Source organism: Paenibacillus radicis (ex Xue et al. 2023) (assembly GCF_024722015.1).
Classification (GTDB): domain Bacteria; phylum Bacillota; class Bacilli; order Paenibacillales; family NBRC-103111; genus Paenibacillus_S.
Window position 1 is genome coordinate 56,550 of sequence record NZ_JANQBD010000017.1, and the last position, 57,671, is coordinate 114,220.

Genomic DNA, 57,671 nt, shown 5'->3' on the forward strand with positions numbered 1-57,671 from the left:
TCTGGCACACGGTTACTTTGTTCGATCAATCTCAGAACGTCGTTCCCGTTATATGCAACACCAGCTACATGCATATCCTCTTGTTCATCAATAAATTCAGATAGAAGGTTCGTAAATTCTCGGTTGTCATCGGCTAATAAAACTTCAATCATTTGCAACGGTTTTTCCTCCTTCAAATGGCGACAAAATTATGTTTACATGTTTTTCCTATTGTATACTTTCGACAGGCTATATAAAAATCCTTCTGTCGAAAATTATTCTTGTGGATTTTTTTTCAATTTTATTTTATAATGATTAATTTGCATCATGGTTATACATTTTTCGACAAATGCAGTGATAAACTAACAAAACAAAAAGCTGAGGGCAATTTAACTTGCCTTCAGCTCTGTTATTGTTGTTGGCGCCGGTCTAAGCATGATTCCTGCATCCTGTAGCATCCACTCAATAAAGCAGCCATAACCGCTTGAAGGATCGTTTACGAATACATGTGTCACTGCACCAATTACTTTTCCGTTTTGGATAATCGGACTACCACTCATTCCTTGTACGATGCCACCTGTTTTTTCAAGCAGGCGAGGATCCGTAATCTTGATAACCATTCCTTTGGTCGCAGGGAAATCTTGTTTTGCAACATGAATGACTTCGATATCGAATTTCTCAACCTTTTGGCCATTCACTACCGTGTAAATTTGGGCGGGGCCTTCCTTAACTTCCTCAGCAAAAGCAACAGGAAGCGCTTCTTTAGTCAGACCATGATCAGGCAATTCACCCATCTTACCAAAAATCCCGAATGATGTGTTTTTCTCAATATTCCCTAGAACTTTACTTTCCTTTGAAAATTGGGCTCTTTTTTCTCCTGGCTCCCCATTCTGGCTTTTGGAGATTGAAGTAACATTAGAATGTACAATTTCTCCTGACCCAACTGTTATAGGAGTCTGTGTATCCATATCCGTTATAACGTGTCCCAGTGCCCCATACACGCCTTGATCCGGCGCATAAAAGGTTAACGTACCCACGCCTGCGGCAGAGTCCCGAATATACAATCCTAGACGGTAGGTCTTGTCCACAACATCGTAGGACGGCTGCACCTGAAGCTCAATCATTTCATTATTTCGTGTGATAGTTAGCGTCAGAGGCTTCTTATTTTCACCAGCCGCTGCAACTAACTCAGAAACTTTTGACACATCGGTCAATGGCTTCCCGTTAATTTTTACAATTAAATCGCCTAACTGAATTTTGGCATCCTCGCCCGGTGAAATCTTCTTATCGTCTGCAATCGTTACTAAATGATGACCAACCACTAAAACGCCTGCAGATTTTAATTTAACGCCAATAGTATGCCCCCCTGGAATAACTTTTAGATCGGGGACAACATTAACTTTAACCGTTTTGAGAGGAATTTTGCCAAAAAGCTTAAGTTTCATTTCAGCTTGACCCGCTTTGTAGGATTCCAAAGAAATTGGATTATGGAGATCTACTTGAAATGAGTGCTTGGTTGAACCATTAACCTTGACTATTTCCGGATTATTCACTGTAACCTGTGCACTGACGGGCATTGTCAGCTGGAGACTTGCTTGTTGGCCAGTGAAAAGCCGAAGCTCCTCGGGAAAGGAGGCAAAACTCTGGAAAGGTGTGGAGAGGCTCCCCAGACAAACGAAGAAGACGAGCAGCAAGCCAATCAATTTCTTTCTTTGGTTGGAACTCATGGTGTCACGCTCCCTTGCTTCCTCTGCTACAGCGGCAAATGCTCACCGCCGTTTTGCGTACCTTTAAGGTATCCCCACACCTTTCGTTTTATAACAGAAAATGATGCCTCACTTAACTTTACATCCTTGATTTCTTGTCATTTGCCAAATCGAGCATTTCTTGAGCATGCTGTAATGTGGTCCCTGTAACCTCAACACCGCCCAGCATACGCGCAAGCTCGTGTATCCGGCCGTCAGTATCCAGATCGTCAACATGGGTAAATGTTCTTTCACCGTCCGTTGTTTTGTGAATGCGGTAATGAGCATCTGCCATGCAGGCAACCTGAGGTAGGTGAGTTATTGAAAAGACTTGACAGCTGCGGGATAAACGAGACATTTTTTCAGCAATAGCCTGCGCTGCTCTTCCGCTTACTCCCGTATCCACTTCATCAAAAACAAGTACTGGAATACGGTCAACTCTTGCAAAAATGGATTTTAAAGCAAGCATAACCCTGGATATTTCGCCACCGGAAGCAATCTTGCTTAAAGATCGGAGCGGCTCCCCTGGATTGGCTGAGATCAGAAACTCCACTCCGTCCGCACCTTCAGCTGAAAGAGCATTTTCATTGAATGAGACTTGTACTTTGAATTGAGTTTTTTCCATATGTAAATCGCGCAGTTCTGAAACAATTTCTCCTGCTAATCTTTCAGCAGTCAATTGTCTCTGATCGGATAATTCACGCGCTAAGTTTCTTACAACGGCAAGAATCTGCTGTTCTTGCTTCTGAAGCTCCTGCAGCTTTTCATCTTTATTCTCGATTAAATCTAATTCCTCTTTAATTTTAATTAAATACTGCAAAATATCCGCTACATTTTCCCCATACTTTCTTCGTAAGGACGAAATGGTGTCCAGCCTTTGTTCAATAAAATCAAGGCGTGCAGGATTGAACTCTATATCATCCCGGTAGTCCCGAATTTGATAAGCAGCATCCTCCAGCTGGTAATAAGCATTCTGCGCCTGTTCCATTATAGGCTGAAGCTTCACTGGGTCAAGCGAGGTAATATCTTGAAGCTTTTGTACAGCCTTGCTTATAGACTCTAATCCTTTTTTGCTGCCGTAAACAAGTTCGTATGCATCAGAAGCATGTTGGAATAATTTTTCCGCATTGGCTAGTTTGCGCTTTTCTTCGGCTAATGATTCATCTTCACCCTTTTTTAATTTGGCAGAAGTTATTTCTTCCACTTGAAAACGATATAAATCCAGCATTTGAAGGGATTGCTTGCTTGTTTCCTCAAGGTCTCTCAAGCTTTTTCGAACTTGTATGTATGTATGATAAGCTTCCTGATAATCTCGTTTGTAAGGGCCTATCTCTGTTTCGCCAAACAAATCAAGCCAGCGAATATGCTCGTCCACATGAAACAACGATTGATGCTCGTGTTGACCATGTATATTAACAAGCCATTCCCCAACTGACTTTAGCCCTGATAAATTAACCAACTGTCCATTAATTCGGCTTGTGCTTTTTCCTTGAGATGTTATCTCGCGGCGAATAATCAAATGTTCTTCCGCATCGGCTTCGATACCCAGCTCTTCGAGCGTCTGCCAAACCGGATGTCCCGCCTCAATGTGAAACAATGCTTCTATATAAGCTTTATCGCTGCCGTAACGAACTAAATCTGCCGAGCTTCTACCGCCTGCTACAAGAGTTAAAGCATCGATGATAATTGATTTGCCGGCACCGGTCTCTCCGGTAATGACATGAAAACCTTTGCGAAAATTCAAATGGACAGACTCAATTACGGCTAAATTTCGTATGGATATTTCAAGCAGCATCGTTATCTCTCCCGTTAACTTAACATGGATAAAATCTGATTGACCACTACCGAGCTTTGGTCTTTGTTTCGGCAAATGATCAGAATCGTGTCGTCACCACAAATCGTCCCCATAATTTCGTTCCACTCCAGGCTGTCAATTAATGCCCCGATAGCGTTTGCAGTGCCCGGCAAGCTTTTCAGCACAACTAAATTTTCCGTATAGTCAATATGGACAAAATGATCGTTTAGAGCTCGTTTAAGCCGATGCATCGGATTATAGCGCTGGTCCGCGGGAACCGAGTATTTATACCGTCCATCATCCAAAGGTACCTTTATCAGATGCAGTTCTTTTATATCGCGTGAGATGGTTGCTTGTGTTATTGGGAACCCTGACAGCCTCAGCTGATCCACCAATTCATCCTGCGTTTCGATTTCATTGTTAGTAATAATTTCTCTTATTTTAATGTGTCTTTGGCCTTTCATTGGTTACCTCCTAAGAGTTTTGCCGAAGGCAAAGCTTACAGTAAGCTTAAACTCAAACCTTCCTTTTGGAAAAAGCTAAAAGCTGCTTCGTTGCCTTAATTTTAATTCATCCAACGTGTTCTTCGGTATCCAATTCAAACACAATCAAGTTTAACTTTTGCTGTTCAAGCTCAACATAAATAACCCCGGAGGTCTGCGGATAAACTAGCTGATAGACCAATAACCGGTCACGAAGCATACTGCCGCGCATTTCCAATGGCTTGCGGTCCTTTGCTATTTTTACTGCGTAATAAAGTCCGTCTTTTTCGGCAAAATAATCAATAAACAAGCGACTTTCCAAAAGCTCAGCATCATCATTTACAGATATATGGATCGGAATTCGCTGCTTGCCGCTAACGATGCTATAGCCTTCTTCAGATAACAGCTGAGTAACATCATCCTCTGACACCGGTTCGTCATTCTCAGGGATCGCCGGTGCCGTCCCACTATGCACTATAGTTCTCATCCGATTTCGGGTATAAAAAAATAGCCAAATGCCCAATACCAACAAAATGACAATAAGTATCGATCCATCCCCAGCCTTCATAAACACATCACCTCTACCTTTAATGCGAACACCCGCATCATTAGTATTCTAGAAATCGGTGTCAATATCCTCCAGTTGGCCAAAAAATCCCCCTATGCAACAAAAAAACCCATCATCCCGATGAGTTTTGAAGCTTCCCGGCATCGCTGACCGCTTGACGAATCCAATCCTCCACGACTTCTGGAGATTGAGCAGGCTCGTCCGAGTTGCATACCAAATATGCCAAAAACTCCACATTGCCTTCTCCGCCTCGAATCGGTGAATAGGTCAGACCCTTCAATACAAATCCCGCTTCCGATGCGAATCCTAGCGTTGTTTGTAAAACCTCTGTATGAACGGCGGGCTCACGTACGACCCCCGTTTTGGGCACCTTTTCTCGCCCTGCCTCAAACTGTGGCTTAATCAGGGCTACTACCTCTCCCCGTTCCGCCAATATCCCTCTCAAAGGAGGGAGAATCAGCTTCAGCGATATAAACGACACATCGATTGAGGCAAAGGTCGGCCGCGGTCCTTCTAAATCTTCTGGCTGCATGAAGCGGAAATTAGTGCGTTCCTTCACATGAACCCTCGGATCGTTACGCAGCGACCAATCCAGCTGGTTATAGCCCACATCTACAGCATATACATACTCCGCTCCATTTTGCAGAGCACAATCTGTAAACCCCCCTGTCGAAGCTCCTATGTCCAGCATGGTGACACCCGTAACATCAATGGAAAAATGCTTTAAAGCTTTTTCCAGCTTCAGGCCGCCTCGGCTTACATAAGGATGAAGAGCTCCCTTGACAAGTATCTTCGCTGTTCGTAATATTTTCGTGCCTGCTTTGTCAACCGGTTCGTTATCAACCAGAACCAATCCAGCCATAATAGATGCTTTGGCTTTCTCACGTGTCTCAAAGAACCCTTGTTCCATCAATAATATATCCAACCGTTCCTTATCTGCTGCCATGGTTCATTCATACTCCTATTATCTTCTGCTGCAATGGGCTACGCGTGCTGACGCCTACGCGGCACAAGCGCTTTGACCTCGGATACGAGTCTCTCCGATGTAAGTCCAACTTCCTTACGCTGCTCCTGGACGGAACCATGCTCCACAAAATAATCGGGTATTCCTAGAATTTTGATTCGAAGGCCATATAGATTCTGATTCGCGTAGTATTCAAGCACGCTGCTGCCAAAGCCGCCCATTAGTGCGCCTTCCTCCATCGTGATAATCGGCAGATTATCCTTAGCCAGTTGAAGGAGCATAGCTTCGTCCATTGGCTTAATGAATCTGGCATTGATGACTCTCAGCTGAACGCCTTCCTTGCTTAACTGCTCCGCAGCTTCCATTGCCAGTGAAATCATCGGACCTACGGCAAGCACTACTGCACTGTCGCCAGGTCTTAAAACTTCCCAAGTACCAATAGGAATGGTGTGATAAGGATTATCCATCGAGGTTCCAAGTCCGCTGATCCGTGGATAACGAACAGCAATTGGCCCCTCATTATATTCAACGGCCGTTTTCATCATATGCCGCAATTCATCCTCATCCTTCGGCATCATTAGTACCATATTAGGGATGCTGCGTAAAAAAGCGATGTCATACGCACCTTGATGAGTCTCGCCATCAGGGCCGACAAATCCGGCACGATCAATGGCGAATATAACATTCAAGTTCGCTCGGCAAATGTCATGCACAACCTGATCATAAGCCCTCTGCAGGAAGGTAGAATACACTGCAAAAACGGGTTTGATCCCTTCATTCGCAAGTGCGGCACACAATGTAGCTGCATGCTGCTCGGCTATACCTACATCTATCATGCGATCAGGAAACTCATCCGCAAACTTTAATAAGCCGGATCCCCCAGGCATTGCCGGAGTAACGGCAACGATACGCGAGTCCTCACGGGCCAAATCAATTAACGATTTACTGAATACCTCGGTGTACATAGGTGGCCCTACAGCTTTGAGCATTTGACCCGATTCGATCTTATACGGGCTTGCCCCGTGCCAAGCATGAGAATCGGCTTCGGCCGGCGAATAACCTTTCCCCTTCAAAGTAACCACATGCAGAAGAACCGGCCCTTCCACCTTCTCCGCTTGCTTAAGCGTTTCTAATAGTACAGGCAGATTATGACCATCTATCGGACCCAAGTAGGTCAAGCCCAATTCTTCGAATAAAACGCCCGGCACAACCATATATTTCAAGCTGTCCTTCAGCTTTTCAATTGTTTTGGCTAGCGTTCCGCCGATGGCAGGAATTTTTTTGATCAAATACTCGACTTCTTCTTTCACTTTCACATAATGCTTATCCGAACGTATTTTGCCTAAATAATTGTGCAGAGCTCCTACATTAGGAGCAATCGACATTTCATTATCATTCAAAACAACGATCAGGTTCTTTTTCTCATGTCCAATATGATTTAATGCTTCCAGCGCCATACCGCCAGTCAAAGCTCCGTCACCAATAACGGCTACAACCCGATTATGGTCGCCTTTGAGGTCACGAGCAATTGCCATCCCCATTGCAGCCGATAAAGAAGTACTGCTATGTCCGGCCTCCCAGACGTCATGCTCACTTTCGGATCTCTTTACAAATCCGCATAAGCCTTTATATTTACGCAGCGTGTCAAATTTGTCCATACGACCGGTAAACATTTTATGAACATACGACTGATGACCCACATCAAAAATAAATTTATCATAGGGACTATTAAATAAATAATGAAGCGCTATAGTAAGCTCAACAACACCAAGGTTAGACGAGAGATGTCCGCCGGTGACCGAAAGCTTTTCAACAAGAAACTGCCGGGTTTCCGTAGCCAGTTGTTCCAGTTGCTCTATGGACAGTTGTTTCAAGTCTTTGGGCTGAGTTATTTGTTCGAGCAGCACGTTGTTCCCCCGCTTTCCTTGTTGGGATAAAAGAAAACTCCATCAGATGGAGTGATTGTTCATCAGGTTCATCTTTTTTCGACATAAACCTATGTATCCCATTAAACTTGCACCCATTATAGCATAGAGAAGGATGCCACTCAATGATAGTACGATACAAAAGTTATACAAATAGCCATTTAATGGTCTCTTTTAGTCAAAAAATCAGCAAGCTGCAGCAGTCTGTCGGGATTAGGAAAATGCGCATTTTCAATGGCTTGTTTACCTTGCTCCGTTAATTGCCGGATTTTTTCCTGTGAAGCTTCTATCCCCACAAAATAAGGGTAGGTCACTTTTTGCTGTTTCTCATCGCTTTTTACCGGCTTGCCTATTTTCTTCTCATCACCGATTAAATCAAGAATGTCGTCTTGAATTTGAAAGGCAAGTCCAATATTATATCCATACTTCTCCAAGGCTTGCAGTTGTTTCGGAGTTGCTCCGGCTAAATGACCTCCCGCCTTAAGGGAAAATACGATCAAATCGCTTGTTTTATGAATGTGGATGTACTCCAATTCCTCCAGCTTTGTGATGCCTTGCTCCCCTTGCATATCAGCAGCTTGGCCGCCCACCATTCCCGAAGCACCTGCCAGCTTGGATAAATCCTCAATAATCTCGACTATTTGTTCAGCTGGTACCTCAAACGCACGGTAGGATTGAACAATAGAATAAAACGCATGGGTCAACAGCGCATCTCCCGCTAAAATTGCCATTGCGTCACCGTATATTTTATGATTGGTCAGCTTCCCGCGACGATAATCATCATTATCCATGGCTGGCAGATCATCGTGAATTAGCGAATAGGTATGAATCATTTCTATCGCGCAGGCAACAGGCATAGCCGCTTCTGTGCTGCCCCGCAGAGCTTCTACTGTTGCCAAAACCAAGGTAGGACGAAGCCGCTTGCCGCCTGCCATTAAAGAATACATCATAGATTCTCTAAGCGTGTCCGGAATGCTCCAGATTGCAGGCAGCGATTCCATAAGATCAGCTTCGATCCGCGCTGCTTTGTCTTCTATATACTGTTTGATCGTTAACTCGGTACTCATTTGACTTCACCCTTCTCGTCAGTTGCAGGGTTGAACGGCTTCTTCACAAGTCCGCCCTCTTGCTCCATTAGAATTTCAATCTTTCGTTCAACCTGTTCCAGCTTTTGACCGCATAGCTGGGAAAGCTTCATCCCTTCTTGAAACAGATCAATCGCCTGTTCCAAGGGTACGTCCCCGCTCTCCAGCTGAGCAACGATCTGCTCCAGCTTATCCATCGCCTGCTCGAAGCTAGGCGTCGTTTCCTGTTTTGTCATTTTGCTTCTCCTCCATTGACCACACATGACAATCCACATTGCCATCCATCAACCTGAGCTTCAACACATCCCCAAGCTGCACCTGTTGTATGGACTTAATTAACTGCTGTTCCTTCTCGTCATAAACGAGACTATAACCCCGCTGCATTACTTTCAATGGGCTCAGTGCATCCAGTTGCCGGATGGCCGCTAACAGATCCTGCTGCTTGTGCTTCTTAGCCGTCTGCATCGCTTGCTGCAGCTGCCGCACTGAAGTGCCCAGCCGCCGCTTGGCGAAGCCAGCCTGCTCCTTCGGATTAAACGAAGAGATCCGCCGGTCAAGCTTCATTCGCTGCTCCTGCAGCTTAGCAAGACGCCCGCGCAGCTTGTAGGCGAGCTGCTCTTTCGTCCGGTCCAGCCGCTCCATCGGCTGAATAAGCAGCTGCCTGCGCGGATTGGTCAGAACCGGCGAACGCTGCAGCCTGTTTAAGCGTTCACGGCTTCTGTCCAACTGATTGGACAGCCCCCCGTACAGCTGCTGCTTGAAGTATCCAAGCTGCTGCTTCAGCTCCTGATAATGAGGCACCGCCAGCTCAGCTGCTGCTGTTGGGGTAGCTGCTCGAAGATCAGCTACGAAATCCGCTATCGTGAAGTCCGTTTCATGACCAACTGCAGAAATGACCGGAATAAGCGAGGCAAAGATAGCGCGTGCAACTGTTTCCTCGTTAAAAGCCCACAGCTCTTCTAAAGAGCCGCCGCCCCTGCCAACAATCAGCACATCCACTTCGTTCATTGCATTCATCGCTTCGATCGCCTTGACAATCGCAGGAGCCGCCTGGTTCCCTTGAACCAGCACCGGGTATAGCTGCACCGGCACATTGGGATAGCGACGCTGCAGCGTTATAATAATATCCCGGACTGCTGCTCCAGTTGGCGAGGTAATAACACCGATAGCTTTGGGGTAGCGAGGGAGCGGTCTTTTGCGTTGAGCTGCAAATAATCCCTCTCCCTCAAGCTTTTTCTTTAGCTGCTCGAAAGCCAGATACAAGCTGCCAATCCCATCAGGCTGCATTTGCGTTGCATAAAATTGGTATTGGCCATCCCGCTCATAGACGGAAATATTCCCGCAAGCCAGCACCTTGGTGCCTTCCCGCGGGATAAAGCCTAGACGCTGGTTGTGTGAAGCGAACATAATGCTTTTCAAGCGGCTGTCCGCATCCTTTAGTGTAAAATACATATGTCCGCTGGAATGATGAGTGAAGTTGGATATTTCCCCGCGCACCCACACATCCTGGAGCACGTTATCGGTCTCCAGCCGCATTTTTATGTATCGATTTACATCTTTGATGGAAAATATTCGCTGATCCTTCATGGCTTACCGGTTTGCTGCAGACTGCAACGCTGCCGCACGCTTAGCCGCTTCCAGCGTATTTCTTAACAATACGGTTATCGTCATCGGACCTACACAACCCGGAACCGGCGTTATGTAGCTAGCTACATCCAGCACATCGTCAAAATCAACGTCACCAGCCAGCTTGCCCGTATCCAGACGATTTATTCCAACATCGACAACAATTGCGCCAGGTTTTACATGCTCGCGCTTCACCATCTTGGGTTTGCCCACCGCTGCGATCAAAATATCTGCTTGACGTGTAATATCCGCCATATTTGCTGTTCTGGAATGACATACGGTAACGGTCGCGTTCTCTCTTAACAATAAAATCGCCATCGGTTTGCCAACAATGTTGCTTCGTCCGATTACTACTGCATGCTTACCTGCTATTTCAACACCGATTTTTTTTAGAATGTCGATGACACCAGCTGGCGTACAAGGCGCAGGACCTTCTTTACCGATCATCAAATTTCCGACGTTAACCGGATGAAAACAATCCGCATCCTTGTGTACAGCGATTGCTTCTACAATTTTTTCTTCGGAAATATGCTTGGGTAGTGGGGATTGTACTAAAATCCCATGAATTTTAGGATTCTGATTTAACTGTTCAATTAATTGTAGTACATCGGATTCCTCAGTAGCTGCTTCCAAAGTATGAACCTCGGAATAAATTCCTGCTTCTTCACAGGCCTTCGCTTTGTTGCGTACATATACTTGGGAAGCCGGGTCCTCCCCGACCAGAACGACCGCCAGGCCAGGCTGTACACCTTGCTGTGTCAGAATTGCTACTTCTTCTTTAATTTGAGTACGATAGGCGCTGACAATTTCTTTCCCATTAATGACTTGTGCTGACATGATGATGCCCCCTCATCCGGATTGTTAGCTTTTGGCTTTGATTTCTTCAAGTTCCTTGATCATTTTTCCAAGTACTCCATTAACAAACTTACCCGATTCATCTGTTCCAAAATGCTTGGCCAATTCGATGGCTTCATTTACAACAACCTTAGGCGGCACATCATTGCGGTAGACCATTTCGTAGGTTGCCAATCGCAGGATTTCACGATCAACCCGGGACAGCCTGTCCATCTTCCAGCCCTTTAAGTAATCCAGCAGCAGCTTGTCTATCTGTTCCTTGTTCGAGTAGGTTCCTTCAACAAGCTCACTAATTTCCTCAAGAGCGATAGTATCCTTCGTTTGGGTTAGTTGGGCCTCGTCGTCCGTCTGTGCTTCTTCCACCACAATACCGATTGCCTCAACCATATTAACCTCGTTCATTTCCATTTGGTACAGGCTTTGAACCGCCAGTTCCCTTGCCAATCTTCTTCTCATTCTTTGTGTTTCCTCCTAAGAGTTTCGCTTTAGCGAAACTTGCATCGTAAGCTTTTAGCTGAGTTTTGCCTGTTACAACAATTCTTCATAAGTTCTTCCTCATAAACATGAAAAAAATCCTTGGATTCGAACCAGGGATTTTCATTGCAACTGCTTCACACGTGCAGCCGTGTCAGTTGTCAATTCATCTTAACAATCTCCATTTGTCCAATAACCAACGCCAAAACTGTTGAATGGGAACAGGCGTATCGCCCCGTTCGATTCTTTTCCCTATATTATAACAAGTATATACGATTAGGACAAAGATTAACATATCCCACAAACCGCAAATCAAATAGATGAGTCCAAGCAGAACACCCGTGGCTGCGCCCAAGGTTTTGCCCCTGTGCCTCTCCCAAAGATGTTCCCACAGTTGAATCCACATGATGGAGCTCACCTCTATTCCACTCTACTTTTAAAAGTAGGTGCTGATTGTTGAATGTTTGCTACAAATACAGTAACGACTGCAACCGGAATGCCGGTAATTTCTTCAATATGATTTTTGACGCCGGACTGCATCTCTTCCGTTAATAGTGGAATCGAGCTTTCCCCATCAACAATAGCACGAATAATAATTTCCAACCCAGCAGGGCTCACTCGCACACGCGCCTTCAAATCCTTCACGCCGCGGGTACGTTTCGCTGCCTTCAATGAAAGGTTTTCTACTGTTTCTATGGAAATTCGAATATCGCCATAATCTGTACGCTGATCGATAGAAGGGGCATTCGCTCTGCCTCTGCGCACTGCGACATACAGAAAACGGATACTGACCACAGCAACCACGACCGTTAAGGTAATGAAGGGAAGCGCGGTATTTAAGTCATAATAAACATTATAAGCAAAGGAGCCAACACGCTCAAATGAAATCCAACCAAATGCGCAAACAAGAAGAGTACAAGCTGCAATGAGAACAACCAAGCTAAAAATAAATAGAAGCAATCTATCTAGAACTTTAACCACGAAACCGGACTCCTTCCAAATTAGAGGAAACCCCCTTGCAACTTGAAGGGGGTTAGCCAAACGTTTATTTAGTTGATTAGAAGGCATAAGGGTATGCTTTCAATACATCAACCTTGACAAACGTTGCGCGTCCCGTGAGGACGGCAAAGCCGTTTATCCATCCTTGTTTACTTGACTCGATTTGGTGATGCTTCTACTTCTTCTACTTTCTCCGCACCTTTGAAAATGACATCATGAATATGTACATTCACTTGAACTACACTTAGCCCTGTCATCGATTCAATCGCATGTTTAACATTTTGTTGAACGCCGGACGCTACCTCAGGGATTCTGGTTCCGAATTCAATAACGATCGACACATCAATAGCAGCCTCACGTTGTCCAACGTCTACCTTTACACCCTTGGACATGTTCTTGCGTCCCAGCAATTCCGCGATACCGCCTGCAAATCCACCGCTCATACCGGCAACACCTGGAACTTCAACTGTAGCCATCCCAGCAATGATTTCAATAACCTCGGGTGCTATCTGAATCGTGCCAATATCGGTTTTCTCATAATCCGCAGCAATGATCGTCATAATCGGAGCCTCCTTGGAAGTTTTACGAAATTATTGCATCGCAACTAATCCTAATAGATAAATCTTCTTCTCTACTTCGTTAGTAAAGCGGACTTTTAACCAACCTCTATTATGGATATGCGCGAGTCACGCAAAACTTGTCTTAGTCTATATACTATATCATTATCCTAAAAACTTGACAAATTGTCAGTTTATGATTCAGGATCGTTCACATCATGCTCTTCTAAGAACTTGATGTCAAAATCGCCAGCAATAAACTTCTTATGTTCTAAAAGCTTCAGATGAAATGGAATGGTAGAATGGATGCCTTCAACAGAAAATTCGGATAGGGCGCGCTTCATTCGTTGAATAGCTTCATTACGGTCTTTACCCCAAACGATCAGCTTAGCGATCATAGAGTCATAATGAGGCGTGATCGTGTAGCCTGGATAAGCAGCACTGTCAACCCTTACACCGAATCCACCTGGCGGCAGATAAAATTGAATTTGACCGGCTGAAGGCATGAAATTGCGATTGGAATCCTCAGCGTTAATCCTGCATTCGATAGCCCACCCATCGATCTTCACTTCGTCTTGAGTAAAGGATAGAGGCTCTCCTTCTGCAACACGGATCATTTCCTTGATGATATCTATACCTGTGATGAGCTCGGTTACTGGATGCTCAACCTGTATCCGGGTGTTCATTTCCATAAAATAAAACTGTCCGTCCGTACCAAGTAAAAACTCCAAGGTTCCTGCTCCTGAATAAGAAACGGATTTAGCAGCGCGTACAGCAGCATCGCCCATTTGTGCACGGATTTCCGGAGTCAATATCGGGCATGGTGCTTCCTCAACCAGCTTCTGGCGTCTCCGCTGAACTGAACAGTCACGCTCTCCCAAATGCACTACATTGCCATGCTTATCAGCTAATATTTGAATTTCCACATGCTTCATGCCAGTCAAATATTTTTCAAGATATACGCCAGCATTACCGAATGCGTTCTGAGCTTCCTGCTGAGCTGTGGTGATTTGCTGGATGAGCATTTCCTCATTTTCAGCAATTCGAATCCCTTTGCCACCGCCTCCGGCCGTAGCTTTAATAATGACAGGATATCCGATTTCACGGCTGATACGCACCGCTTCCTCCAAATCCTCGACAAGCCCGTCCGAGCCTGGAATGACAGGAACATTGGCTTCCTTCATCGTTTGCTTGGCAACCGCCTTATCTCCCATACGGCTTATTGCATCCGGTGATGGTCCGATAAACGTTATATTACAACTTTCACATATTTCTGCGAAGTTTGCATTCTCAGCTAAAAAACCATAACCCGGGTGAATCGCATCGGTTTCCGTTAATGTAGCTACACTCATAATGTTAGTCAAATTTAAATAGCTGTCTTTGGAAAGTACGGGGCCGATACAATAGGCTTCATCAGCAAGACGCACATGCAGCGCTTCCTTATCGGCTTCCGAATATATCGCAACGGTAGATATGCCTAATTCACGGCAAGCGCGAATGATTCTGACAGCAATTTCACCGCGATTGGCAATTAATACTTTTTGAAACTTCAATTGGATATTCCTCCTAAGAGTTTCGCTTGAGCGAACTTACTACGAAAGCATAGGCTGAACTTTCCGAAGGAAAGTTCACTTCATAAGCGTTACTTAAGTTTCACTTGAACGAAACTTGCAACGTATGTACAGGCTTTATTTAATGGATTGATTTATGATCTCCAACAATTATTCCGGTCTCACCAGGAATAACGGCTGGCCATATTCTACTAATTGTCCATTTTCCACAAGCACTTCGACAATTTCACCTTTAATTTCAGCTTCGATCTCATTCATAAGCTTCATTGCTTCAATAATACAAACGACGGACTTCTCTTTCACCTGGCTGCCTTTGGACACAAACTCCGGAGCGCCTGGCGAAGGTGATTCATAGTATGTACCTACCATTGGCGAGACGATTCTATGTAGGTTGGCTTCCATTGCTGCCGCCTTATCGGCAGCTGCTGCTGCATGACTGGCTTCTGCAGTTTGAGGAGCTTGTCCGCCAACGAAGGAAGCAGGCTGCTGCTGGGATACAATCGGTTGAAACGATTGCTGGTACGGCGCTGCGCTTACTACAACCTGTTCGGTTTTATTGGGTTTACGAATCATAAGGCGAGAGCCTTCGCTTTCAATTTCTAACTCTTGCAAAGAGGTTTGATCCACTAGTTTGATTAGTTCTTTAATTTCGCTTAGTTTAAACACAAGATTCACTCCTTCAACAATAGGTGAAACAATAACGTTGTTATTATAACACATAGAAAAGAAATGGAAAGAGTCCAGTTTGTCCGGACTCTTTTTTTCTGTTGCCTATATTGAATTATACAGCTTAAGGAACATATTGAACGACAATTTTTTCAGCGCCGACATTCATTTCGTTCATTACCTTTTCTATGATGCTAACCGCCTGGCTTTTCTCCAGCTTATTGCTTTGAACGGTTATCTTCCACTTGCTGGATTCTTCAGTAATGACCGCTTGCGGGAATTCCTTCATCAACGTTTCTTCGAGGCTGGTCACCTTCGCTTCATTATCCTGAATCTTTCTAAGCTCGGCTTCAGCATTAGCTGCCGCTTCGGCTGTTTGCTTAGGGTCGGAGATAATCGTTAACCACTTTTCCGTTTGCTTAGCCAAATCTTCATTTCGCTTAAGGCCAATGCTAGTGAAATAGTCTGTCCCTGATTTGGCCTGAGTCATTACTTGCTGCAATACTTTGGCGTCAGCTGCGCTTACTTGAGTATCGGTTTTGGCCGTCGGCTGTGCAGCTTTTGTATCTGCTGCAGCAGCGGTTTTGCCCCCTGTCTGAGAGGCATTAGATTGGGTATCTTTATTGGTCTCTGTTTTAATGCTGCTCTCTTTTTGTTCAGGCTTAACCGGGGTCGCAGTCGGCTGTTTGGCTTCTGGAGTTGTGGCAGCACTTGCTTTCTTATCCGTTTGAGCGCCAGATGGAGTTGGATTGACATTCAGATCATTGGTGTTCACAACAATTTCTTTAGCGCTGGGGCTCGTTGTACTTACAGTACCGGTTGACTTGGTCGTTTGGTTGGAACCAAATTGCAAGTTATTGACGTCCTCGGTAAAAAGATAGTAAGCGGAGAGCACAACCATTAAACTCAACATAGAAACCAGCCAGATTGTTTGCCTTTTCGAATTCATATTCAAATTCCTCCTTAGAGTTTTCATAGAAAACTTGCTTCGTCAACCATTCATGCTTTTTTTGTAAAATGTCTTTCAAAATTTTGTGATTGGGATTTTATCGATCCCTACTGCTTTCTAGGAAGAATGGAGATGCGATTAGCCGGCACATCCAAACCGCGCTCCACAGCCTCAGTAATCATTTTTTTCACAGTCAAATTTTCAGCGCCTTTCGCTACAACCAAAACCCCCCTGATTTTCGGTTTAATGGTCTTTACAACCAACGGCTGCTTACCTCCTGACACTTCGTACAAAACCACTTCCCCGCTCCTGGAAACATCGGTAATATGGCGGGTTGCTCCGTGTTGGTCCTTCTCATTGGTTACTTGCTGTGAATCCTTCGAATTACGTTCCACCATGATCTCCTCAGTGGACTCAATAGTAACCAGCACTTCCACTTCGCCTACACCAACAATCTTGGTTAAAATCTCCTTTAACTGCAGCTGGTAAGCCTCCTCATATTCCCGGAACGTATTCCGCTCTTTGCTTACCGAGCTGCCGAAAGCCGGCTTATCAGCAGCAGGAGGGGACGCCCTCCCTACACCAATGGGATCAACATCCTTCACTGTTACGTAGGAGTTGAGAATCATAAACGCAGCTCCCACCAAGCCTAGCAGCAACAGCCAGCGAAACGTTGCAATTCGCTTCGTTCCACCCGGTCCGCCGCTAAACCATTGCTCCAACCATTTCATCATAGCCCCCATCAGGTCACCTCCCCGGCATAAGCTTTATTGGTTCAGTAATCGGCCTTGCCGCTTGAAGCTGCAATTTCAACCGTAATACGCTCCAATGGAACCTGCCAGTCTTTGTTCAGAAGCATTTTGATTTGTGTTTGCTCTTGAGTATTTACCGTGCTTGTGGTCTTGCCTGCAATTCCGTTAGCACTCTCGTCAACCTTGTCCTTATTGCCTCCAAAAACAGCCTCTGATTTAGGTTCAATCGTAATGTCAATTTTCTTAACCGGTTCTACAGTTATTGGTTTGACAGGAGCGGCGGTCGTTTGTTTGACCCCCGTTGACTTGGAAGGCACACTCGCTTGCACGTATACTTTGCTGATCTGCATCTGACCGCTCATATCTTTCGCAATCTCAACATTCAGGTTCGTTACCATCATGCCAGTGGTTTGCTCGATATTTCTTTTCATCAATTCACTGACCTGCTGCTGCGCCAAGCTTTGGGATTGTTGCTCCTGCCTCGTTTTAAGCAGCGCAGCCTGCCGCTCAATGCTGTCCAGCGTCTGCATGTCAGCCGCTCCCCCTTGCTTTGGACTGAATGCCGAAAGCACGCTTTTGTCATTTGAACCTTTAAACATGGCTTCAGCATCCGCCAGCATGCTGTCTATGGAAGCATTCTTTTGAAATAATGACAGCAGGGGCTGCAGAAGAGTCAGCAGAATAAAAAGGCTCATAACCGTTTTTACATAACGCTGCATGGTCTGATTCGGGAGAAGAATGTCCACAAACGTAGCCAGCAAAATAATCAGAATAATTGATTTGAGCCAACTGCCCAGCCAATCCAATTGCAAACCGCTCCTTTCCGTAAATCTGCAGCCTACCGCATCATTACTGACAAATTTCCTGCCGTAATTAAGATCGTAAGAGCAAGAAAGAACATTAATCCGACTATGGCGAGAGCTGCAAATACATAAATCATGCTTTTACCGATTGTTTCCAAACAGGCGATCATCGGATTATCTCCAAGCGGCTGCATAATTGCGGCTGACAAATTGTATATCAAGGCTAACGCCATTATTTTCAAAGCTGGAAAAGCGCAAAGCATAATTATGATCACCACTCCGGCCAGTCCAACCGCATTTTTCACAAGTAAGGAAGCTCCGATAACGGTCTCTGAAGCATCCGAGAACATTCTCCCTACTACGGGAACAAAATTTCCCGCAATATACTTGGCCGTCCTTATCGTAACTCCATCAACTACCGCGCTTCCTACACCACGAACCGATATAACCCCCAGAAACACGGTGACGAACACACCCAGGCAGGCTACGCTAACCGTTCGAAGAAGATTGGCAAGCTGCGTTACCTTGTATTTATCCGACAAGGAGCTGACTATATGGAGCACGGCCGAGAAAAACAACAGCGGAAATACTACGAGATAAATGGCGGTTCCTACTGCATGAATCATGAACACGATCAATGGGTGAAGCACAGAAACCGAGACGATATTCCCCATCGATGCCAGCAAGGTCAGCAGCAGCGGAATGACAGCAACCATGAAGTGTATCATGTCCGATATAGCGCCATTGGCATATCCGATCGCTACGCTGAAACTATTGATGGCCATTATCATCAGCACCATAAAAGCAATTGCATAAGCAACCTTGCTCACTGTATTTTTCTCGAAGGAGCTTTGAAGCGTCTCCAGCAGCATGCTGAAAATGGTTAAAATAACTATCGAAGCAAGAAGCTTGCCGTTATATAAGAGCTCATGAAAAAAATAAAGAAATATGCCCGAAAAAATGGAACTCATTTTAAAATCCTTGGCTCCTGCAAGCAGCTCGGCGAATGTCGGGGTTTTGCTATCCGGAAAATATCCCCCATACTTCTTCATCAATTGATTCCAATACTGCTCCACCTGATCCGTCTGCAGCCTGTCAGCTTGCTCCTGAATAATTTGCTCTACAGGTGTAGCAGCGTAAGCTTGCACAGTTGGACCATAACCTGCTATGAATCCAGGAGCACCGAAGGTGAAGCAGTAGACCGTAAATAATAATAGCAACAGCGTTTGCTTGAGGTAGCCTTTAGCTTGCCAAGCACGCTCGTTCATAGAACCGGAGGGATGGAACTTTGTTAACGGGTTCAGCAGCTTGAGCGGGGTCCAATGCTTCATCTCCTGGTATCCTCCGTCTTTTTCTTCTAAAGGTTTATGCCGGCAAAAGCTTGACTACCGTTTCGATAATGACGGATACGATAGGGATGGCCATAACCATAATTAAAATTTTGCCGGAAAGCTCGATTTTGGAAGCAATGGACTCTTGTCCCGCATCCCTTACAATTTGAGCGCCGAACTCTGCAATGTAGGCTATGCCGATAATTTTAAGTATCGTTTTCAGAAAAATCATATTGATGTTGGCTTTAAGCGCCAGATCCTCGAGCACTTGAATGACAGACGAGATTTTGCCGATCAGAAATAAAAATATGGTGATACCCGTAAAGGCAGTGAGCAGGAAGGCAAACATTGGCTTCTGCTCTTTGATGATCAGGACCAGCACGGTGGCAAGAAGGCCCAAGCCTACGATTTGTATAATCTCCAAGACGGTTCACCTCTCCTGTAATTCGGAGAATAATCTACTGGAACAAGAAAATGGTTTTGATCTCTTTGAATAAGTTATCAAGCAATCTTACGACCATGAACAAAACGACAACAAATCCGATTACCGTAACCCAATGTGCCATGTCCTCTTTGCCCATTTGCTTCAGGACGGTATGGATCATCGCGATAATAATGCCAATTCCGGCAATTTGGAATATCGCGTTCACATCTACATTCATTCGTGGCACCTCACCTCCAGCCTCAAAGCACTTTACTGCCCAAGTTAATTCAATACATCAGGATGACTATAAGCGCGCCCATCAGGAGCCCCAGAGTCCTCCACATGCTTTCGTACCGTTTGCGCTCCTCCTGAGCGGTTTCCAACTCACTTTGCAGCTGCTGCACCGTCAATCGAAGATGCTTCACTTGATCTGCTCCATCCGACAAACCTAGAGTAAAGCCCAGTTGGCGAAATATATCCTGTTCACCCGGCTTCATCGAGGTATGCCTCCAATCTGACGAAACCGTCTGCTGCCAAATCGACTGAACCGAACGCCCTCCTGCTCTCGTTAATTCTTCGGCTACATGCCGGAAGATCAGATGAATGGGTGGAGGGCAAGTTTTTGCCACTTGCAGCAGTGCATCGGGCAGTGGCGTCGACCCGTAAATAATTTCGGTTTCCAGCCTTTGGAGAGCCCGTATAAGATCACCAATCTGCTTCGGCCGCCGCGCATACTGCTGAGCTTGATAAAAACCAAACAAGGTAGCGGCAAGCAGGATCAGCATTGCACCCAGCAGCTTCAACATAAGGGTTCCTGCTTCTTGGACAGAAGCTGCCCTTGCAGCAAAGTGTGATTCCCTGTCCAGTCGATGGCTACCGGTGGGGGTGGGCTGCCTCTCTCTTCCTTCCATGAGGCTTGGACGGATCCAGCGGGTGTTAAAAGCTCGGATTTCAGGAGCACCGGACATCCATGAGCATCATAAACGCCTAGCAAGGTTCCAACACCATTCCGATTGCCCAGTACTACAATCCGGCTAAAGACACCTTCGGCAAGCATCTCATGCAAGACCGGACGTTTTATTACATCCGTGTAATCCATGCCATGTGCTGTAGCGATTACTCTAATGCCTGCATGAACCGCTTCGTGTATAGCGGCTGCATCTTCACTTCGGCCAATCTCATCGACAATAAGCACCTCAGGGGACATAGAGCGTATCAGCATCATCATCCCTTCCGCTTTGGGGCAAGCATCAAGCACATCCGTACGTGGACCCAGTTCAAAACGAGGAACACCTTTGACGCAGGCCGCAATTTCTGAACGCTCATCTACGATGCCCACTTTGTACCCCCTGTGCATGAAGCTCCCCTCCCTGATTGCCGGACCGTTGCTTACGATTCGTGCTAAATCCCGTATTAGCGTTGTCTTGCCCTGCTGAGGTGGCGAGACGACCAAGGTGTGATGAATCGCTCTATGTTCCTGCTGTTGATCCAACAAATAAGGAAGAACCTTTACCGCCGCACCTCTATGTTCTTTTGCAATGCGGATATTGAAACCGGTAATATCCTTCAGATGCTTTACCTTTCCATGCTCAAGCACTGTCCTCCCCGCTAGTCCCACCCTGTGGCCTCCGGTTACGGTAATATAACCTCTGCGAAGCTCCTCCTCGAAGGTGTACAGAGAGTGCATGGTCAGCATTTCCAAAAGCGCTGCACAGTCTTCTCGAGTCGGCAGGTAGGCCGCAGCCGGATCCTCACACAGTCCGGATTGTCGGGATACAAATCCGTAGCTGCGCCCCCAGGCGATTTCTAACGGTCTCAGCTCCCGAACCCTGATCTCTTGTAATTCCTGCATAACATGCTTTGGTAGAGTTGCTAGTCTTTGTCGCAAAGGGACAGAAAAAAGCTGGAGTAGCGATTGCATCGTTGTCATCCCTCCAAGCTCTTCATCATTAATACTTGTACTTTTAATATTCATATGTATGCTTGGACTAATTAAATATGACCATTTACTTTTTCAAAATACCAATGAAGATACAGCTCACTCCAGCCAGCACCCAGAGCATTTTGCCATAAGACAGCTTATCTGCAAGTCCGGCCAGCCCAATGGTTGTAGTAGTCAGCAAAATGAGAGGCCCGACCATTGCGAGCCCTGTATTGACCATCAGCGCTTTATCAATTTGATTAAAACGAAGCATGAGCAGCGCCGCTATGATCTCAATGCTGCCGGACATGAACCGCAGTGACGCCATGCCCAGCACGATTTTGTTTAACATCGTTTTTTGTTCACCTCCTTTAATGCATTTGCTTTAACAAATCTTGCGCCACCTTCAAAGCGGGTGGAATCTATGCAAATCAACTCCTGACAAGCCTCTCTATCAATCTATGCAAACCCGGCTAAATTTAGGCATCATGGGCACACCACTAATTCCAGCTGCATATGATGACACTGAAACTTAAACAAACAGAAAACGCGAGGCGATCGATCATGGAGGCAACATCACATCTCAAGTGGCATCCGCTACTTAGAGATCCGTCAAGCAGACGAACGGACAAACCGAGAATGCTAGGTAAAACGATGGTTATTGATAAAGGCATGGGCCTGCATGCACTCGATGATTTTTTGCAAACTGCAGGTGCTTATGTGGATATGCTAAAAATGGGATTTGGCACTTCCTCCCTCTATAAGACGGAGCTGCTTAAGCAAAAAATCGAAATGGCCAAGGCGCAACAAATCCTGGTGTACCCTGGAGGTACTTTCTTGGAGGTAGCGATCCAACAAGGAAAAGTTGATGCCTTTTTTGACATGGTCAGCTACTTAGGCTTTAACGGATTAGAAATTTCGGACGGTACGATTCAGCTTGAGCGCGGCTTGCGAAGCGAGTTGATTCAGAGGGCTAAAGAAGAGGGCTTCAAGGTAATAACCGAATACGGTAAAAAATGCTGGGGTTCGTCTATTGAAATTGATGATTTAATTGAGACGGTTATTATCGATGCTGAATTGGGCGCCAGCCTCATTACGATTGAAGGACGAGAGTCGGGTAAAGGTGTCGGCATCTTCGATGAAAACGGAGCATGTAAAGACAATGAAATTGAGCAAGTACTTCAGCAGGTGCCAAGCAAGGATTTATTACTATGGGAAGCGCCGCACAAGGATCAACAGGTTCATTTGCTGAACATGTTAGGCTCTGATATCCATCTCGGCAATATAGCTCCTCACGACTTAATATCACTAGAAGCACTGCGTAGAGGACTAAGATCTGACACCTTGCATTTTGGAGTAGGAACGGCTGCTGTGGAAACGACTGCGATAATTGAGGATTTAAACAAGTAAATGGAGTTAATGCTTACGAAGTTCTGCGGAAAACCCAGCAAATGCTTACGAAGTTGGTTTTTCCTGCGGAAAATCCTTAGGAGGTTACACTTGTGGAAATACTGGTAATTCCCAGCGTCAATGAAGCGCGCATGGATGACTTGGCGAATAAAACCGTGATAGTTATCGATGTGCTGCGGGCAACGAGTACAATGTTAACCGCGTTAGCTCATGGATGCAGGGCGATCATTCCCGTGGAAACGGTATTGCAAGCTAAACAGCTGCAACAACCAGGCTATTTGCTCGGCGGGGAGCGGGCTTGCAAAAAAATTCCCGGGTTCGATTTCGGCAACTCTCCTTTTGAGTATATGGACGATAAAATAACTGGTAAACATCTTGTCATGACTACAACTAATGGAACCCGATCCATCCAAAAATCGCTCAAAGCGAGTACCATCATTGCCGCCTCGCTGTTGAATGGAAAAGCTTGCGCCAAGGAAGCAGCAGCGTTAAAGAAGGATATCGTAATTCTATGCTCCGGCACTCAGGACATTTACGCTTTTGAAGACGGGATTTGCGCAGGACAACTTATTGAAGAGCTTCAGACCGCCTTGCAGGCTGCTGGCTGTACAGAGCCTGAAATTAACGATTTAGGACTCAGCATGCTGTATGCATACCGACAAGTTCAAGGCAACATGACTCAAGCTTTGCTCAATTGCGCTAATGGTAAGAGGCTTAGCAAGCTAGGGTTTACTGACGACATTATATATTGCTCTCGTTTAAATCTAATTCAACTGGTGCCGATCATCCAAGATGGCCAACTGGTGGCCTCGCCAGTAAACCAATTCATCTGAAACAAGTTCTAAATCAATGCCCCCCTCATACACTTAGAGAGAAATCAATGAGACAAGGGGTCCTACAAATGTACGGAGACATATTACTCGTAGTCCTCATCATTATCGGGCTGATCGGACGCTCCCACATTATTACGACAGCAGCATGTGTTCTGCTTATTGTCAAGCTGATCAGCCTTGACAGGTTCCTTCCGACTATCGAGCGCAGAGGTCTTGAGCTGGGATTACTGTTTCTAACAATGGGAGTTTTGGTTCCGTTTGCCAGTGAAAGGATTTCTTACAAAGACGTGGTTAGTGTTTTTACCTCATGGCCCGGTATTTTGGCATTGCTCGGGGGAGCAATCGCTACTTACATGAACGGTAAAGGACTGGCTCTATTAAAAATAGACCCACAATTAATTGTGGGTCTGGTGATTGGATCGATCTTTGGCATCGTCTTTCTAAGGGGAATTCCCGTTGGGCCGCTGATGGCAGCGGGAATCACTGCTTTTTTATTAAAACTGTTTACATTCGTCTTCGACAAATTAAAGTAAATATTGACGGGCCTGCCAATGGACAAGCCGTGATAACTAACGTCTGTCGGAAGGTCCGCCGACAAATGCTTGCACATCGGTGTCCAAGCCATATGCTGTATGCAGCGCTTGAATAACCTCGTTCAGGCGGCTGTTATCAATAACGCAGGAAGTTTTGATTTCGGACGTGCTAACCATATTAATGCTTAAGCCCAGGTTGGAAATCGTTTCAAACATTTTGGCAGCAACGCCTGGTGTGCTCACCATTCCTGCTCCCACGATGGAAACCTTCACCAAATTCTCTTGAGAAGTAACCTCGCGGAAACCTACTTCAGAGCGGATGCCTTCGATGACTCCCAATGCATTGTCTTTATCGGTTAAAGCAACGGTAAAGGAGAAGTCAGCCAGTCCGTGAAGAACGCCGCTTTGTACAATAATATCCACATCAATTTGCGCTTGGGCCAAAGCCGTAAATACTTTTGCCAGCTGCCCCGGTTTTTCTTCTACTCCTAGAATACTGATTCTCGCTACATTCTTATCGCTTGCAATCCCGCGAACAACGATTCCTTGTTCCATCGCTGCTTCCTCCTTCACATTCGTACCTGCATTATGGTTGAAGCTGGATCTTACGACCAGCGGCACATTATAATTTTTCGCATATTCCACAGCTCTTGGATGCAGCACCGCTGCTCCCAAATTGGCAAGCTCCAGCATTTCATCATACGTGATCTCAGGAAGCTTGCGAGCGCATTTAACCACACGCGGGTCCGTTGAATAAATACCGTCTACATCGGTGAAAATTTCGCAGACATCCGCTTTTATTGCGGCTGCCAAAGCAACTGCCGTTGTATCCGAACCGCCCCGTCCCAAAGTCGTGATCTCGCCTTCTTCTGTCATACCCTGGAATCCTGCGACAATAACCACATTCCCTTGGCCTAATGCATCCAATACACGTTCAGGCTTTATATCTGTGATTCTTGCCTTTCCGTGTACGGCTTCAGTATACATACCTGCTTGCCAACCTGTATACGAAACGGCCGACTGCCCCAAACTATGTATGGCAATGGACAGCAAAGCAACAGATACCTGCTCGCCTGTGGATAACAGCATATCCATCTCTCTGGTCGGAGGCGTTTCCGTACTAATCTGCTTCGTCAAGTCGATCAAATCATCCGTCGTATCCCCCATCGCAGAGACAACAACAACGCATTGATGACCATTTTTTTGTGTCTCTACTACACGGTTAGCCACGCGCTTCATCCGTTCCGCATCACCAACGGAACTTCCGCCAAATTTCATTACTATAAGAGACAAAGCTGTTCACTCCCTACCGAAAAATACATAACAATGTATCATTATATCATAACTGCCTCTAAGGTTGAAGCAGAAAAATGTCTGTTATATTGAAAGAGGCTTCCAGCCTAACGAACCCGACTGGCCGGATTGCCCAGGCAGCTCCTCTCGGCTCAGCTTCCCTCTTCGTATGTACTCCATATAGGATGCAATCGTTCCGTCGTGGCTTACAATGTGTATCCTGGTCTTATCCAGCCTTTTACACCAAGCTATAAACTGATCCGCCCATTTTTCAAATAGAACGGTAGGGACGGTATTAATCCCTTGAAGCCACAAATAGGCAGGAATATCGCTTGGCAGCAAAAAATCGCTGAACAGCTCAATTAAACGCGGCGGCTCTAAAGTATTATCACAAGGCATTGTTGTAAAGTCATAGCGATTCGGAAACTGCCTCGGCCCGATAGCTGGATGTATAAAACGTGCTGCATTCGTTCCGGAGCACCACACTTGAGCTGTCTGGAGTGAATATCGAGTTGGACTGGCAATAACAGCGTCCTGCTCCGTTAAAGGCAGCGTAACTCTCAATGATGCAGCTTCCTCCTCACCTTGTTGAGTCAATTTGGGATCAGCTACATTGTAGCTGTCCGGTGTATGCACCATATGCTCTCCATGACCATGACGAACAAAAATAATTTCCATATGCCGCCACCCCTAATCTTGTTGTTACTTTATTTTATGCACATCAACCTCGTCTTACATCCTTATTTAATTAGTACCCTATTTTCTGGCACCTTTAACCAAACCAAGCCAAACCATCAATGAAAAACAACCTCGTCCTATCATCACACCGATTAAATTCAACAAAATATCATCGACGTCAAAGCTGCCTACTTTACCGATGAACTGCAAAGATTCAACCGCTGTTAGAACCAGCACAAAAAGACTCGCCAAGTGCAAGGGCTTCATATGACGAGGGAATAGCCATGGAATGAGGATTCCAAAAGGGATGAAGGCTCCGACGTTGCCAAATAAATTAATGACCCATATGCCAAAATTGTAATGATGATACTCTTGAATATAATTCGCGATCGTTTTGAAGGGAATAATGTTATACATCCGAACGGACCGATTAGAACGGGAAAAGCCAAAAAACAACAGGTAGATCATAAAAGTAGAGTATCCAATAAAAAGTAACCACGCAGCTGTCCGCAGCCGTTGATGAAATCGAGCTCTATCCAAGCCTACCGGCCCCTCCATATCAAATTTTGGCGCTTCAAGATAGAACTGCCCTGTTGCTCTGCTTCCACTCTTGAGCAAGCATACCGTAAACGGCATGGTCAATATAATGATCATAAAGCCATTCAGCCTGCCGGACAACCCCTTCGAGCTTAAATCCCAGCTTCTCAGGAATCGCTCTGCTTCTGACATTCAATTCCCCGGCTTTAATTTCTACACGATTTAGTTTCATCACTCCAAACAAATGATCAACCACTGCATGACAGCTTTTCGTCATCAGTCCCTTCCCCTCGTAACCTGATGCAAGCCAATAGCCAATGGAAGTTTTTCTATGAGTCCAATCAATGGAATGCAGCCCTATATTTCCTGCAAGCTCGCCGCGATAAAATAAAAAGCAATTAAATCCATTGTTTGCGGCAAGCTGTCTCACACAGGATTCAAGAAACATCTGGGTATAAGCAGCACTTCGCGTGCTATCCACCCATGGCAGCCACTCGCGCAGGTGAGCCCGGTTATTGTTCACCAGCTCATATAATTGCGCTGCATATTTAACCTCGCACAATCGGAGCTCGAGCTCTCCGTCTTCATAACTAATCATATGCTCGTCCTCCCCATCTCTGTAACGGTAATTTAATCCTAAAAAAAAGATTTACACCTTATGGGCAGCTGTTTGACAGCAAGCTTTTCAGGTATAAATCTTTTATTTGCACTATTTAAAAAATGACAATAACTACTCTTTGGCGCGGGAAATGTATTTGCCTTCACGCGAATCAATTAATAGTACATCACCTTCGTTAATAAATAGAGGAACCTGTACACTAAAGCCAGTTTCCAGCTTAGCGCTCTTCGTAGCTCCTTGTGCAGTATTACCTTTAATACCTGGCTCGGTCTCAGCTACTTTCAGCTCGATGCTGTTAGGAAGGTTAATTCCCAGAATCTCACCTTGATAGCTCATAATATGGATCATCATGTTTTCTTTCAGGAAATTTAGCTCCCACTCCAGTTGCTTAGCTGTTAAGCTAAATTGGTCGAAAGTTTCCGTATCCATGAACGTATGTTCAGTACCACTTGCATATAGATATTGCATTTCACGGTTTTCAATATGTGCACGACCTACGTTCTCACCAGCACGAAAAGTACGCTCAACTGTGTTTCCGTTACGCAGGTTTTTCAGCTTGGAGCGGACGAATGCAGCACCCTTGCCTGGTTTTACGTGTTGAAAGTCAATTACTGTGAACAAATCATGTTCTACTTGGATGGTCAAGCCTGTTTTAAATTCGTTAACTGAAATCACTGAAAAATACCTCCCTAAAAATGTGAGCAGACGGCATCCATTGCCATAGACAAAAGTTCAGACGCTGCTGAATAGTAATACTAATCAAGCACAATCAAGTCTTTACTTGAATGTGTTAATTTCTGGTTACCGGTTTCGGTAATAACGATATCGTCTTCGATGCGTACGCCGCCAAAGCCAGGCAAATAAATACCCGGTTCGACCGTTACCGTCATTCCTGGTGTCAAGACAACATCCCCTTGGGTGGATAGCCGCGGCGCTTCATGTATTTCCATGCCAAGCCCATGGCCCAGTCCGTGGCCAAAAAAATCTCCGTAACCATGACGTTTAATAACATCGCGGGCAATCGCATCCGCTTGTTGGCCCGTCATTCCCGGCTTGATTCTCTCCAATGCTGTCAGCTGAGCCTCCAGCACGATGCTGTATATTTCTTTGTGTTTGTCCGTCGGTTTCCCAAGAACGACAGTTCGTGTAATGTCCGAACAATAGCTTTTGTAGTAAGCTCCGTAATCCAATTTTACAAACTCATTCGTTTGCAGGATTCGGTCGCTTGCCTTACCGTGCGGCAGTGCAGAACGTTCGCCTGAGGCGACGATGGTTTCAAAGGAAGTCGAAGCAGCTCCGTTCTTCCTTACGAAAAACTCAATCTCAAGCGCAATATCCAGTTCCTTGGCTCCCGGCTTCAGAAAGGGCAAAATATGTGTAAAGGTTCGGTCAGCCAAATCAGCTGCTTCCTTCATAACATCAAGCTCGGCAGCATCCTTAACCAATCTCAGCTTCTCAACAAGCCCGCCTGTTGCAACCATTTCAATTCCTTGCAGCGATTCGGCAGTAGACAGGTAAGTACCATAGGTCATATCCAATTTCTCGAAACCAACCTTAGAGATACCAAGCTGAGCGAGCAGTGCACGAACCGTCTCCATCGCCTTGGGAGCATGCTCTACAACTTCATAGCTAACAGCCTGCGCTGGCGCTTGAGTCATGTAACGAAAATCCGTCAGCAGATAAGCTTTGGCTTCAGTTACGAGCACATATCCGGACGAGCCGGTAAATCCCGTCAAGTACTGACGGTTGACTCCATTGGTGATGAGCAGTGCTTGCAATCCTTGTTCTTGCATGACAACCCGGATACGATCCAATCGTGCTTGCTGCATTGTTATCCCTCCAATGACTTGAGGTGGTTTACCATAGCGCGAAGGCCCAATTCATAACCTTCCGCACCCAATCCTGCAATTTGTCCCAGTGCAACAGGAGCAATCACCGATACATGACGAAATGCTTCTCTTTTGTGAATATTGGAGATATGCACTTCAATTAACGGAAGCTGTACAGTACTGATAGCATCCCGCAGTGCATAGCTGTAGTGCGTGAAGGCACCCGGGTTCATAATAATACCATCCATAGTGCCGAAGGCCTCATGAATTTTATCGATCAAGGCCCCTTCGTGATTGGATTGAAAGCATTCCAGCTCAATTCCAAGCTCTGTCGCAAGCTTTCGAAGGTTGTCTTCAATGGCCTTTAACGAAATAGAACCGTAAATACCGGGCTCACGTACACCCAGCATGTTTAGATTAGGACCGTTTAACACTAAAATCCGCTTCAAACTCAGACCCTCCACATACCCTTAAAATACACGTACAAAATATTTTACCATAACTTTCTTCTATTTGAGAACTATTTTTTATGAAGATACGCCAGACCCTATTCCGGCTGTGGTTTGTTCGATCCTGAACTGAATGGTTCACGAACACTTTCATCGTTGAATTCAAAGGCTATGCTGTATCCAATAAATAATCCCCAAAGCATAAACAGACAAGCCTCTGTAAGTATAGTGTTCCAATCCAGAAACGCAATCCAGTTCATCATCCCTGTTATTGGGCCCACTAAAAGAAAGATGATCCCCCAGATCGCAAGCCCATACATAATTCCGACCCATGGCCCAACTGCTTTGGCTAGAAAAATGGTATACAGCAGCGTAGCCACAATAGAAAATAAAATAAAAACCGCCCAACCGAGCAAATAGCCCTTCCACGTCAGCAGAAAGCTGTTTTTGAAAAAAGGCTCCACCAAAAATCCCGGCGGCAAGCTGGTGAAATGAAAATAATGCTCTACCATTTTCACTGCTCCCCACAGCAGTCCGGCAAAAAAACCAATATACAGTGAAAAAGTCCATTTATTGGAGCGTTTATCGGTTCCCTTTTCTCCCTCTGCTGCCATAACGATCCTCCGTTTCTTTCAGTATGTTTGAATGGGTTTATGTTCTGAATAACGTTAGTATATACAATTTTTTGTACCCTAAACTTTACGTTGTCCTGAGGGCTGATATGTATTAGTTGCCATTCCAACCATCTGGCATCGGTGCCAAGTATAAAAACTTATACTTCTTGCTCAACTTAAATGCAGGGTCCTTCCTTATTTTCATACCCAGCGGTAGCTTTCTCTCTTTGAATCCGATACAATAAATAGTGAAGCCTACACATATATATCAAAAGAAGGTGTATTCGTTGTCGCAAAATGAGCAGCCATGTACGATTTACGGAGGTCAAGCCGTGATCGAAGGAGTAATGTTTGCAGGTCTAAAAACCCATGTCACGGCCGTACGCCGAAAGGATAATTCCATCGCCTATTTCGAAGTGCCAAAGAAGGAAATCGGCTGGGTGCAAGCTTTGAAGAAAATACCCTTCATTCGGGGAATTGTCGGCATAGTCGAGGCAAGCGCCAAGGGTGCGCAGCATTTGAACTTTTCTGCTGAAACATTTGCCGAGGAGCAAGGTGAGGAACAAGCGCCCAAAGAAGAGCAGAAGGAATCCTTTACAGGGAAAATTTCCATGATTCTGGGTGTCGCTGTAGTAGGGGTTTTATCCTTCCTGTTTGGGAAGTTTATATTTACGCTGGTCCCGCCTACTATCGAACAAGTTTTATTCGGTAATTTATTCGTCAATCAGATCGGACACAACTTGCTCGAAGGACTTATCAAAATCATTTTGCTCGTAGCCTATATATACTTTATCTCACTCACGCCGATGATTCGCAGACTGTTCCAATATCATGGAGCTGAGCATAAAGTTATAAGCGCATATGAAGCAGGAGTTGAGTTGACTGTAGCTAATGTACAGAAATTCAGCACACTTCACTATCGCTGCGGGAGCAGCTTTATCGTTTTCACGGTGTTAGTCGGAGTCATTATTTATTCCTTTTTCACCTACGATACCTTTGTTCAAAGAATTGTGCAGCGGATCATTCTTCTGCCTGTTGTTATAGGGGTTTCGTACGAGGTCTTACGTTTCACTAACCTGCTTCGCGACATACCAGTACTTCGTTACCTTGGTTATCCAGGTCTATGGCTGCAGCTATTGACCACCAAACAGCCTGATGATTCCCAAGTTGAAGTGTCCATCGCTTCTTTTAACCGGATGTTAGAGTTGGATAAACAAGCAAGAGTATAAGCTTAAAGCTGAAGTTTATGAAGAAAGTTTCGCTGCTCGCGAAACTCCAGGGAGGAAATCGTGATGAAGAAACGTTATCCTATTGCCGCCTATATTATACTTGGATTAGCCTTAATTGGATTGGCATCCAAAGCATTGTCTCTCATTATCCCGATCGCAGTGTTTGCTGTAATCTTTCTGCTGTATAAGTTCCCGCCAAGCACCTGGGGAAATATCGGAAAATCCAAGCAAGGCCCCAAAAATTACAGCCGCACCAAAGAGAAACGAAGCAGAAATGCTTCATTTCGCGTCATAGACGGCAATAAGGGAAGCTCGGATGAGCCTCCCAAATATCATTAAACGGCGATCTGATCGCCGTTTTTTTTGTTAATAATTAATCGGATTTCTTTTGCGAACCACATGCTGCATGTAGCTTGTTTTATAATCAGTCAGCTTCCACTTGTTGAAGAAATTTTCAGCTGCAAGATTGCCTGATTCATAGAGCGCCTGGCTTTTCTCCTTCGATATATCAAAATTCGTGTTACTGACCCCCAAAGTAGGAATTTTCACAGTCCTGAACCGGTTAACATCCTCAATGTAACGTTCATCATGAGCATCCATCATAGTAGAAAAGAGCGCCTTCAGCATGGATAAGGGTCCATAAATTTTATTGGGCATACCTGATCCGCGGCCTACCAATTGAAAACCAATAGTCGGAATCATTGAATCCAGAGCTGGAACCTCATCCCTATCAAACAGCCACAGTGGAAAATTGCTTAATAACCCGCCGTCCACGATATAAACAAATTGTTCGGCGAAGGTTTCCGTTGAAAGCCTTTTAGCCGCTGATTTGCGAATAATGACGGGGTCGAAAAAATATGGAATGCTTGTACTCATCCGTACGGCCTTGGAAATGGAAAATTGAACGGGGTCAATGCCATAATCCGCAATATCATCCGGAAGTACAAGCAGCTTGCGACCGGAAATATCCGAAGCTATAATTCGCAGCTGGTTTGGACGAAGATCACCGAATGTACGAATCCCTTTGGCCAATAACAATGTGTGTATCCAATGCTCCAATGTTTCTCCGGAGTATAAGCCTTTTTTCAAAAATAAACGCGCTAACGGTCCGATCAATTTTGTATCAAATATTTTAGAACGCTGCATAAAAGCGCTGAATGGAGTAGCTTCAATGACTGTTTTCAATTCATCCGATGTATAGCCCGCGGCTACTAAAGAGGCGACAATGGCCCCTGAAGACGTCCCTGCTACCTGGTTAAAAGTAAGGCCCTTACTCTCTGCAGCGTGTACAGCGCCTGCCAATGCGATCCCCTTAACCCCTCCGCCTTCAAACACGGCATTAATTTTCATATGTAATCCCATCCCCGCATTTATATAAGTCCGCAACAGACCGCTACTTATTGGAATATATGCAGGGCGGGTTTGACCCAATTACCGTATTTGTCAGAAACATGTAACTCATTGCTCACTGAATCAACCGTATTATTTAAGCTTATTCCATAAGTTCGTGCATGGAGTGGGACTGAGTGAGGGGTTTCGACCACTTTTGGTTCTCGTGTTGATTGGATAATCAGGCTTCCAGGCTTGCCGAAGCGGGAACCATCTTACACCAATATCCAAACTTGACTAATGTAAATAGTCTTGCTTCCAAATGGTTAGCGGGAAAACCTCCAATTAATATTGGTCCATATGGGTCAATCAGCACATATAGCAGGAAAACATCCTTCTAATTCCTTTCACATCAGCCTATTACCTCAATTAATGCTGAAATTAGATGGAGAATTTCCAGCTAAGCCTCTCATTTAGAAGATAAAGGAGGAATTAGCTCCAGAATTTCCAGTTAAACTTTAATTATGAGTTCAATATTGAACTTTCATCAGACGAAAATATTATTGCTGGGATCAATGCGCCTTGCTCTTGCTCTTGCTCTTGCTCTTGCTCTTGCTCTTGCTCTTGCTCTTGCTCTTGCTCTTGCTCTTGCTAAAAAGGGTAAGGCTCTCCCCCAAATAATAAATGCTTTAAAAAAAGCATCCGATCAAGATCGGATGCTTTCTAAGTTTCGTCCATTTCTTTTTTCAAATTCATAAGGTCTTGGAGTCTTATAGGGTCACGCTTAAAATATTCGACCAAAGTTTCAATGCATGTAATCGAATCCCAGCTCAGGTGATGCTCAATACCTTCCACATCTTTATAGATCGTATCTTCCGATACGCCAATAACAGTTAAAAATTCCTCCAATAGCTGATGCCGGACAACCAATCGTTTGCCCATCTTCTGTCCTTTAGAAGTCAATACCAGACCACGGTATTTTTCATACACCAAATAATTGTCCTTATCCAGTTTCTGAATCATTTTGGTAACAGAGGAAGGGTGTACTTCTAAACCTTCGGCGATATCGGATACACGTGCATACCCTTTCTCGTCTATTAATTTATAGATCCTCTCCAGATAGTCCTCCATACTCGGTGTAGCCATTTAGCTTTCCTCCCGTAATTCATAAAACCTGGTAACATATAATTCCCATGAGTGAACCGCAGCGGTTCTGATCAAACTAGGCTCATTATAAGCGCCTTTTACTATAACACAGCCTAATGGTTGACGCAAGTTAAGCATTAGGAGTAATTAAACTTGGTCAAAATAAGCATGATGCATAATGAAATCCTGACTCATCTATCGATTCAATTGATGCTTACAGCTCAGCGTAGACTATCTAATAATGTAACAATGGAGGCAACATAAACATGTCAACTGGACTGCTCACTCCCCCAATACGGCAAACGCAGGTTTTTGTTCCAGAGCTGGTTTATTTTGAACCGGATGCATTAAATTACCCCAAAGGCCAGAGAATACTTGAATGGGCCAAGCAGCAAGGCTTACCTATTCAAATGACTACCTCTCACAACCGAATTACTAATCTGCCCGGTGAAAGTGACCTGGAGAAATACAAAATAGCTAAGCGAACGCTTGTCGTAGGAATTCGTAAAACTTTAAAATTCGATACTTCCAAGCCTTCCGCCGAATATGCAATCCCAATTGCCACAGGCTGTATGGCTCACTGCCACTACTGCTACTTGCAAACTACTCTGGGAGCCAAACCCTATATCCGTGTCTATGTAAACACAGATGACATTTTAAAAGCCGCGAAGCAGTATATCGAAGAACGGGCTCCCGAAATAACAAGATTTGAAGCGGCTTGTACCTCCGATCCTGTCGGCCTTGAGCATATAAGTGGATCATTAAAAGAACTAATAGAATTCATGGCCCGGGAGCCGCTCGGACGTCTGAGATTTGTAACCAAATTCCATCACGTGGAACCACTTCTCGGGTTAAAGCATAACAAACATACTCGTTTTCGGTTTAGTGTTAATGCTGATTATGTAATCAAAAATTTTGAACCGGCGACCTCCAGCTTTTATGAACGAATAACAGCGGCAGGAAAGGTTGCCCAAGCTGGTTATCCACTCGGGTTCATTATCGCTCCAATAATATGGCATGAGGGCTGGGAAAATGGCTATCAGGAGCTGCTGGAGAAATTAAAAGAGGCGCTTCCTGAAGAAGCTACCTCTGATCTAACCTTTGAATTGATTCAGCATCGTTTCACCAAAACAGCCAAAACCGTCATCCAGCAGCGTTATCCCAAAACAAAGTTAGAATTAGATGAAACGAAGCGCAAATACAAATGGGGCCGCTGGGGTCAAGGCAAATATGTGTACCCGGATGACCAAGCCAATGCTTTGCGAGAATTCATTACAGAACAGATCTTTGAGAAATTTCCGCAATCCAAAATTGATTATTTCACTTAAAATTTCAAATAGTCGGGGGTTATTTGATTCAACCATATGGTAATTCGGGTCATCTGATCCGTATAAAGGAGAATGGCCATAATAATCATTAATCCCCCGCCAAGCTTCATAATTAACGATGAATAGCGCAATATCCATTTGGTCGTGCCGATAAAAAAGGCAAGTATTACAAAGGGAATGGCAAACCCGAGCGAATACGCTGTAATCAGGGGTACCCATGAATCCGGATTGGTCGCCGCTAATGCCAAAATCGCAGATAATATCGGGCCTATACAAGGAGACCAGCCAGCTGCAAAGCCCATTCCTACAAGGATGCTTCCAAGGTATCCTGCCGGCTTCAGCTTCCATTGAAGCTTACGCTCTCTCAAAAGCCATTGCGGCTGAAAGATGCCCAGCAAGAACAAGCCCATAGCAAAAATCAACAGTGCCGCGATTTGCCGCAATAAATCCTTGTAATCAATAAACAGGCTGGATACGACGCTGGCCCCCCAGCCCAAGCTGTAAAAAATAATCGAGAAGCCGGCAACAAAGCAAAGCGTATGTAAAATGGTTTTGCTGCGAATCTCCTTGCCGGAGTCCGCATTCTTAAGCTGACTGACGGATATCCCTGTTATATAGGATAAATAGGAAGGATACAACGGCAAGCAGCAGGGTGATATGAACGATGCAAAACCTGCCCATAGGGCAATCCATAGATTAATTTCCAAACATTTACGCCCCCTAAATTCAGAGAATAACCTCTGATCCTACCCTTCATTATATCGAATTTTTCAACTTGCACGGATGACCTTTTCGAAAATTATGTGTCTCTCTTGCTCCATGCAATGAAATAATCCCATCCCATTTATGCTATAAGCGAAATCCCCTTTTTATAAATAAGCTCAAAATCAACAGCCCGATTAAAAATAGAACAATAGTAGCTCCCGGTGCCAAATCCCACATTCCTGCAGCAAACAAGCCGCCGACAACGGAAACCTCGGAGAATAGAACCGACCAAAAGATCGACTTTTTAAAGCTTTTGGCTACAAGCAAGCTGCATGCGACAGGGATGGTTAATAGCGAGGAAACCAGCAGCGCCCCCACTATTTTTATCGCAACGCTAATAACAAGCGCAGTGAGCATCGTAATCATGATATTGTAAAAACGAAGCGGCAAACCGCTGACGCCAGCAGCGTCTTCATCGAAAAACATCAAAAACAATTCTTTATAGTTCAGCAATATAACTCCGACAACTATAACAGTTACTCCAAAAACCACCCACAGATCAAAATTATCCAAGGTGTAAATGCTGCCGAAAAAATAGCTCATAACATTCATATTAAAGCCTTTGCCCAATGTAAACAGCAAGGTAGCCAGAGCAACGCCGCCTGACATAATAATCGCGATGGATAATTCCGCATATGATTTATATGCCTTGCGCAGCCTCTCTATGGCAAAGGACGCAAGCAGCGCAAATATGAGTCCGACTCCAATAGGATACACATTGATCAAGAAGCCAAGCGCAATTCCCGCTATCGACACGTGGGCAAGTGTATCTCCGATCATCGATAATCTGCGGAGAACAAGAAATACGCCCATTAATGGCGCAGTAAGCCCGATTAATATACCGCCCAATAAGGCGCGTTGAAAAAAATATTCTGAAAAAATGTCCAACTTACTCGCTCCTAGCTCCAGCTTTCATTAAACCAACACTTCCATTTGCTCCCGCAGCTGCTGGATGGAATGCGTCAAATTCGTTTCTTTGCAATTTTCAGGCTCATGCGTATGCTTAACGTAAAAAGATAAAGCCCCGCTTTTTTGGGCAGGCTCGTTTCCAATATAAGATTGTACCATATCCATATCATGCGATACCAGAAGAAATGTAATATGGTGATGCTGATGCATATGGCGGATCATCCGGAAAAAGCCTGCTTGCGTTTCGGCGTCAATACCTACCGTAGGTTCATCCAGGATGAGCAGCTGCGGATTGTTGATTAACGCCCGTGCCAGAAATACGCGCTGCTGTTGTCCTCCTGAAAGCTGTCCTATGCGACGGTCTGCCAAATCCTCAATGCGCATTGCATAAAGCGCGTCCTCGCATTTTTGCTGCTCCGCCTTACCTATCCGGCGAAACATATTCTTCTTGCCATACAGACCGGATAGCACTACTTCCCGTACGGTGGCCGGGAACAGCGGATTAAAGGCGTTCTTCTGCGGCACATAGCCGATACGTTCCCAATCGCGGAATGTACTTATTGGCTGACCGAACAAACGTATTTCCCCCTGGGACGGCTTCAGCAGGCCTACAATCATTTTCAACAATGTTGTTTTCCCTGCTCCATTGGATCCGATCAGCCCAACAAAATCACGTTCCAAAACAGTAAAATTAAGATGCTCTATCACTTGTTTATTCTCATAAAAAAAAGAGACGTCATCAACTGTGACGATACTCTGATGACATCCTGCATTGCCAATAGGTGATGCATTGGAATCCATAGATATTAGCTCCTTCTTCAACAGGCTCTTCCTTCTATTGTAATGCTTTTATTAAATTATTCAAATTGCTGTTCATAATCGATATATAATCTGCTCCAGCCTTCGACTGCTCCTCTGTTAAACCTTCGATCGGATTCAGCACGGCTGTTTCCACTTTTGCATCCTTGGCCAATGTTTTGGCTAATTTGTCGGAGACCAGCTCCTCGAAGAAAATTATTTTGACATTATTCGTACGAATGAATTCATTAATATTTTTTAAGTCCTTGGAGGTTGGTTCCGCGTCAGGAGATAGGCCCATAATAGGTTTTTGTATCAAACCGTATTCCTTCGCCAAATATCCGAATGATTGGTGAGTTACAACAATTTCTTTTTTCGTCAAACCGGATAGTGTCTGCTTATATTTATTATGCAGTTGGTCAAGCTGAGCTGCATATTGATTATAATTGGCTTCATAATCAGCTTTATGGGCCGCATCGACTTTTATCAAATTATCCTTGACGGTCTGCGCCATTTTTTTGGCATTTACAGGACTTAACCATACGTGCGGATCCCAATGTCCTTCATGCACTTGTGCGTCCTTGGCTTTTTCTTTATTGCTGCTATCTTTTTTCTCAGCCTCATGTCCATGCTCATCTTCCTCGGCAGCCTCTATTAGATCAAGACCTTTACTAGCTTCGACTACCAATTGTTTGGAGTCCTTAGGCATGCTGCTAAGCGTATCATCCACCCAGCCCTCAAAGCCGGCACCTAAATAAAGAAACATTTCAGCTTTAGTAATATTCTGTATATCGCGTCCTTTAGGCGACCAATCGTGAGGCTCTACTCCTGCAGGAACGAGGTTAATGACATTGACATGATCGCCGCCAATTTTTTTCGTGAAATCATAGAGTGGATAGAAGCTGGCAACAACATTGATTTTCCCCGAAACCAGCGTAGCTTGCGGCTTACCGCAACCAGATAACATGATCGACAATATTAAAATTAGTAGTGCAGGAATTACAATAGCTCTCTTAACAGCAGACATTTACGAACACTCCTTATGTAAATCGTAATTATTTTTATTAACAGATTTGATTATACGACCGGACTCTCAAAATTGTCAACTATTAATAATATTTACGATTAGTTGTGTTTTAAACTTCATTAATATAAAAAAAACAGCATCCAACCGAATGTTCCCGGTTTGAATGCTGTTACTATTAACTGCCACATAAAAGTTGCAGCTACTATTCGACACGGACCGCTTGAAGCTGAGCTTTCACACATAGCTCAACCGCTTTGAAAGCATGATCTTGAGTCATGGCATTCTCTGTACGATTGATGCAGTCAAGCACAAGCTGGCCGAAGAACGGATAACCCACTTGGCCGCGGAGCGAATAATGCTTCTCACCTTCATGATTGACCAAATATAAATGGTCTCCAGACGGGTCACGTGCAATATCAATGTATTTACGAATCTCAATGTAGCCTTCGGTTCCAAGAATCGTCATCCGACCGTCTCCCCAAGTACCCAGGCCGTCTGGCGTTAACCAGTCAACACGGAAGTAATTGGTTGCTCCATTGTCAGCAATCAGGGTAGCATCGCCAAAATCCTCGAGCTCCGGATAGTTCTTGTTCTTGTAGTTTGCAACCTTACTGTTAACAACTGTTGCATCCTTAGCTCCTGTGAAATACAAGAACTGCTCAATTTGATGGCTGCCGATATCACATAGAATACCGCCGTATTTATCAGCTTCAAAAAACCAATCCGGTCTGGACGGCGCATTCAAGCGATGAGGACCAAATCCTATAACTTGAACTACGCGGCCGATAGCGCCCTGCTCAATTAATTGACCAGCAAACACCGCACTTTCAACATGCAGACGTTCACTATAGTAAACCATATATTTACGACCGGTTTCTTTCACTTTCGCTTTAGCTTGCTCTAATTGCTCCAGAGACGTTAGCGGTGTTTTATCTGTAAAGTAATCTTTGCCATGATCCATAACACGAAGACCTAATGCGCAGCGCTCTGATGGTACAGCCGCACCAGCTACCAGCTTAATGGACGGATTGTTCAAAATTTCCTCTTCGGAAGCAGCGGCTTTAGCCTGAGGAAACTTGTTAATAAACGCTTCGACTTTCGCCGGATCCGGATCATAAACAGCGACCAAATCAGCGCCAGCCTCAATCAGTCCATTACACATTCCATAAATATGGCCGTGATCCAATGCAATTGCTGCAAAAGCAAATTCTCCCTTGTTAACAACCGGATTCGGCTTGCCTTGCGGTGCATAATTCATTCCATCCTTGTTTTGCATAAGAACTAAAACCTCCTGGTAATTAGATCATGATTATTAGTAAATTGTTAACGTGAACAATCCTCATTTTACCACAGATCCATTAGGAAGTGCATCAGAAATTGTAGCTAAAGTTAATTGATCTCCATGTGATGCTGCAAGAATCATTCCTTGTGACAATTCCCCTCTTAATTTGACCGGCTTCAGGTTGGTCACACAGATGACTTTACGGCCGACCATCTGTTCAGGCGTATAAAATTTGGCGATGCCAGAGACAACCTGTCGTTGCTCTGTGCCCAGATCCAGCTGCAGCTTCAGCAGCTTGTCAGCGCCCTTTACAGGCTCAGCTGACAGCACTTCAGCTACGCGCAGCTCAACTTTAAAGAAATCATCAATCGAGATTTCTTGGGTTTCAACTTCCGCGGCAGCGGTCTGCTTCGAAGCTTCAGCAGGCTTCTTGTCAGCTTTCTGAACACTTTCCCCGGCAGGAGCAGCTGAATCTGGAGCAGCAGTCTCGAGTGTCCCTCCCATTGCCTCGACGATCGAAGAAACCTCCTTCGCCAGCTCAAGACGCGGGAACATTACCTCGCCTTTCACAACTTGGATTCCACTAGGCAGTGTGCCAAAGCTGTGAATGGTGTCCCATGCAGTCAACGGGCCTTCGCTTATCCCAAGCTGTGCCCACATTTTATGCGGTGTAAGCGTCAAGAATGGCTGCAGCAACACGGAAGTTATGCGCAATGATTCAGCCAGACAATAGAGCACAGAGCCCAATACAGGGCGTTTGCTCTCTTCTTTGACCAGCGACCATGGCTGCGTCTCGTCAATATATTTATTGGTACGGCTTACCATCTGCCAAAGTGCGGTTAAAGCAACGGAAAACTCCATTTTTTCCATCGCTTCCTCAACCTTGATTACGGTTGTGCGAATCGTTTCCAACAGAGCTGCGTCGTATTCAGTTGCACCTTCGATGTAAGGCTGAATCGTACCGTTAAAATATTTATCGATCATAACTACAGTTCGGCTTAGCAGATTACCCAAGTCATTGGCCAAATCAAAATTAATCCGTTCAATGAAGCTCTCCGGCGTAAAAGCTCCATCCGAGCCGAACGGCACCTCCCGCAGCAAATAATACCGCAATGCATCGAGCCCGTAACGATCAATTAGCATAACTGGATCGACAACATTCCCTTTGGACTTGGACATTTTTCCATCCTTCGTCAACAGCCAACCATGACCGAATACTTTCTTAGGCAGCGGAAGATCGAGCGCCATCAGCATGATTGGCCAATAGATCGTATGGAAGCGGACAATTTCTTTACCGACCAGATGAACATCCGCCGGCCAGTAGGTCCGATATTTGCTGTCATCTTCACTGCCGTATCCAAGGGCTGTAATATAGTTGGATAATGCATCGATCCATACATAAATAACATGCTTGGGATCATTCGGCACTTTAACTCCCCAGTCAAACGTCGTTCGGGATACAGCAAGATCCTCAAGACCCGGCTTGATGAAGTTGTTGATCATTTCATTCTTGCGGGATTCCGGTTGAATGAATTCCGGATTTTCTTCGTAAAATTTAAGCAAACGGTCTGCATACTTACTCATGCGGAAGAAATAGCTGTCTTCTTTAATTAATTCAACGGGACGGCCGCAATCCGGGCATTTACCGTCAACCAGCTTGTTTTCCAAGAAAAACGATTCACAGGGTGTACAATACCAGCCTTCATAGGTGCCTAAATAAATATCTCCCTGCTCCATCAACTGAGCAAAAATTTTCTCAACCGATTGTTTATGACGCGATTCTGTAGTACGAATAAAATCGTCATAGGAAATATCAAGCTTTTTCCATAAGTCTTTAATGCCCGCTACCACTTCATCTACGAATTGCTGCGGAGTAACTCCCTTTTCCTGCGCCTTCCGTTCAATCTTTTGACCATGCTCGTCAGTGCCCGTCAAGTAAAGAACATTGAAGCCTTTCAGCCTCTTGTAACGTGCCATCGCATCCCCAGCCACGGTTGTATAAGCATGCCCGATATGCAGCTTATCGCTCGGGTAATAAATCGGCGTTGTAATGTAAAACGATTTTTGTTGCTCTGTCATGTCACTCAGCCTCCTTCAGGTTTTAAAAAAAAACAAAAAAAGCCCTGTCCATCTTGGGACGAGAGCTTGTGCTCACGCGGTACCACCCAACTTCCCCCGCTTCCGTGTTAGGAAGACAAGGCTCAGCAGTCATGTTGCGACTTTCCGTTAACGCCGGAACTGCGATGACTATTTATTCGCCGCTTCCCAAGCTCGAAGCTGTTTCTTCGGCAAACTCACAGTCATATCCTCCAGGACCATCTTCCTCTATTTCAGTCAACCGGCTCTCAGCACAACACCGGCTCTCTGTATGACCTCTGCAGAGTACTCATCCGTTCATAGGCAATTCAAATATATGGTTAAGCCAAATATAGCGGAATGTACGGACTCATGTCAAGTTAATGGCCTGATTCGCGTTTCTTCATGTTTACATAGTTGGAGCAGAGCTTCAATAATTACTTCTTTTTTCCTGAAGCAGGAGGCACGTGATCGATCCCTCCCGGGTGAAAGGGATGACATTTGCACACTCTCTTCACACTGAGCCAAGTCCCCTTGGCAGGGCCATGCAGCTCCAGAGCATCCAATGCATACTGCGAGCAGGTCGGATAAAATCGGCAGGTCGGCGGCTTGAGCGGAGAAATAAATTTGCGGTAAAACAGCACCAAGGCTAGAAGCATCCGTTTCATAATTAACACAACCCCCGAAAAGCAGCAGCCTGGTTCCAAGGCCGGTCCATATTTGTCTTCCTACTCGATTCTAGTCGTTCAAACTGGTATAAGTCAAACTCGTATCTTCTATAATCCAATCGTTTAAATACAAATTGATGGAGTTGATCGTATGTGCTTGAAATATTTCTTTCTTTTTTCCATCTTTTGGTGACAGGCTATAGAAGTTCGTAGTGCTTTGGTTGTAATCAATTGTCTTCCAAATATGCCCCTTGTCTACCGTATACCCTAAATAATAAGCATTTTCCCCGGATCGCCAATATGTCCCATTTTCGAGGTCTACAAAGAAAGGAGGATCGTAAGCCTCTGTGTATGGAGACCAGGTATAAACCTGATCTTGATTAGTCAGCTCTTCCAGATTGACATTCTTGAGTTCAGATAGAGTTCCTGACAACAAATTTAAGGTTTTGTAGCTTACACTCGTCTTTTGGTCCTCGGTTTGCAGCTTCTTATCAATTTCAAAATAGCGTATAAGAGCGATTTCTAGATCAGGCATCCAGCCTGCCAGCTCCAAGTGAATGCCACCACCTGGTGTCTCGATCTGATGTTGAATTTTTCCGGATTCATCCATAATCATCAAGCCCTGCGGGGCTAAGATATCACTTTCTCCTCCAGTCATCCAATGCTCAGCTCCATCTTCAAAAGCATAGTGTCGCACCAAGTAGCGGTTGTCCGGACTCCAGCTTACATTCAGCCCGATGCTCCCGGGCAAGCTCGGATCTGACAACAAGCTGCCATCCAGAAAGTATAGTTTATCTTTATGCCAGAACCGTTCTCCGTCAGGTGATCGTAAAATTGAATATCTGGGCCATGTGCTAGGAAATCGGTCATCCGACACGTGGAAGCTCCCTTGATCCAAATCATAAACACTTAATTTCCCTTCGGAAAAAGTGGGAAGAATCAGCTTATCCTTGCTATAATTGAGCCAACCCGGCATAAAAAAATCAGGAGAAGCTTGTTCAGGCTGTTTGTCGAACAATACCTTTTTCTCGCCCGTGTATATATTCATTTGTTCAACGTTGTAAAATGTTTCTGTCTCAGGTGTGCCATGCACCGCTACATAAATGATATGCTCAGCATCTAGGAAGCCAAATAATTCGGTTACGCTATCCGTTATATACGAATCTGCTGTACTGCCGTACATAAGCATGTAGTTTTGAACCGATTTGGATTCAGGCCTGACAACAAGCAGATCTTTCCGGTAATGCGTTTCACCATTGAACTGCTCTGTTCTCCTAACAACATGAACTACTGCATCCTGACTCGGAGTGGATAAGGTTTGCATCACATATCCATTATCTGCATCATTCAATACTATACGAAACCCTTTAGGAGTATCCGATACGCATAGCTTCAAAGAGCTCTCAGCCAAAGGAACCTTTGCAGGCAGGCTGACTGCCTGGGCCTCAGCCTTTACAGAGGGGCCAAGTCCAATGACCTGACTCGAGGTTTCAGTACCTCCAACCACAGCCACCAGCAGCATGGACAACAAATATTTTAGCTTCATCCTTTACTCACAACCTCTCCGATTCTTCATAGAGAATGACGCAATAACTTGTGAAAAGTTCCATTACAAGCAGATAATAGTATTTTTTTACTTCGCCTGCATCTAAAGTTGTTCTGCCAAACCATCCCTTACCAGCTTAAGCATAACGTCCTTACGGTCCGGAGGACAAGCGATGATATACGGCTCCGGGTTCATACCGGTAAACGGATTCCCGTTGAAATCCAGAATTAACCCACCTGCCTCGCGTACGAGCAGCAAACCGGAGTATAGGTCATCGCCTTCAGAATTGTACAGCACAATCCCGTCCAATTGTCCGCGAGCCAGCATACTCCACTGCATCGTTGGAGCCCACAGCCTCATCATCCGCTTCGTATGCTTCTCTATATGCGCTCTCAATTGTACTGCTCGAGCTTCCTGCTGTACTTTATGCCCTTGAATCCAACCCACCGTTAAACGATTTGGCATCGTTCTCGGCTGTATCCTCAAAGCTTGTTCATTACAGGCAGCTCCCTGGTTGTAGACAGCCGTATACATTTTATCCAGGATTGTATCGTATATAACACCCAGCACAGGCTCCTTCTTATAAATAAGCGTAAGTGAGACGCCAAACAAAGGTAAGCCTACGGCAAAATTATTCGTTCCATCCAATGGATCAACAAGCCATAGCCAATCGCTCTCGACTCCCGACCAGCCGGATTCCTCGCTGCGGATTTGGTGATCGGGAAATGCTGCTCCAAGCCTGGATAAAATCTCATGCTCCGCCTTGAGATCAGCTTCGGTCAGCACATCGCCAAACTCATCCTTCTCTTCCATCGTGAAACCTTCATCGAAACAAACCCTTGCCGCATGGCCCGCAGCCTTGGCCGCCTCAACAGCCACTTTAATCGCCTTTTGCAATGTAGCTTCCATTTATGATCTGTTTCCCCCATTCATCGATTTACATGAAAAAAGAAAGCACCCTTACTTTTCGCAGGATACTTTCTTAATAGAATAAATGTTTTTCATTGAAATTGCGAGATATTTCCAGCTTCTTCATTCTGACTTCGTAAAGAAACATTAGCGCCCAAAGATCGGAACAAATGGATCGCATTCTCATAGCCCCGCTCGATATGCTCGATACCCGTAATACGGGTAACCCCCTCTGCAGCTAGACCAGCCAGAAGAAGACAAGTTCCTGCACGAACATCCGTAGCATGAACCCAGTTGCCTTTAAGCGGAGTTCCTCCTCTTATAAAGGCGCTTTCCTTACGTACCTCCACATCTGCACCCAATCGCTTTAACTGGTGAATATGGTTAAATCGTTTGGGATACACCCGCTCTGTCACGATACTTTTCCCTTGAGCCTGCAACAACAGAGCGGTGAAGGGCTGCTGTAAATCGGTAGCAAATCCCGGATACATACCGGTTCTAACACGCGTAGCCCGCAGCTTCCCGGTCGAATGAGCTGTTATGCTCTGATCCGCCATCTCAAGCTCCATGCCAATCTCGCGCAGCTTGGCCATACATGAGCCCATATGCTCCGGAATAACATTATTTACAGTGATGCTGCCTCCCTTTATACCCGCAGCCATCAGAAATGCCCCAGCTATCAACCGGTCGGGAATTACCGTATAGGTACCGCCACCAAGAAACGGAACCCCCTCAATACGGATGTGATCGGTTCCGGCTCCTACTATTTTGGCACCCAGCTGATTTAAGAAATTAGCTGTATCGACTACCTCAGGATCCATAGCAGCATTGTACAATCTTGTTCGACCTTCGGCTCTTACAGCGGCCAGCATGGCATTTATCGTTGCGCCAGAAGTAATCATGTCAAAGTAAATATCGGCACCGCGCAGCTGTTTCGCTTCTACGATGTAATAATCGTTAAAGAATGTAACCTCAGCTCCAAGCAAACGGAGTGCCTTGATGTGTTGATCGATCGGACGTGAAACGAAATCATCTCCGCCAGGGAATCCCACAGTGACCTTGCCGAATTTTGCCAGAAGGGCACCGACGAAATAATAGGAAGCCCGATAAGCGGAAGCTTTCCCTGGGTCAATGACTGCACTGTGAATATAGCGTGGATCGAGCTGCATCTCTCCGGTTGGCAGCCGATCTATTTGCAAGCCTATATCTTTGCCAATTTGGCGGATGACGCGAAAATCATAAATATCAGGAATACCTTCCAGGGTAACCGTAGCATCCGCCAAGCATGATGCCGCGAGCAATGCTAAAGAGCTGTTCTTAGAGCCTTGAATCGAGACGGCGCCGTGAAGCGGACCGCTGCTTTGTACTTGTATGTAATCCACGATCGTACCTGCTTTCCTATGGGTTTGGTTCGACTTATTCTTTTTCCAAAACATAGCCGCTGCCTCGAACAGCGCTGATCGTAAAGGTATCTTTTCCATATTTTTTGCGAATACGATATATTAATGCATTGAGCTCATCCATACTTACGTCCGGAACCCCATCTTCTCCAGTTGAGCGCTCCTGCCAAACGGTCTTCTTGATCATATCAAAAGATACCAGCTGATTGGCATGATCGTTCAAAACTTTAATAAACCCGTATTCTTTCTCCGACATAACAATTCGTTGACCGTCAACATAACATTCATGCTTCTCCCAGTTGATTGAAAAACCTGACTCCTGTAATCCCGCTTGCCGCGGATAACTGATAGGCTCGAATTCCAGAGTCTGATCTGCAAACAAATAAGAAAAATGAATGACCACCATTCCTTTTGCAAGCTTGATTATGTCAAACGAACGTAAAATATGCGGGGTATACGGTTCAATCCTGAATCCGTTAATTTCAGTTCCATGTCTGCTGCCTAAATCATATAAAACCGCTTGTTCATTCTCCCTCTTGATCATGAAATGCTTGCGGGAGATGAAGGCGTTAGAGAAAGCCAAATCTGGAATATCATCGTTCGTCATTCGTCCGACAAACAATTCCTTCGCCGACAAGTTTACACAGGTGCCAGAACGATGAGGCTCTCCTCTAATCACATAGAGGCTTGCATAAGTTTCCAGCCGGGTACTGTCCAATTCCATTGCTGTGAGTCCCACCTTCACGAATACATTCATATTACAACAGCTATCTTATGATTACTGTGTGATATGACACATTCTATTGTACCATAAAAGGTTTAACGATAAATGCCCATTCACTGACTACTGACTCACATTTCTATGACGGATAGCCATTTCATGAAAATTGACGGACTATACTAAATAAGATATCCACCCAGAACCTAACATGTTTCTTAAGAAAAAGCCTTGCGATGTCCTCGGTGTACCCTTTACGTTTGTGCGTGGAGAGGGATCGATGTGGGTTTACGGCCGCTGTTGAAGTCCTGTTCCTTGAATAGAAGGCTTGTATCACGTCTCAAACTAATTCTCCCCATAATGATTGAGTCGAAGCATTAGCGGACGTAATCGTTCCGCTATGGCATGGAAAGCACAAAAAACAGAAAGATAACGGAACAACTTCTTCCGGTATCTCTCTGTTTTGTGCATAGTATTCATCATTCGCTCTAAATAACGGAATTCTACCTTCCGCTATCGTCTTAAATTGGAGGTAACTGATTAAATAACGGAACTTCCAGTTCCGTAAAGGACCTATAGAGGCACATTGCTGTTTCCCGCTATCCGAATATAAAAAGGAACTCGCCTGATGGTTGAATCCGTAAAGATTCAAGAATCATTGTCAGATCAGGCAGCCTTCTGATACAAACTGCTTTATGCTTTTTACCAAAACAGCTCAGTATGTCCCTTCAACCGGCTCAAGCCCTCTACAAAGAAGTAATCACCATAGATAAGAGGGACATCCACGTTCTTGCCTTCAGGATAATGGCTTGTACCTTGCAGAATCAAGCCTTCCTCCTGAAGATTATTCCATGCTCCGTAATTTTCATACAAGGAACGCAATATGGCTTTGCCCGCATTACGATAGCTATCCGCTTCCACCGAATCCACTTGATCGGCAATCAACAGCAGACCGCATGCTGCGCAAGCTCCTGCTGATGTATCCCGATACGGAGTGATATCAGGCGGGAGGCGGAAATCCCATAATGGCACATGATCCTCAGAAAGCTGTGCGATGAAGAAATGGGCTACTCGCTTGGCTGCCTGGAGATATCTCTCATCTCTCGTATACTGATAACTTAAAGCCATCCCATATATCGCCCAAGAAGCGCCGCGGGACCATGCTGATTCCGGGGCAAAGCCTTGCCCCCCCAGAGCTTCTATTCTCTCTCCGGTATGTGGGTCAAAACGAACAATATGATAAACCGAGCCATCCGGTCGAATAAAATGGTTAAGCACTGTATCGGCGTGCTCGATAGCCAGGTGCTTATACCGAGGGTCCCCTGTTTGTTCGGATGCCCAATACAACAGCGGCAAGTTCATAAGGCAATCGATAATAGCAATACCAGAGTTGTCCTCGCCCTCCCTCCACGGGTTCCACGCGCGGATGAAGCTGCCCTTCACGTTAAAGCGTGCTGCTAATAAATTGGCAGCTAGCAGCCCGCGGCGCTTTGCATCCTCAGCCTGCAGCAGCTTGTAGCGTGCCACACTCGTTAAGGTCCACATAAAGCCTATATCATGGTCGAGCTTATAATAGTTAGCAACCACTTCATCCAGCTTCAGCTCGCATTGCTCTGCTATCGATTTAAACTGCTCATCCTTAGTTTCTCTATATAATAGCCACAACAGTCCTGGCCAGAAGCCGGCTGTCCACCAATAAGAAGGCTCCAATACATAGGAACCATTTACACTTGCATGTGGAAATTGCGCCCCGATTCTCTGGCTGGTCCTGCTTACTTTATCCACCGTCTGCTGCCATGCTTCTTCTACCCATTGTTCCACTTGAACGCTCATCTTGTATTCATCTCCCTAAGAGTTTGCACGAGAAAACTTGCTTCGTTAGTTTCTTATTCAAACTGAAAGCTTAATTGGATCTTGCATATTTTCTCCGGCTGAAGCAATGTAAAATCTATAGCGAACACTTCTTTCACCACGCCAAAATGATCTGTAAACTCAAGACTCTGAACATGTGGCTGCAGGGTGTGGTGATCGTAGCCAATCGTTAGACGTTGCTCCTTCCCAGGAATAACTATGGATTCACCAGATAAATCAGGTTCAAGGCAGGTCACAAATCGTTCGACTATCCCCTCTGGCACCTCGCTGAATTGATAGGAATCCTCCAGCAAGAGTATGGGATGCTCCTTCTTGCACCATGTAAAGCTTCTTTCCAGACTTAGAAGAGTTTCATCTTCATATGCAGCAGCAAGATTAAGCCGCATGGACTCTCGATCCTTTTCCAATGCCACATTCAATACTTCTGCACGGTGTGCAGCACCCTCCTTTTGCAAATGACCATTGATTATCGGCACTGAGTGGCCTTGCGATCCGTTGCAGAGATAGGAGTAACGCTCCGCTCCAAAATAGCTTTTGGTATACATGCCGGAGCCTAGGTCAGCGAGAAACGTTTCCCCTTGAGCATTCATAATAAAATGCCCGACATCATTATGATTATGCGGCTCATTATTATGTCCACCCTTTGCAGCAAAGCAAAAAACACCTTCGTCATTCGCATATCTAGAGATAAGCCATTCCGCATCATTCAAGTAATAGGTTGCTTGCCCCCAAGGCTCTCCAAGACTCGCTTTATCAGGCTGGAACCATAATATATTGCGCAGTGCCGTTGCCCACCGGTTGCAATGATCCTCCGTATAGCTTGTCCGTAAAGCCATATCAGGAATGACGACATCCGGGTAAATCCTGTTCAAATAATGGGTCAGCCCCATATGAATATGAGATTCAGGCATCGAATCGGAGAAGTTAACGACCGAGCTGCCGGTCATAAAGCATTTTTGTTGAAACAAGGCAATCCGGTGTATCTTCTCGTTAGAAAACAAATTCAGACAGCCGGCTGTTCTTTTCTTCAATAAATCGGCAAAAAACACAAAAAATCCGAAGCCGTAGTACCAATATCCGTACCCTTCTGTAGTAGCCCCATCTTCCTCGAACCCTTCCAAATAACTATCCAAGGTCCCGAGCACACGCTCCAATATTTTCGCTAAATCATCTTCATCTTTCATCATATGGAGCGCTGCAGAGCCGATAGAGCCTGCACAAACGGCTGCCCAATTATGCGTTGCTGTTTCCCAAGTGAATGGACCTTGATGAAGATAGGGCCAGAAGATCCGGCGGTAAATCTCATGTGTAATTCGGTTGCGAAGCAGCAGTGGTAATCTATTCTCCATTAATCTGAGCACTTCGCTTAAAGCAAATCCAGTTTCGGCTGCAAACAGGTCGATAACAGAAGCGTTTCCTTGAATAGCTCCTAAGTAATTATCCAAAGAATATTGTGCAGTCTGCGTTGTTTCCACCGTTGTACCTGCATGTGCAGGCAAACACCAGGTGTATTCATTGCATACCGACCAGATCGTTTCCTGCAATGCTTCTACATAATCTTCACGCTCAGGCTCAAGCAAGGACATGAGGGTAAACGTATTAAGCCTCTTTCTCATAATAAAATAGACTCTCTCGTACTCGAGACGGGATCCACTTTCTCCAAAAATACGAAATAAAGAGAAGGATAAGTCCGGTGCAGGCTGCGTCAACAGCTGTTCTGCTTCCAAGCGGATTTCATCAATCATAGGGCGGTAGGATTCAGCCAGACTCAGCTCCATCCACCATCCATCCTGACTTCCAGGGCTGAAAAGAAGTGACGAGCTATCACCTGAATATTTGCTTAGCAGCTGCTTAATCTGATTCTGATTCATATATAAGCCCCCCCATAGTACACGAGTAATATTAACTCCATACTAATGCATTTAATGCTTATAAAATACAACTTTTTTTACTTTTTCAAGTTATTTTTTGACCTCTGTATTCGACTGGTGTAACCCCTTCTGAAGCCTTGAATATTTTGATAAAATAGCTCTGATTATCATAGCCAAGCATCTCGCAAATTTTGCCTACTGGATGGCTGGTCTGATCAAGCAGCTCCTTGGCACGGATCATTTTCATCCGGGTTACATATTCAATAAAGGTTTCCCCTGTTTCCTTCTTAAACAAGCGGCTGAAGTAGCTGCTGTTCAAAAACAAATGGTCGGCCACTTCCTCCAGACTGATCCTTTTATCCAAATGTAAGGAGACATAATGACAAGCCTGCACCACTTCGGTCCGTTTGCTCTGCTCCCAAATCTCACCGGCCAATGCAATAACCGATTGAAAATGCTCTATTAGCCAATGCTCCAACTCCACTAGGGAATCGATATCCAGAATCTCTTTATGAAGACTTTCTACAGCATATGTGGAACGAAAATATTGCAGCGACTGAAGCTTCAGCTTAAGGTCAAGCAGCAGCTTGAGCACCCAATCCTTGACCTTCTCCGGCGGAAAAGAATGCTCCTTTAGAAATTCCATCCAGTGTTTAACCGTAGGAATAATCCTATCGGCTTTCTTCTCAATCATCATCTCCCTAAATTCCTTGCTAGCCTGATCATACCAAGAGAACAAATCGATATCTCCGTCAATAAATGGACGCTGTTTCGTAATGGAGCCTTCATCCACATAAAACCGCTGAACCGTGCTGGATAACAGCCCATTGAGAGCAAGCTTGATTTCATCAGGACGGTAACAAATATCGCCGATAATAAAAGACATCGAAATCTTCAAATATTTGAGCAGAGCATCTTGAATGGCCTTTATTTGTATGATTGCTGTATCAAACGGATTAATCTTAAGGGTCGCATGATAGGGGTATAAGAAGAAGGACTCCTTGATTCCATAAGCAAAATGAACCTCTGGCGTATCATATCGGGCACAAACCTCGCTAATCACATTATCCATGGCAAAGCGTAAAATGTCGTCGGACATAAAACGATGTTTGGCCAATCGATATTCGTCAACAAACCCCAGAATCGGCAGGCATGCTTTGCCCTCCATATCCAGATTGAAGGCTTTTGCTTCCAGCAGCCAATCCTGAGGATCTATAATTGGCTGCTGCATCATTCTACGGATAAACTTCTCTTTGAGCAGCTCCTTGTTGCGATCCACCATATGCTGCAGCTGATGCTGATGCGCCTGAACCTGCTCTTCTTGATCCAAACTTACTTTGAATTGCAGCAGCAGCTTCTCCAAATCAGCCGGATCAAGCGTATCCTTGAGCACATATTCCTGCACATTAAGCTTCATTGCTTGCTGTGCGTAATGAAATTCGCTGTGGCAGGAAAGAATGGCAACTCGCAGGTTAGGCTTCTGCTCCTTAAGCAAACCAATCAGCTCGATGCCGTTCATCAAGGGCATTCCGATGTCTGTAATCAGAATATCCGGCATTTGAATAGTAGCATGCTCCAGTGCAACGGCCCCATTCTCATAGCAGCCTTGCAGCTGCAGACCGTATGCCTCCCAGTTAATCGTCTCCGATAATAGCTGCAGTACCGGGTAATCATCATCAACAAGCATGACATTATACATAAGCAGCTGTCACCTCCACACGGGGAATATACATCGTAATGCGAGTTCCTTCCCCTTCCGAACTGTCAATTCTCATGTTAAACCTGTCGCCGTAGGTTAAGCGCATCCTTTCATGTACATTCAATAAGCCTATACTCGAAAATCCTTTTGGAGATTCCACAGCCGTCTGCTCCCTTTCCTCTCCTGACACTAGCATCTTGCGAAGCCTATGCAATATTTCTACAGGCATCCCTCTGCCATTATCCTCTACACTTAGAATCAACGTATTCTCTTCCATCCAAGCCTTCAGCATGATTGTACCGGCGGATTGTGTCAATCCATGGATTAATGCGTTCTCAATCAAGGGCTGTAGAAAGAAACGAGGTACTTTTATTAACAGAGCATCAGCTGCTATGTCGGTTTTCAATAAAACGGGCTCCTTTTGCCGCATATTCATCAACACAACATAATCCATAACTATTTCTATTTCTTCATGCAAGCTGATAGTTTCTTTCTCCTGATTAATAGTCATCCGCAGCAGTTTGGAGAGCGACCCTATCATATCCGCGCTTTCCCTATCCCCTCGCAGCATAACCTTCATACGAATGGAGTTGAGCACATTAAATAAGAAGTGGGGGTTTATTTGCGCTTGAAGCATAGCAAGCTCAGCTTTACGTTTGCGTGCTTGCGTATAGGAAACTTCAGCAATCATCTCTTTGATTCTGTCGAGCATCTGATCGAACAAAAAGCCCAGTCGTCCAATCTCGTCCTCTCCACGAATATTCGAACGGGTCTCAAGATCGCCTTTCTGAACAGTAAGGGCCACTCTTCCCAGTCTAACGAGCGGCTTCGTAAAAGTGCCCAATAAATACAACAGCAGCAACAAAAACACGATAAATGAAATAATTTGAAATCCAAACACTTTATTGAAGATAGCTTCAATTTTAGATATCGCCATTTTATATGGAGTTATGGAAACCAGCTTCCAGCCTGTGAAGGATAAGGATCGTTGGGTCATCAAATACTCTTCATTGTTAACCTCAACAATATCGGAGCTGATCTGTTGGCTTTCTTGATTAACGTAAGGAAATGGAAAGGTTTGGCCGATTTTCTCTGCATTATTGTGAGATAAAATAACGTTGTTAGCATCCATGATCATAAATTCCTGATTATTAGGAAGATTCTCGAAATTATGGTTCAGCTGATTTTCCATAACCGTTACAATAACATAACCGTATATAGTAGACCCCTCACCACGAAGCGTGCGCACAACCGATAGCTGATAAGGATTTCTCACCTTCTCGGATTCAAACACGGTAGGTGTGGTCCCAACCCAATAGGATTGAAAGCCGTACAGGTTTTTCAATTGGGAAAACCACGGCTCCTTCGTCAGATTAAGAGGATTATATTCGTAGATTGAATAATTGGAGTAATAAGAACCATTGGTAAGCAGGATCGTTACGTAGCATATTTCCCCGCCGATTGTAATATTATCAATTTGCTTCATTATTTTGTTCTTATCATAAAATTCGTCATATTCCGCAGAGGGGCCCGTATAACGATGTCCCGATACATTCGACTTGAAGATGAAATTCAGATCAGAATCCATTTGGATAGAGTTCGCAATATTGAGCATATATTTCAAAGAATTCGTTACATAGTTATTGACCAACAGCATGGACTCCTGGGAGTTCGTGATAGCCTGCTCCTTCACTGCATCTTGAGTCAAATAGTTATACGTCGCAAGGGTAATGCAGGCTGGGAGTAAAATACAAATGATAGAAACCATCATCAGCTTGAAACGAAATGACCTCATTGATAACCATCGACGTAATCGAAATCGCAGTTAAAACGCCTCCTCAAACCATTTGGGAACCTGCCCTTTAAACGTAAAAAGAGAGGGGCGGCTTGCACCATCCCCTCATATTGCAGTATTTCCTTAGTATAGCAGATTATTTTTTATTGGCGTCAATAATACCTTTAACACGATCTTGGGAAGCTTTTACAGTTGCATCAATATCTTGTTTGCCTAAGATCATTTTCTCGAATTCCTCGTTCACCGCTTTGTAAACCTCAGCTTGGTAAGAAACTGGAGGTACGATTGCAGATGCCTTAGCATTCGCCAGAACACTGTTCAAAGAAGCTTTATCGACTTTCTCAGGGTTTTTGGTGCCGCTAAGAATTGTGTCTGTGATTTTACCAAGATCTTCCGCTTTCACTTTGTTCCAGGATGGAATGTTCTTACCTTGAACCAATGCTCCGTCCGTAGTCAACCAGCGAATAAATTTGTATGCTTCTTCCTTGTTCTTGGAGCTTGCAGCAACTGACATATAGTCTGTAGTTACTTGAGTATAGCCGCTTGGATCAGCTGCAGTGTTTTTAGGGAATGGAGCTATAGCTACATTAAAATTCAAAGGAACCTGCTCAGTACCGCCTAGCTCTGTATTCATCCAGCTGCCTGTTACGATCATAGCTGCTTTTTGATTAAAGAATTGAGTACGGTAGTTTAGCTTTTGGGAAAGCATATCAGCGTATGGAGTAGCCGATTTATCATCCTTCTCCATCTTCATACGAAGTTCCAATGATTTCTTAAATAGCGGTGAATCCATATTGGAAGAACCATCTGCTTTAATAAATTCCGGATTATCCTTTTGATTCTCCAAAGCCAGCTTCGCATAATCCAACCAGCCGCCATTTTGCGGACCGTGGAAATAAGTACCGTAAACTTTAGCAGCGCCCTCGCCTTTAGTCAGCTTCTTAGCATAATCCATGAACTCGTCCCATGTCCAATCCTTAGGAATGGCAAGTCCGGCTGCGTCCAATGCTGTTTTGTTCAAGATGACATACCAAGGGTTAAACTTACCTGGAAGTGCGTAGTACTTACCGTTCAGCTTAGTGTCAACCTTGTAATCTTCACTAACTTTATATCCGTCTTTAGTAATGTAATCATCGAGAGGAGCAACCATACCCAATGATACGCGCTGAGCGTAAGATGCCGGGTCACTGAACATAAGAACGTCCATTGCTTCCCCTGAAGCCGCTGCAAGATCAAGCTTCTTCAAAGCCTCTTGAGTATCGCCTTTCTCACTTAAACCGATAACGTTGACTTTAACATTCGGGTTCTTCTCTTGATAAGCAGCTATTGTTTTCTGCCAGTTATAGTTACCTTCTGTTCCAAAAGTATAGAAGCGAAGTTCTGTTGATTTGCCTGCAGGTGCCGCACCTTGAGTGTCATTATTTTTCTCTGTACCTGCGCCTGCACCACAGCCTGCCAACAGCCCCATGACTAACATACCGCTTACTACACTAGTACCTAGTTTCTTTTTGTTCATGTTGTTGAAACCCTCCTTGTTTTGGGCCAATCTTGTTTTTGTACAACGCTTACAATGAAATTGTATCAATTCGAGCACGTGAATCCATGCTCGTAAATTGACTTTTTTACAATTTTTTTGACTTTTCCTCTTATCCTTTGACTCCACCGGTCGCAATACCCTCGATAACACTCTTCTGACCGATCATAAATATGATTAGCAAAGGAAGAATAGATGATACAGCCGCAGCCATAATTAATGAGTAGAATTCACCGCTTAGTGAAGTGAACTTTTGCATCGCGAGCGGAATAGTGAACAGCTTATCCGTCCTCAAGAAGATCAACGGGTTCTGATAATCATTCCATGTCCAAATGAAGCGAAGAATCGCATAAGTCGCAATGGACGGCCTAACCAGCGGCAGCGCAATGGACCAAAAAATCCGAAAGTGACCAGCGCCGTCGATTTTGGCGGACTCAATAAATTCATTATGAAGTCCCATAAAAAACTGACGCAGCATAAATGTACCAAGAACACTAAAGCTGCCAAGTAGGATAAGTCCCAGGTGACTATCAAACAGTCCGATATACCGGTATAAAATAAATTGGGGTACCAAAGTAGCTTGTCCAGGAACCATGAAGGTGGTCAGAACGATTAGAAACAGCCACTTGCTTGCCTTAAACTGTACCTTGGAGAAACCATAAGCAGCCATACTGGAAACAATTACTGAGATGGCAGTCGTAATTAAAGCAATTTTAATCGAGTTCCAGTAATATAAATAGAACGGAAATTTACCCAGCCATACTTCCGTATAGTTCTTTACTGCGTTCCATTGCTGCGGAATCCAATCGATTGGAAAATTGAATACATCCGATTCCATCTTAAACGATGCAGACAGCATCCAAAAGAATGGCATTAGAAACAAAATGCTGACCGCAAACATAACAATGGTCACTATTACCCTTCTGAGGCTTAGAGGCTCCCTCATGTTAGTTCCCCCCGTTTCCGTAATTCTCGTCGAATTTTAATAATTAACCCATTTTTTCTGGCCGATCCATTGAAGCGCCGTAATTACCAATACGCACAAGAACAGAACTGCGGCCATCGATGAAGCGTACCCTAACTTCAGGTTCGTGAAAGCTGCATCATACATATACCATACGAGCAAGCTGGTTGACTGTACGGGGCCCCCCTGTGTCAGCACCGCTATCAAATCAAACACTTTAAAGGTAGAAATAAAGCCGGTTATCATAAGGAAAAATGTTGTTGGCGATAGCATCGGCAATGTAACACTTTTAAATTTTATCCAGCCATTCGCGCCATCGATATCCGCCGCTTCATATAAATCCTTCGGTATCGCCTGCAAAGCTGCAATATACACGATTAGATTGAAGCCAATGGAAATCCAAACATAGATCATCATTACAGAAAGGAGCGCATAGTCCGGATCGGCAATCCACTTGGGCGGATTAGAGACACCAATGGACATAAGGAACTGATTGACCGGTCCAAGAGAAGGGTGGAACAATACTTGCCATACAATGGC

The 57,671-nt window shown here is 44.8% G+C and carries 61 protein-coding genes (2 of these 61 cut by a window edge); 7 read left to right on the forward strand and 54 right to left on the reverse strand.

Annotated elements, in window-relative coordinates; genetic code table 11:
- The 26 genes from spo0A to NV381_RS22485 all read right to left on the reverse strand — a co-directional run.
- On the reverse strand, positions 1–158 hold the 5' portion of the coding sequence (gene spo0A / locus NV381_RS22360) for a sporulation transcription factor Spo0A (RefSeq protein WP_258215505.1). It extends 649 nt beyond the left edge of the window; 158 of the gene's 807 nt are visible here — the first part of the coding sequence; it begins with the start codon at positions 156–158; the stop codon falls past the left edge of the window.
- A 210-nt stretch (positions 159–368) separates the two neighbouring features.
- Positions 369–1,706, reverse strand: a complete 1,338-nt coding sequence (spoIVB, locus tag NV381_RS22365) for a SpoIVB peptidase (RefSeq protein WP_258215506.1) — start codon at positions 1,704–1,706, stop codon at positions 369–371.
- A gap of 118 nt (positions 1,707–1,824) precedes the next feature.
- A complete protein-coding gene (recN, locus tag NV381_RS22370) occupies positions 1,825–3,519 on the reverse strand; it encodes a DNA repair protein RecN (protein WP_258215507.1) in 1,695 nt (564 codons plus the stop codon).
- A 14-nt stretch (positions 3,520–3,533) separates the two neighbouring features.
- A complete protein-coding gene (ahrC, locus tag NV381_RS22375) occupies positions 3,534–3,983 on the reverse strand; it encodes a transcriptional regulator AhrC/ArgR (RefSeq protein ID WP_258215508.1) in 450 nt (149 codons plus the stop codon).
- Between the two features lie 106 nt (positions 3,984–4,089).
- On the reverse strand, positions 4,090–4,569 hold the full coding sequence (locus NV381_RS22380; RefSeq protein ID WP_258215509.1) for a hypothetical protein: 480 nt from the start codon (positions 4,567–4,569) through the stop codon (positions 4,090–4,092).
- 112 nt (positions 4,570–4,681) lie between these two features.
- A complete protein-coding gene (locus NV381_RS22385; RefSeq protein ID WP_258215510.1) occupies positions 4,682–5,515 on the reverse strand; it encodes a TlyA family RNA methyltransferase in 834 nt (277 codons plus the stop codon).
- 38 nt (positions 5,516–5,553) lie between these two features.
- The gene (gene dxs, locus NV381_RS22390; protein WP_258215511.1) at positions 5,554–7,440 is read right to left on the reverse strand and encodes a 1-deoxy-D-xylulose-5-phosphate synthase; all 1,887 of its coding nucleotides are present in this window, start codon (positions 7,438–7,440) and stop codon (positions 5,554–5,556) included.
- A 179-nt stretch (positions 7,441–7,619) separates the two neighbouring features.
- Positions 7,620–8,525 (reverse strand): polyprenyl synthetase family protein, encoded by a 906-nt coding sequence (locus tag NV381_RS22395; protein ID WP_258215512.1) that lies wholly within the window; start codon positions 8,523–8,525, stop codon positions 7,620–7,622.
- Positions 8,522–8,779 (reverse strand): exodeoxyribonuclease VII small subunit, encoded by a 258-nt coding sequence (xseB, locus tag NV381_RS22400; protein ID WP_258215513.1) that lies wholly within the window; start codon positions 8,777–8,779, stop codon positions 8,522–8,524. The genes NV381_RS22395 and xseB overlap by 4 nt, the downstream gene beginning before the upstream one ends.
- On the reverse strand, positions 8,754–10,130 hold the full coding sequence (gene xseA / locus NV381_RS22405) for an exodeoxyribonuclease VII large subunit (RefSeq protein WP_258215514.1): 1,377 nt from the start codon (positions 10,128–10,130) through the stop codon (positions 8,754–8,756). Before xseA ends, xseB begins: the two co-directional genes overlap by 26 nt.
- Before the next feature lie 3 nt (positions 10,131–10,133).
- Positions 10,134–11,006 (reverse strand): bifunctional methylenetetrahydrofolate dehydrogenase/methenyltetrahydrofolate cyclohydrolase FolD, encoded by an 873-nt coding sequence (folD, locus tag NV381_RS22410; protein ID WP_258215515.1) that lies wholly within the window; start codon positions 11,004–11,006, stop codon positions 10,134–10,136.
- Positions 11,007–11,030: 24 nt separating this feature from the next.
- Positions 11,031–11,480 carry a transcription antitermination factor NusB gene (gene nusB, locus NV381_RS22415; protein WP_258215516.1) on the reverse strand — a complete coding sequence of 150 codons (450 nt, stop codon included), beginning with the start codon at positions 11,478–11,480 and terminating at the stop codon, positions 11,031–11,033.
- A gap of 184 nt (positions 11,481–11,664) precedes the next feature.
- On the reverse strand, positions 11,665–11,904 hold the full coding sequence (locus NV381_RS22420) for a DUF2273 domain-containing protein (RefSeq protein ID WP_258215517.1): 240 nt from the start codon (positions 11,902–11,904) through the stop codon (positions 11,665–11,667).
- Positions 11,905–11,918: 14 nt separating this feature from the next.
- Positions 11,919–12,479: an alkaline shock response membrane anchor protein AmaP gene (gene amaP, locus NV381_RS22425; protein ID WP_258215518.1), complete on the reverse strand. Its 561-nt coding sequence runs from the start codon at positions 12,477–12,479 to the stop codon at positions 11,919–11,921.
- Positions 12,480–12,646: 167 nt separating this feature from the next.
- Positions 12,647–13,057: an Asp23/Gls24 family envelope stress response protein gene (locus tag NV381_RS22430; RefSeq protein ID WP_258215519.1), complete on the reverse strand. Its 411-nt coding sequence runs from the start codon at positions 13,055–13,057 to the stop codon at positions 12,647–12,649.
- 191 nt (positions 13,058–13,248) lie between these two features.
- Positions 13,249–14,607 carry an acetyl-CoA carboxylase biotin carboxylase subunit gene (gene accC / locus NV381_RS22435; RefSeq protein ID WP_258215520.1) on the reverse strand — a complete coding sequence of 453 codons (1,359 nt, stop codon included), beginning with the start codon at positions 14,605–14,607 and terminating at the stop codon, positions 13,249–13,251.
- 168 nt (positions 14,608–14,775) lie between these two features.
- Entirely contained in the window at positions 14,776–15,291 is a 516-nt protein-coding gene (gene accB, locus NV381_RS22440) for an acetyl-CoA carboxylase biotin carboxyl carrier protein (protein ID WP_258215521.1), read from the reverse strand.
- A 124-nt stretch (positions 15,292–15,415) separates the two neighbouring features.
- Positions 15,416–16,240 carry a SpoIIIAH-like family protein gene (locus tag NV381_RS22445; protein ID WP_258215522.1) on the reverse strand — a complete coding sequence of 275 codons (825 nt, stop codon included), beginning with the start codon at positions 16,238–16,240 and terminating at the stop codon, positions 15,416–15,418.
- Between the two features lie 107 nt (positions 16,241–16,347).
- Positions 16,348–16,983 (reverse strand): stage III sporulation protein AG, encoded by a 636-nt coding sequence (spoIIIAG, locus tag NV381_RS22450; RefSeq protein ID WP_258215523.1) that lies wholly within the window; start codon positions 16,981–16,983, stop codon positions 16,348–16,350.
- A gap of 32 nt (positions 16,984–17,015) precedes the next feature.
- Positions 17,016–17,798: a stage III sporulation protein AF gene (spoIIIAF, locus tag NV381_RS22455; protein WP_258215524.1), complete on the reverse strand. Its 783-nt coding sequence runs from the start codon at positions 17,796–17,798 to the stop codon at positions 17,016–17,018.
- Between the two features lie 32 nt (positions 17,799–17,830).
- Entirely contained in the window at positions 17,831–19,126 is a 1,296-nt protein-coding gene (spoIIIAE, locus tag NV381_RS22460) for a stage III sporulation protein AE (RefSeq protein WP_258215525.1), read from the reverse strand.
- A gap of 34 nt (positions 19,127–19,160) precedes the next feature.
- Positions 19,161–19,550, reverse strand: coding sequence for a stage III sporulation protein AD (gene spoIIIAD / locus NV381_RS22465; protein WP_258215526.1), 390 nt, complete (start codon positions 19,548–19,550; stop codon positions 19,161–19,163).
- A gap of 34 nt (positions 19,551–19,584) precedes the next feature.
- Positions 19,585–19,788, reverse strand: coding sequence for a stage III sporulation protein AC (gene spoIIIAC / locus NV381_RS22470; RefSeq protein ID WP_171655920.1), 204 nt, complete (start codon positions 19,786–19,788; stop codon positions 19,585–19,587).
- Between the two features lie 49 nt (positions 19,789–19,837).
- Positions 19,838–20,356: a stage III sporulation protein SpoIIIAB gene (gene spoIIIAB, locus NV381_RS22475; RefSeq protein WP_258215527.1), complete on the reverse strand. Its 519-nt coding sequence runs from the start codon at positions 20,354–20,356 to the stop codon at positions 19,838–19,840.
- Positions 20,350–21,471, reverse strand: coding sequence for a stage III sporulation protein AA (gene spoIIIAA, locus NV381_RS22480; protein ID WP_258215528.1), 1,122 nt, complete (start codon positions 21,469–21,471; stop codon positions 20,350–20,352). The genes spoIIIAB and spoIIIAA overlap by 7 nt, the downstream gene beginning before the upstream one ends.
- Positions 21,472–21,556: 85 nt before the next feature.
- Positions 21,557–21,823: a YqhV family protein gene (locus tag NV381_RS22485; protein WP_258215529.1), complete on the reverse strand. Its 267-nt coding sequence runs from the start codon at positions 21,821–21,823 to the stop codon at positions 21,557–21,559.
- Positions 21,824–22,035: 212 nt separating this feature from the next.
- Between NV381_RS22485 and NV381_RS22490 the strand changes: the two genes are divergently transcribed.
- The 3 genes from NV381_RS22490 (at position 22,036) to NV381_RS22500 (ending at position 24,247) form a co-directional block, all read left to right on the forward strand.
- Positions 22,036–22,881 carry a phosphosulfolactate synthase gene (locus NV381_RS22490; RefSeq protein WP_258215530.1) on the forward strand — a complete coding sequence of 282 codons (846 nt, stop codon included), beginning with the start codon at positions 22,036–22,038 and terminating at the stop codon, positions 22,879–22,881.
- Positions 22,882–22,973: 92 nt separating this feature from the next.
- Positions 22,974–23,714 (forward strand): 2-phosphosulfolactate phosphatase, encoded by a 741-nt coding sequence (locus NV381_RS22495; RefSeq protein ID WP_258215531.1) that lies wholly within the window; start codon positions 22,974–22,976, stop codon positions 23,712–23,714.
- 68 nt (positions 23,715–23,782) lie between these two features.
- Positions 23,783–24,247: a DUF441 domain-containing protein gene (locus NV381_RS22500; protein ID WP_258215532.1), complete on the forward strand. Its 465-nt coding sequence runs from the start codon at positions 23,783–23,785 to the stop codon at positions 24,245–24,247.
- A 36-nt stretch (positions 24,248–24,283) separates the two neighbouring features.
- On the opposite strand, the gene NV381_RS22505 is transcribed toward NV381_RS22500, so the two are convergent.
- From NV381_RS22505 to NV381_RS22540, 8 genes are all read right to left on the reverse strand, one after another.
- Positions 24,284–25,540 (reverse strand): aspartate kinase, encoded by a 1,257-nt coding sequence (locus NV381_RS22505; protein WP_258215533.1) that lies wholly within the window; start codon positions 25,538–25,540, stop codon positions 24,284–24,286.
- Positions 25,541–25,624: 84 nt separating this feature from the next.
- On the reverse strand, positions 25,625–26,218 hold the full coding sequence (locus NV381_RS22510) for a histidine phosphatase family protein (protein ID WP_258215534.1): 594 nt from the start codon (positions 26,216–26,218) through the stop codon (positions 25,625–25,627).
- A gap of 78 nt (positions 26,219–26,296) precedes the next feature.
- The gene (locus tag NV381_RS22515) at positions 26,297–26,872 is read right to left on the reverse strand and encodes a VanZ family protein (RefSeq protein ID WP_258215535.1); all 576 of its coding nucleotides are present in this window, start codon (positions 26,870–26,872) and stop codon (positions 26,297–26,299) included.
- A complete protein-coding gene (locus NV381_RS22520) occupies positions 26,793–27,353 on the reverse strand; it encodes a GNAT family N-acetyltransferase (RefSeq protein WP_258215536.1) in 561 nt (186 codons plus the stop codon). The genes NV381_RS22515 and NV381_RS22520 overlap by 80 nt, the downstream gene beginning before the upstream one ends.
- A gap of 132 nt (positions 27,354–27,485) precedes the next feature.
- Positions 27,486–28,049, reverse strand: coding sequence for an elongation factor P (gene efp, locus NV381_RS22525; protein ID WP_258215537.1), 564 nt, complete (start codon positions 28,047–28,049; stop codon positions 27,486–27,488).
- 80 nt (positions 28,050–28,129) lie between these two features.
- Complete coding sequence (locus NV381_RS22530; protein WP_258215538.1) at positions 28,130–29,203, reverse strand: M24 family metallopeptidase; 1,074 nt, start codon at positions 29,201–29,203, stop codon at positions 28,130–28,132.
- 2 nt (positions 29,204–29,205) lie between these two features.
- Positions 29,206–29,652 carry a type II 3-dehydroquinate dehydratase gene (aroQ, locus tag NV381_RS22535; protein ID WP_258215539.1) on the reverse strand — a complete coding sequence of 149 codons (447 nt, stop codon included), beginning with the start codon at positions 29,650–29,652 and terminating at the stop codon, positions 29,206–29,208.
- A 98-nt stretch (positions 29,653–29,750) separates the two neighbouring features.
- Positions 29,751–30,266: a YqhR family membrane protein gene (locus tag NV381_RS22540; RefSeq protein WP_258215540.1), complete on the reverse strand. Its 516-nt coding sequence runs from the start codon at positions 30,264–30,266 to the stop codon at positions 29,751–29,753.
- 347 nt (positions 30,267–30,613) lie between these two features.
- Between NV381_RS22540 and NV381_RS22545 the strand changes: the two genes are divergently transcribed.
- Both NV381_RS22545 and NV381_RS22550 read left to right on the forward strand, forming a co-directional pair.
- Positions 30,614–31,495, forward strand: coding sequence for a DUF1385 domain-containing protein (locus NV381_RS22545; protein ID WP_258215640.1), 882 nt, complete (start codon positions 30,614–30,616; stop codon positions 31,493–31,495).
- Between the two features lie 63 nt (positions 31,496–31,558).
- Positions 31,559–31,834: a hypothetical protein gene (locus NV381_RS22550; RefSeq protein WP_258215541.1), complete on the forward strand. Its 276-nt coding sequence runs from the start codon at positions 31,559–31,561 to the stop codon at positions 31,832–31,834.
- 27 nt (positions 31,835–31,861) lie between these two features.
- Here NV381_RS22550 and NV381_RS22555 read toward each other — a convergent pair whose 3' ends face one another.
- Complete coding sequence (locus NV381_RS22555) at positions 31,862–32,845, reverse strand: patatin-like phospholipase family protein (protein WP_258215542.1); 984 nt, start codon at positions 32,843–32,845, stop codon at positions 31,862–31,864.
- A gap of 515 nt (positions 32,846–33,360) precedes the next feature.
- On the opposite strand from NV381_RS22555, the gene NV381_RS22560 reads away from it, so the two are divergent.
- Positions 33,361–33,582 (forward strand): hypothetical protein, encoded by a 222-nt coding sequence (locus NV381_RS22560; RefSeq protein ID WP_258215543.1) that lies wholly within the window; start codon positions 33,361–33,363, stop codon positions 33,580–33,582.
- Here NV381_RS22560 and mntR read toward each other — a convergent pair.
- Complete coding sequence (mntR, locus tag NV381_RS22565) at positions 33,548–33,970, reverse strand: transcriptional regulator MntR (protein ID WP_258215544.1); 423 nt, start codon at positions 33,968–33,970, stop codon at positions 33,548–33,550. The genes NV381_RS22560 and mntR overlap by 35 nt on opposite strands.
- A gap of 266 nt (positions 33,971–34,236) precedes the next feature.
- Between mntR and splB the strand changes: the two genes are divergently transcribed.
- On the forward strand, positions 34,237–35,298 hold the full coding sequence (gene splB, locus NV381_RS22570; protein ID WP_258215545.1) for a spore photoproduct lyase: 1,062 nt from the start codon (positions 34,237–34,239) through the stop codon (positions 35,296–35,298).
- Here the strand turns inward: splB and NV381_RS22575 are convergent.
- The 18 genes from NV381_RS22575 to NV381_RS22660 all read right to left on the reverse strand — a co-directional run.
- Positions 35,295–36,005, reverse strand: coding sequence for a cytochrome c biogenesis CcdA family protein (locus tag NV381_RS22575; RefSeq protein ID WP_258215546.1), 711 nt, complete (start codon positions 36,003–36,005; stop codon positions 35,295–35,297). The genes splB and NV381_RS22575 overlap by 4 nt on opposite strands.
- Positions 36,006–36,147: 142 nt before the next feature.
- Entirely contained in the window at positions 36,148–36,951 is an 804-nt protein-coding gene (locus NV381_RS22580; protein WP_258215547.1) for a metal ABC transporter permease, read from the reverse strand.
- A 27-nt stretch (positions 36,952–36,978) separates the two neighbouring features.
- Entirely contained in the window at positions 36,979–37,773 is a 795-nt protein-coding gene (locus tag NV381_RS22585) for a metal ABC transporter ATP-binding protein (RefSeq protein ID WP_258215548.1), read from the reverse strand.
- A 34-nt stretch (positions 37,774–37,807) separates the two neighbouring features.
- On the reverse strand, positions 37,808–38,797 hold the full coding sequence (locus NV381_RS22590) for a metal ABC transporter substrate-binding protein (RefSeq protein WP_258215549.1): 990 nt from the start codon (positions 38,795–38,797) through the stop codon (positions 37,808–37,810).
- A gap of 202 nt (positions 38,798–38,999) precedes the next feature.
- Entirely contained in the window at positions 39,000–40,073 is a 1,074-nt protein-coding gene (locus tag NV381_RS22595; protein WP_258215550.1) for a Gfo/Idh/MocA family protein, read from the reverse strand.
- A 63-nt stretch (positions 40,074–40,136) separates the two neighbouring features.
- The gene (gene metG, locus NV381_RS22600; RefSeq protein ID WP_258215551.1) at positions 40,137–42,158 is read right to left on the reverse strand and encodes a methionine--tRNA ligase; all 2,022 of its coding nucleotides are present in this window, start codon (positions 42,156–42,158) and stop codon (positions 40,137–40,139) included.
- Positions 42,159–42,592: 434 nt separating this feature from the next.
- Entirely contained in the window at positions 42,593–42,823 is a 231-nt protein-coding gene (gene yidD, locus NV381_RS22605) for a membrane protein insertion efficiency factor YidD (protein ID WP_258215552.1), read from the reverse strand.
- Positions 42,824–42,893: 70 nt separating this feature from the next.
- Positions 42,894–44,369, reverse strand: coding sequence for a hypothetical protein (locus NV381_RS22610; RefSeq protein WP_258215553.1), 1,476 nt, complete (start codon positions 44,367–44,369; stop codon positions 42,894–42,896).
- 102 nt (positions 44,370–44,471) lie between these two features.
- The gene (locus NV381_RS22615) at positions 44,472–45,278 is read right to left on the reverse strand and encodes an inositol monophosphatase family protein (RefSeq protein WP_258215554.1); all 807 of its coding nucleotides are present in this window, start codon (positions 45,276–45,278) and stop codon (positions 44,472–44,474) included.
- A gap of 92 nt (positions 45,279–45,370) precedes the next feature.
- Complete coding sequence (gene murA / locus NV381_RS22620) at positions 45,371–46,660, reverse strand: UDP-N-acetylglucosamine 1-carboxyvinyltransferase (protein WP_258215555.1); 1,290 nt, start codon at positions 46,658–46,660, stop codon at positions 45,371–45,373.
- Positions 46,661–46,694: 34 nt separating this feature from the next.
- Positions 46,695–47,402, reverse strand: coding sequence for an FHA domain-containing protein (locus tag NV381_RS22625; RefSeq protein ID WP_258215556.1), 708 nt, complete (start codon positions 47,400–47,402; stop codon positions 46,695–46,697).
- A gap of 696 nt (positions 47,403–48,098) precedes the next feature.
- Complete coding sequence (locus NV381_RS22630; RefSeq protein ID WP_258215557.1) at positions 48,099–49,229, reverse strand: glycoside hydrolase family 88 protein; 1,131 nt, start codon at positions 49,227–49,229, stop codon at positions 48,099–48,101.
- Between the two features lie 53 nt (positions 49,230–49,282).
- Positions 49,283–51,139 (reverse strand): heparinase II/III-family protein, encoded by a 1,857-nt coding sequence (locus tag NV381_RS22635; RefSeq protein WP_258215558.1) that lies wholly within the window; start codon positions 51,137–51,139, stop codon positions 49,283–49,285.
- 85 nt (positions 51,140–51,224) lie between these two features.
- Positions 51,225–52,838, reverse strand: coding sequence for a response regulator transcription factor (locus NV381_RS22640; RefSeq protein ID WP_258215559.1), 1,614 nt, complete (start codon positions 52,836–52,838; stop codon positions 51,225–51,227).
- Positions 52,831–54,633, reverse strand: a complete 1,803-nt coding sequence (locus NV381_RS22645) for a cache domain-containing sensor histidine kinase (protein ID WP_258215560.1) — start codon at positions 54,631–54,633, stop codon at positions 52,831–52,833. Before NV381_RS22645 ends, NV381_RS22640 begins: the two co-directional genes overlap by 8 nt.
- Before the next feature lie 136 nt (positions 54,634–54,769).
- On the reverse strand, positions 54,770–56,149 hold the full coding sequence (locus NV381_RS22650) for an ABC transporter substrate-binding protein (RefSeq protein WP_258215561.1): 1,380 nt from the start codon (positions 56,147–56,149) through the stop codon (positions 54,770–54,772).
- A 130-nt stretch (positions 56,150–56,279) separates the two neighbouring features.
- Positions 56,280–57,113, reverse strand: a complete 834-nt coding sequence (locus NV381_RS22655) for a carbohydrate ABC transporter permease (protein ID WP_258215562.1) — start codon at positions 57,111–57,113, stop codon at positions 56,280–56,282.
- Between the two features lie 36 nt (positions 57,114–57,149).
- Positions 57,150–57,671: the 3' portion of a carbohydrate ABC transporter permease gene (locus NV381_RS22660; protein ID WP_258215563.1), read on the reverse strand. It continues 417 nt past the right edge of the window; 522 of the gene's 939 nt are visible here — the last part of the coding sequence; the start codon falls outside the window, past its right edge; its stop codon occupies positions 57,150–57,152.

Coding starts and splice junctions, on each gene's coding strand:
- metG (WP_258215551.1), bottom strand. CDS start 42,158: ATGACAGAGCAACAAAAATCGTTTTACATTACAACGCCGATTTATTAC.
- NV381_RS22630 (WP_258215557.1), bottom strand. CDS start 49,229: ATGAGCGTTCAAGTGGAACAATGGGTAGAAGAAGCATGGCAGCAGACG.
- NV381_RS22420 (WP_258215517.1), bottom strand. CDS start 11,904: ATGTGGATTCAACTGTGGGAACATCTTTGGGAGAGGCACAGGGGCAAA.
- NV381_RS22510 (WP_258215534.1), bottom strand. CDS start 26,218: ATGGAAATTATTTTTGTTCGTCATGGTCATGGAGAGCATATGGTGCAT.
- mntR (WP_258215544.1), bottom strand. CDS start 33,970: ATGGCTACACCGAGTATGGAGGACTATCTGGAGAGGATCTATAAATTA.
- NV381_RS22530 (WP_258215538.1), bottom strand. CDS start 29,203: ATGCAGCAAGCACGATTGGATCGTATCCGGGTTGTCATGCAAGAACAA.
- NV381_RS22545 (WP_258215640.1), top strand. CDS start 30,614: ATGTTTGCAGGTCTAAAAACCCATGTCACGGCCGTACGCCGAAAGGAT.
- splB (WP_258215545.1), top strand. CDS start 34,237: ATGTCAACTGGACTGCTCACTCCCCCAATACGGCAAACGCAGGTTTTT.
- NV381_RS22540 (WP_258215540.1), bottom strand. CDS start 30,266: ATGGCAGCAGAGGGAGAAAAGGGAACCGATAAACGCTCCAATAAATGG.
- NV381_RS22515 (WP_258215535.1), bottom strand. CDS start 26,872: ATGATCATTATATTGACCATGCCGTTTACGGTATGCTTGCTCAAGAGT.
- NV381_RS22610 (WP_258215553.1), bottom strand. CDS start 44,369: ATGAAGCTAAAATATTTGTTGTCCATGCTGCTGGTGGCTGTGGTTGGA.
- NV381_RS22485 (WP_258215529.1), bottom strand. CDS start 21,823: ATGTTAAACAAAATCGTGCTGGGCATGGCGTCACTGCGGTTCATGTCC.
- folD (WP_258215515.1), bottom strand. CDS start 11,006: ATGTCAGCACAAGTCATTAATGGGAAAGAAATTGTCAGCGCCTATCGT.
- NV381_RS22585 (WP_258215548.1), bottom strand. CDS start 37,773: ATGGATTCCAATGCATCACCTATTGGCAATGCAGGATGTCATCAGAGT.
- NV381_RS22650 (WP_258215561.1), bottom strand. CDS start 56,149: ATGAACAAAAAGAAACTAGGTACTAGTGTAGTAAGCGGTATGTTAGTC.
- NV381_RS22490 (WP_258215530.1), top strand. CDS start 22,036: ATGGAGGCAACATCACATCTCAAGTGGCATCCGCTACTTAGAGATCCG.
- recN (WP_258215507.1), bottom strand. CDS start 3,519: ATGCTGCTTGAAATATCCATACGAAATTTAGCCGTAATTGAGTCTGTC.
- NV381_RS22645 (WP_258215560.1), bottom strand. CDS start 54,633: ATGAGGTCATTTCGTTTCAAGCTGATGATGGTTTCTATCATTTGTATT.
- NV381_RS22380 (WP_258215509.1), bottom strand. CDS start 4,569: ATGAAGGCTGGGGATGGATCGATACTTATTGTCATTTTGTTGGTATTG.
- NV381_RS22500 (WP_258215532.1), top strand. CDS start 23,783: ATGTACGGAGACATATTACTCGTAGTCCTCATCATTATCGGGCTGATC.
- spoIIIAC (WP_171655920.1), bottom strand. CDS start 19,788: ATGAATGTAGATGTGAACGCGATATTCCAAATTGCCGGAATTGGCATT.
- NV381_RS22595 (WP_258215550.1), bottom strand. CDS start 40,073: ATGCAAAACAAGGATGGAATGAATTATGCACCGCAAGGCAAGCCGAAT.
- spoIVB (WP_258215506.1), bottom strand. CDS start 1,706: ATGAGTTCCAACCAAAGAAAGAAATTGATTGGCTTGCTGCTCGTCTTC.
- NV381_RS22385 (WP_258215510.1), bottom strand. CDS start 5,515: ATGGCAGCAGATAAGGAACGGTTGGATATATTATTGATGGAACAAGGG.
- NV381_RS22550 (WP_258215541.1), top strand. CDS start 31,559: ATGAAGAAACGTTATCCTATTGCCGCCTATATTATACTTGGATTAGCC.
- ahrC (WP_258215508.1), bottom strand. CDS start 3,983: ATGAAAGGCCAAAGACACATTAAAATAAGAGAAATTATTACTAACAAT.
- NV381_RS22615 (WP_258215554.1), bottom strand. CDS start 45,278: ATGGAAGCTACATTGCAAAAGGCGATTAAAGTGGCTGTTGAGGCGGCC.
- NV381_RS22590 (WP_258215549.1), bottom strand. CDS start 38,797: ATGTCTGCTGTTAAGAGAGCTATTGTAATTCCTGCACTACTAATTTTA.
- NV381_RS22555 (WP_258215542.1), bottom strand. CDS start 32,845: ATGAAAATTAATGCCGTGTTTGAAGGCGGAGGGGTTAAGGGGATCGCA.
- xseA (WP_258215514.1), bottom strand. CDS start 10,130: ATGAAGGATCAGCGAATATTTTCCATCAAAGATGTAAATCGATACATA.
- spoIIIAA (WP_258215528.1), bottom strand. CDS start 21,471: ATGCAATCGCTACTCCAGCTTTTTTCTGTCCCTTTGCGACAAAGACTA.
- NV381_RS22520 (WP_258215536.1), bottom strand. CDS start 27,353: ATGATTAGTTATGAAGACGGAGAGCTCGAGCTCCGATTGTGCGAGGTT.
- NV381_RS22445 (WP_258215522.1), bottom strand. CDS start 16,240: ATGAATTCGAAAAGGCAAACAATCTGGCTGGTTTCTATGTTGAGTTTA.
- NV381_RS22430 (WP_258215519.1), bottom strand. CDS start 13,057: ATGACGATCATTGCTGCGGATTATGAGAAAACCGATATTGGCACGATT.
- NV381_RS22395 (WP_258215512.1), bottom strand. CDS start 8,525: ATGAGTACCGAGTTAACGATCAAACAGTATATAGAAGACAAAGCAGCG.
- yidD (WP_258215552.1), bottom strand. CDS start 42,823: ATGAAACGGATGCTTCTAGCCTTGGTGCTGTTTTACCGCAAATTTATT.
- xseB (WP_258215513.1), bottom strand. CDS start 8,779: ATGACAAAACAGGAAACGACGCCTAGCTTCGAGCAGGCGATGGATAAG.
- spoIIIAB (WP_258215527.1), bottom strand. CDS start 20,356: ATGTTGAAGCTGCTGGGTGCAATGCTGATCCTGCTTGCCGCTACCTTG.
- spoIIIAG (WP_258215523.1), bottom strand. CDS start 16,983: ATGGGGGCTATGATGAAATGGTTGGAGCAATGGTTTAGCGGCGGACCG.
- NV381_RS22635 (WP_258215558.1), bottom strand. CDS start 51,139: ATGAATCAGAATCAGATTAAGCAGCTGCTAAGCAAATATTCAGGTGAT.
- NV381_RS22640 (WP_258215559.1), bottom strand. CDS start 52,838: ATGTATAATGTCATGCTTGTTGATGATGATTACCCGGTACTGCAGCTA.
- nusB (WP_258215516.1), bottom strand. CDS start 11,480: ATGAGAAGAAGATTGGCAAGGGAACTGGCGGTTCAAAGCCTGTACCAA.
- NV381_RS22625 (WP_258215556.1), bottom strand. CDS start 47,402: ATGGAATTGGACAGTACCCGGCTGGAAACTTATGCAAGCCTCTATGTG.
- NV381_RS22655 (WP_258215562.1), bottom strand. CDS start 57,113: ATGAGGGAGCCTCTAAGCCTCAGAAGGGTAATAGTGACCATTGTTATG.
- spoIIIAE (WP_258215525.1), bottom strand. CDS start 19,126: ATGAAGCATTGGACCCCGCTCAAGCTGCTGAACCCGTTAACAAAGTTC.